Origin of the sequence: Pseudomonas sp. LFM046 (genome assembly GCF_000949385.2) — a bacterium.
Lineage (GTDB): Bacteria > Pseudomonadota > Gammaproteobacteria > Pseudomonadales > Pseudomonadaceae > Metapseudomonas.
The window spans coordinates 1-45,232 of sequence record NZ_JYKO02000002.1 but is presented as its reverse complement, the minus strand read 5'-3'; the positions used below and the strand labels follow the sequence as shown (position 1 = coordinate 45,232).

The 45,232-nt window shown below is 64.5% G+C and carries 51 protein-coding genes; 20 read left to right on the top strand and 31 right to left on the bottom strand.

The window, feature by feature from the left end; all coding sequences use genetic code 11:
* The first annotated feature begins 240 nt into the window (after nucleotides 1-240).
* Nucleotides 241-1,002 (top strand): hypothetical protein, encoded by a 762-nt coding sequence (locus TQ98_RS27470; RefSeq protein WP_044871969.1) that lies wholly within the window; start codon nucleotides 241-243, stop codon nucleotides 1,000-1,002.
* Nucleotides 1,003-1,040: 38 nt separating this feature from the next.
* On the opposite strand, the gene TQ98_RS27465 is transcribed toward TQ98_RS27470, so the two are convergent.
* The 31 genes from TQ98_RS27465 to TQ98_RS27315 form a co-directional block, all read right to left on the bottom strand.
* A complete protein-coding gene (locus TQ98_RS27465) occupies nucleotides 1,041-1,586 on the bottom strand; it encodes a DUF2514 family protein (RefSeq protein WP_044871970.1) in 546 nt (181 codons plus the stop codon).
* On the bottom strand, nucleotides 1,574-1,930 hold the full coding sequence (locus tag TQ98_RS27460) for a DUF6527 family protein (protein WP_044871971.1): 357 nt from the start codon (nucleotides 1,928-1,930) through the stop codon (nucleotides 1,574-1,576). The genes TQ98_RS27465 and TQ98_RS27460 overlap by 13 nt, the downstream gene beginning before the upstream one ends.
* Nucleotides 1,927-2,496, bottom strand: a complete 570-nt coding sequence (locus TQ98_RS27455; protein ID WP_044871972.1) for a glycoside hydrolase family 19 protein — start codon at nucleotides 2,494-2,496, stop codon at nucleotides 1,927-1,929. Before TQ98_RS27455 ends, TQ98_RS27460 begins: the two co-directional genes overlap by 4 nt.
* A 57-nt stretch (nucleotides 2,497-2,553) precedes the next feature.
* Nucleotides 2,554-3,048, bottom strand: coding sequence for an XkdW family protein (locus tag TQ98_RS27450; RefSeq protein WP_146036047.1), 495 nt, complete (start codon nucleotides 3,046-3,048; stop codon nucleotides 2,554-2,556).
* The gene (locus tag TQ98_RS27445) at nucleotides 3,045-5,783 is read right to left on the bottom strand and encodes a hypothetical protein (RefSeq protein ID WP_052659177.1); all 2,739 of its coding nucleotides are present in this window, start codon (nucleotides 5,781-5,783) and stop codon (nucleotides 3,045-3,047) included. Before TQ98_RS27445 ends, TQ98_RS27450 begins: the two co-directional genes overlap by 4 nt.
* A gap of 30 nt (nucleotides 5,784-5,813) precedes the next feature.
* A complete protein-coding gene (locus TQ98_RS27440; RefSeq protein WP_044871973.1) occupies nucleotides 5,814-8,000 on the bottom strand; it encodes a tail fiber protein in 2,187 nt (728 codons plus the stop codon).
* A 49-nt stretch (nucleotides 8,001-8,049) separates the two neighbouring features.
* Complete coding sequence (locus TQ98_RS27435; RefSeq protein ID WP_146036046.1) at nucleotides 8,050-9,729, bottom strand: hypothetical protein; 1,680 nt, start codon at nucleotides 9,727-9,729, stop codon at nucleotides 8,050-8,052.
* Nucleotides 9,726-10,103 (bottom strand): hypothetical protein, encoded by a 378-nt coding sequence (locus TQ98_RS27430; RefSeq protein ID WP_044871975.1) that lies wholly within the window; start codon nucleotides 10,101-10,103, stop codon nucleotides 9,726-9,728. The genes TQ98_RS27435 and TQ98_RS27430 overlap by 4 nt, the downstream gene beginning before the upstream one ends.
* Before the next feature lies 1 nt (nucleotide 10,104).
* A complete protein-coding gene (locus TQ98_RS27425) occupies nucleotides 10,105-11,883 on the bottom strand; it encodes a hypothetical protein (RefSeq protein ID WP_052659178.1) in 1,779 nt (592 codons plus the stop codon).
* Nucleotides 11,883-12,386 carry a hypothetical protein gene (locus TQ98_RS27420; protein ID WP_044871976.1) on the bottom strand — a complete coding sequence of 168 codons (504 nt, stop codon included), beginning with the start codon at nucleotides 12,384-12,386 and terminating at the stop codon, nucleotides 11,883-11,885. Before TQ98_RS27420 ends, TQ98_RS27425 begins: the two co-directional genes overlap by 1 nt.
* A complete protein-coding gene (locus tag TQ98_RS27415) occupies nucleotides 12,387-15,197 on the bottom strand; it encodes a tape measure protein (protein WP_044871977.1) in 2,811 nt (936 codons plus the stop codon).
* Nucleotides 15,198-15,299: 102 nt separating this feature from the next.
* A complete protein-coding gene (locus TQ98_RS27410) occupies nucleotides 15,300-15,641 on the bottom strand; it encodes a hypothetical protein (protein ID WP_242443253.1) in 342 nt (113 codons plus the stop codon).
* Nucleotides 15,642-15,655: 14 nt separating this feature from the next.
* A complete protein-coding gene (locus TQ98_RS27405; RefSeq protein WP_044871979.1) occupies nucleotides 15,656-15,970 on the bottom strand; it encodes a hypothetical protein in 315 nt (104 codons plus the stop codon).
* A gap of 58 nt (nucleotides 15,971-16,028) precedes the next feature.
* Nucleotides 16,029-16,808 (bottom strand): hypothetical protein, encoded by a 780-nt coding sequence (locus tag TQ98_RS27400; protein ID WP_044871980.1) that lies wholly within the window; start codon nucleotides 16,806-16,808, stop codon nucleotides 16,029-16,031.
* A gap of 59 nt (nucleotides 16,809-16,867) precedes the next feature.
* Nucleotides 16,868-17,326, bottom strand: coding sequence for a hypothetical protein (locus TQ98_RS27395; protein ID WP_044871981.1), 459 nt, complete (start codon nucleotides 17,324-17,326; stop codon nucleotides 16,868-16,870).
* Nucleotides 17,323-17,643, bottom strand: coding sequence for a hypothetical protein (locus TQ98_RS27390; protein ID WP_052659179.1), 321 nt, complete (start codon nucleotides 17,641-17,643; stop codon nucleotides 17,323-17,325). The genes TQ98_RS27395 and TQ98_RS27390 overlap by 4 nt, the downstream gene beginning before the upstream one ends.
* Before the next feature lie 2 nt (nucleotides 17,644-17,645).
* Nucleotides 17,646-17,972: a hypothetical protein gene (locus tag TQ98_RS27385; RefSeq protein ID WP_044871982.1), complete on the bottom strand. Its 327-nt coding sequence runs from the start codon at nucleotides 17,970-17,972 to the stop codon at nucleotides 17,646-17,648.
* Between the two features lies 1 nt (nucleotide 17,973).
* Nucleotides 17,974-19,005: a major capsid protein gene (locus tag TQ98_RS27380; RefSeq protein ID WP_044871983.1), complete on the bottom strand. Its 1,032-nt coding sequence runs from the start codon at nucleotides 19,003-19,005 to the stop codon at nucleotides 17,974-17,976.
* 15 nt (nucleotides 19,006-19,020) lie between these two features.
* Nucleotides 19,021-19,371, bottom strand: a complete 351-nt coding sequence (locus TQ98_RS27375) for a head decoration protein (protein WP_044871984.1) — start codon at nucleotides 19,369-19,371, stop codon at nucleotides 19,021-19,023.
* An 11-nt stretch (nucleotides 19,372-19,382) separates the two neighbouring features.
* Nucleotides 19,383-20,612 (bottom strand): S49 family peptidase, encoded by a 1,230-nt coding sequence (locus TQ98_RS27370; RefSeq protein WP_044871985.1) that lies wholly within the window; start codon nucleotides 20,610-20,612, stop codon nucleotides 19,383-19,385.
* 2 nt (nucleotides 20,613-20,614) lie between these two features.
* Entirely contained in the window at nucleotides 20,615-22,225 is a 1,611-nt protein-coding gene (locus TQ98_RS27365; protein WP_044871986.1) for a phage portal protein, read from the bottom strand.
* A 2-nt stretch (nucleotides 22,226-22,227) separates the two neighbouring features.
* Nucleotides 22,228-22,443 (bottom strand): hypothetical protein, encoded by a 216-nt coding sequence (locus TQ98_RS27360; protein WP_044871987.1) that lies wholly within the window; start codon nucleotides 22,441-22,443, stop codon nucleotides 22,228-22,230.
* A gap of 9 nt (nucleotides 22,444-22,452) precedes the next feature.
* Entirely contained in the window at nucleotides 22,453-24,339 is a 1,887-nt protein-coding gene (locus TQ98_RS27355) for a terminase gpA endonuclease subunit (RefSeq protein ID WP_044871988.1), read from the bottom strand.
* Nucleotides 24,340-24,382: 43 nt separating this feature from the next.
* A complete protein-coding gene (locus tag TQ98_RS27350; protein ID WP_044871989.1) occupies nucleotides 24,383-24,910 on the bottom strand; it encodes a terminase small subunit in 528 nt (175 codons plus the stop codon).
* A gap of 116 nt (nucleotides 24,911-25,026) precedes the next feature.
* Complete coding sequence (locus TQ98_RS27345; protein WP_044871990.1) at nucleotides 25,027-25,764, bottom strand: hypothetical protein; 738 nt, start codon at nucleotides 25,762-25,764, stop codon at nucleotides 25,027-25,029.
* Nucleotides 25,765-25,772: 8 nt separating this feature from the next.
* Nucleotides 25,773-26,147 (bottom strand): phage holin, lambda family, encoded by a 375-nt coding sequence (locus TQ98_RS27340; RefSeq protein ID WP_044871991.1) that lies wholly within the window; start codon nucleotides 26,145-26,147, stop codon nucleotides 25,773-25,775.
* A 301-nt stretch (nucleotides 26,148-26,448) separates the two neighbouring features.
* Nucleotides 26,449-26,919 (bottom strand): hypothetical protein, encoded by a 471-nt coding sequence (locus TQ98_RS27335; protein ID WP_052659180.1) that lies wholly within the window; start codon nucleotides 26,917-26,919, stop codon nucleotides 26,449-26,451.
* Between the two features lie 335 nt (nucleotides 26,920-27,254).
* Nucleotides 27,255-29,996, bottom strand: coding sequence for a PriCT-2 domain-containing protein (locus TQ98_RS27330; protein WP_052659181.1), 2,742 nt, complete (start codon nucleotides 29,994-29,996; stop codon nucleotides 27,255-27,257).
* Nucleotides 29,989-30,201 carry a TraR/DksA C4-type zinc finger protein gene (locus tag TQ98_RS27325; RefSeq protein WP_044871992.1) on the bottom strand — a complete coding sequence of 71 codons (213 nt, stop codon included), beginning with the start codon at nucleotides 30,199-30,201 and terminating at the stop codon, nucleotides 29,989-29,991. The genes TQ98_RS27330 and TQ98_RS27325 overlap by 8 nt, the downstream gene beginning before the upstream one ends.
* Nucleotides 30,194-30,679 carry a hypothetical protein gene (locus TQ98_RS27320; RefSeq protein ID WP_044871993.1) on the bottom strand — a complete coding sequence of 162 codons (486 nt, stop codon included), beginning with the start codon at nucleotides 30,677-30,679 and terminating at the stop codon, nucleotides 30,194-30,196. The genes TQ98_RS27325 and TQ98_RS27320 overlap by 8 nt, the downstream gene beginning before the upstream one ends.
* Nucleotides 30,680-30,816: 137 nt before the next feature.
* Nucleotides 30,817-31,023 (bottom strand): Cro/CI family transcriptional regulator, encoded by a 207-nt coding sequence (locus tag TQ98_RS27315; protein WP_044872550.1) that lies wholly within the window; start codon nucleotides 31,021-31,023, stop codon nucleotides 30,817-30,819.
* A 118-nt stretch (nucleotides 31,024-31,141) separates the two neighbouring features.
* Here TQ98_RS27315 and TQ98_RS27310 point away from each other — a divergent pair, with 118 nt between their 5' ends.
* The 19 genes from TQ98_RS27310 to TQ98_RS27220 all read left to right on the top strand — a co-directional run.
* On the top strand, nucleotides 31,142-31,903 hold the full coding sequence (locus tag TQ98_RS27310) for a S24 family peptidase (RefSeq protein ID WP_052659182.1): 762 nt from the start codon (nucleotides 31,142-31,144) through the stop codon (nucleotides 31,901-31,903).
* Nucleotides 31,904-32,028: 125 nt separating this feature from the next.
* Nucleotides 32,029-32,235 carry a hypothetical protein gene (locus tag TQ98_RS27305; RefSeq protein WP_044871994.1) on the top strand — a complete coding sequence of 69 codons (207 nt, stop codon included), beginning with the start codon at nucleotides 32,029-32,031 and terminating at the stop codon, nucleotides 32,233-32,235.
* Nucleotides 32,232-33,128: a DUF3310 domain-containing protein gene (locus TQ98_RS28230; protein WP_044871995.1), complete on the top strand. Its 897-nt coding sequence runs from the start codon at nucleotides 32,232-32,234 to the stop codon at nucleotides 33,126-33,128. Before TQ98_RS27305 ends, TQ98_RS28230 begins: the two co-directional genes overlap by 4 nt.
* A gap of 4 nt (nucleotides 33,129-33,132) precedes the next feature.
* A complete protein-coding gene (locus TQ98_RS27295; RefSeq protein WP_044871996.1) occupies nucleotides 33,133-33,414 on the top strand; it encodes a hypothetical protein in 282 nt (93 codons plus the stop codon).
* Complete coding sequence (locus tag TQ98_RS27290) at nucleotides 33,411-33,776, top strand: hypothetical protein (RefSeq protein WP_044871997.1); 366 nt, start codon at nucleotides 33,411-33,413, stop codon at nucleotides 33,774-33,776. Before TQ98_RS27295 ends, TQ98_RS27290 begins: the two co-directional genes overlap by 4 nt.
* Complete coding sequence (locus tag TQ98_RS27285; RefSeq protein WP_044871998.1) at nucleotides 33,773-34,012, top strand: pyocin activator PrtN family protein; 240 nt, start codon at nucleotides 33,773-33,775, stop codon at nucleotides 34,010-34,012. The genes TQ98_RS27290 and TQ98_RS27285 overlap by 4 nt, the downstream gene beginning before the upstream one ends.
* Before the next feature lie 47 nt (nucleotides 34,013-34,059).
* Entirely contained in the window at nucleotides 34,060-34,404 is a 345-nt protein-coding gene (locus tag TQ98_RS27280; RefSeq protein WP_044871999.1) for a hypothetical protein, read from the top strand.
* Between the two features lie 50 nt (nucleotides 34,405-34,454).
* Nucleotides 34,455-35,267 (top strand): DUF2303 family protein, encoded by an 813-nt coding sequence (locus TQ98_RS27275; protein ID WP_044872000.1) that lies wholly within the window; start codon nucleotides 34,455-34,457, stop codon nucleotides 35,265-35,267.
* 66 nt (nucleotides 35,268-35,333) lie between these two features.
* Complete coding sequence (locus TQ98_RS28225) at nucleotides 35,334-36,092, top strand: hypothetical protein (RefSeq protein WP_242443252.1); 759 nt, start codon at nucleotides 35,334-35,336, stop codon at nucleotides 36,090-36,092.
* The gene (locus tag TQ98_RS27265; protein WP_146036045.1) at nucleotides 36,089-37,264 is read left to right on the top strand and encodes a DHHA1 domain-containing protein; all 1,176 of its coding nucleotides are present in this window, start codon (nucleotides 36,089-36,091) and stop codon (nucleotides 37,262-37,264) included. Before TQ98_RS28225 ends, TQ98_RS27265 begins: the two co-directional genes overlap by 4 nt.
* Entirely contained in the window at nucleotides 37,261-37,806 is a 546-nt protein-coding gene (locus TQ98_RS27260) for a phosphohydrolase (RefSeq protein ID WP_044872001.1), read from the top strand. Before TQ98_RS27265 ends, TQ98_RS27260 begins: the two co-directional genes overlap by 4 nt.
* Nucleotides 37,807-37,833: 27 nt before the next feature.
* Nucleotides 37,834-38,337 (top strand): DUF1566 domain-containing protein, encoded by a 504-nt coding sequence (locus TQ98_RS27255; RefSeq protein WP_044872002.1) that lies wholly within the window; start codon nucleotides 37,834-37,836, stop codon nucleotides 38,335-38,337.
* 60 nt (nucleotides 38,338-38,397) lie between these two features.
* On the top strand, nucleotides 38,398-39,012 hold the full coding sequence (locus TQ98_RS27250; RefSeq protein ID WP_044872003.1) for a DUF1566 domain-containing protein: 615 nt from the start codon (nucleotides 38,398-38,400) through the stop codon (nucleotides 39,010-39,012).
* Nucleotides 39,013-39,072: 60 nt separating this feature from the next.
* Nucleotides 39,073-39,690, top strand: coding sequence for a DUF1566 domain-containing protein (locus TQ98_RS27245; protein ID WP_044872004.1), 618 nt, complete (start codon nucleotides 39,073-39,075; stop codon nucleotides 39,688-39,690).
* A gap of 57 nt (nucleotides 39,691-39,747) precedes the next feature.
* Nucleotides 39,748-40,110: a four helix bundle protein gene (locus tag TQ98_RS27240; RefSeq protein ID WP_044872005.1), complete on the top strand. Its 363-nt coding sequence runs from the start codon at nucleotides 39,748-39,750 to the stop codon at nucleotides 40,108-40,110.
* A 322-nt stretch (nucleotides 40,111-40,432) separates the two neighbouring features.
* A complete protein-coding gene (locus TQ98_RS27235) occupies nucleotides 40,433-41,503 on the top strand; it encodes an RNA-directed DNA polymerase (protein ID WP_044872006.1) in 1,071 nt (356 codons plus the stop codon).
* Complete coding sequence (locus TQ98_RS27230; protein ID WP_044872007.1) at nucleotides 41,500-43,317, top strand: DNA cytosine methyltransferase; 1,818 nt, start codon at nucleotides 41,500-41,502, stop codon at nucleotides 43,315-43,317. The genes TQ98_RS27235 and TQ98_RS27230 overlap by 4 nt, the downstream gene beginning before the upstream one ends.
* Complete coding sequence (locus TQ98_RS27225) at nucleotides 43,314-43,784, top strand: hypothetical protein (RefSeq protein WP_044872008.1); 471 nt, start codon at nucleotides 43,314-43,316, stop codon at nucleotides 43,782-43,784. Before TQ98_RS27230 ends, TQ98_RS27225 begins: the two co-directional genes overlap by 4 nt.
* A 203-nt stretch (nucleotides 43,785-43,987) precedes the next feature.
* Nucleotides 43,988-45,232, top strand: a 1,245-nt coding sequence (locus TQ98_RS27220; protein ID WP_103103183.1) for a site-specific integrase, incomplete at its 3' end; no start/stop codon positions are given.

Sequence of the window (45,232 nt, the reverse complement as noted above, 5' to 3'; positions counted from 1 at the left end):
ATCCTGCGATTAGGGGCGCGTGTCACGGCGACTAGAACCCGCGAACCACGTAGACCAAAAGCGCCCCGCTCCGTTCAATTCCGCCCATTTACGCCGGCAGTGGTACGGAAATTGGTACGAACCAGTCGGCCACTTTCGGCGCCCAGACCCTGAAGCCATGAAAAATTAATGGCGTACTGCCATTGACTGACCAATTACGGTCAGGATAATTGCGCGACCTCAAGAACAAGGCTGCCATGGATGACTACGAACGCTATCGATAGGGTAAAGCTGCAAGTAACGAGTGACTCGCGCTGGTCGATACCACTGCCGAACGCGAACAATCCAACCCACGTAGCTTTCATTGACGATACGGGCTTCGAGAAGATTTCAGTTTCGCGCTATGGTGCAATTGTGTTTGCGGGCGACGGGCTGCTTATTAGCCTATGGAAGACCTGGTTCAAGCAGCCGCTTCCGATGGTTACCCCGCCGCCGCCAACCGAACGTGAGGTAGCCCCCGGAGTCTGGACAGATGTGAACATCTGCCTAATTACTACCGCTGGTCGTGTTCTTTATGACTGGGGCCACTGTGTGACTCACGGCGATAGCGCCAGATTCTCGGGGAGTGGTAAGTTTTTCGCTCGCGACTGCTTCGCCAAGAACGGCTGCAGTATGCGGGCAATCGATACAGCCGGAGTAAGCGACCCTTTTACTGGGGGCACGACGCGCTATGTGGAACTACACTCCGGCATTAGCAATCTGACTAAAGACGAAGCTACGCTGCAAGACGCCGAGCGAATGCTCAACGAGGGGGGAAGCCTTATGGAACTTGCGACTGGGATTGTTACTCCGCTAAAAGATGCTCGCGACAGCATGGCTGACGCGCTGCATGCACTTCAGAATGGCCCCACCCTGTCCGCCCCCACCGGCCACCCCAGCCGCAAATGGAGTGATGACGAAAAGATGGCGCTTCAAGCAGCCCTTCAGGAGATGTTTGCGGCACCGCCTGCTGAGCAGAAGTAGTGCCAAGCATCTAAAAAGCCCCGCATTTGCGGGGCTTTTCATTCCCCGCCTCCCCCTTCCCTCACACGCTCATAGGCCACCTCACAAGCCCTCCCCGCTACTCCCCGCTCGTCGGCTTCAGAAGCATAGAGTCGAGCAGCCTCTCCAAGCCGGCCGAGCACGTCGGCTCGCATTCGGGCCTCACCTTCGGCTGCCTGGCTGAGCTGGGCAGTAAGGGAATTGCCGCAGGCGCGGCTCCTTCGCTCGGCTTCGTCGAATCGCTGCTGCAGCCGCTGTAGAGCATCGCCAGCCCGAGTAGCATCGGTCCGAGCCGCTTCCAGCTTCCCTTCCGCTTCATTCCCCACCTCATCTATCGCCTTCTGGCGGCGTTGCTCTTCAGTTCGGGCCCGCGCTGCGACCCGGCGGTCGCGCTCGGCAACCTCCAGGCGGTAGTCGCTGAGCCCCTTTTCCGCCTCAACCTTGCCGGCAGTCGCGCTAGCGACATCGATCTGCAGGTCAGCGAACCGCAGTTGCTGCAACCCGGCCACCAGTGCCAGGGCAACCAACCACCAGCACCAGGACGGCAACACTTTCACCCATCCCATCGGGCGCCCTCCTCCGGCAACACCGGCAGATCCACCGTCTTCCCGGCCAGGGCGTGAGTGCAGTCATCCAGGAACTGGATCTGCCCACCACGGACGAAGGAATGACACACCTCCGGCGGATCTCCAGGCTCTGGAACGAATGACGGATCGACCGCGCGGCCAGTCCGCACCAGGACGGATGGAGAGAAGGTCGGGCGGTGGACGTTGCCGTCCCAATCCCAACGCGGACCAGCGCCCACGCCAATACGCACCCCGTGCAAGCCATCGCATCCAGGGCAGTGGAAAAACAGGGTGCCGGCCTGGCCCTGCTTGAGCACTGCTGACAATCGGACGAAGCCCGTCATGCCGCCACCCCCACACCCAGCACCTGGCGCGCCCGCGCCCAGATCTCGCGGCGCTCAGCCAGGCCGTTGGTGCCACCGTTGATCACGCGGGTGATGCGCAGGAACTCGCCGGTATCGGCCAAGGGGTTCAGGCCCTTGCTATTCCAGAACCACCCAGCCGAATGCACCGCCCAATCAGGCTCCTCCAGCAGCTGGGGCTGAGCCAGCAAGCGGGTGTCACTGAACAGCGCCAAGCTGCAGGCCAGGTAGTTGGCCCGTCCGGTGATCTGGATCAGCCCGCGCCCACGGTAGAACTGGCCATCGCCGTCGGCCTCTGGGGTGTTTCCCAGCCGCTCGGCTAATTTGCCGGTGTCGTACTTGGCCAGGTAGGCGGTGCCGCCCAGCTCGCGCACGTACTGCAGGTGCCCCGACTCGTGGCCGACCTGGGCCAGGAAAGCCGCCATGCGCTTGGGCGTATCGATCGCCCAGCGCCGCACCGCCCCGTTGATCGCGGTCGCGAACAGCGCCGCCCGCTTGCTGCCGGCGTTCGGCAGGATCTGGAGCAGCTGCTCCTTGGTGATCTCCATGCGTCCTCCAGAAATGAAAAACCCCGCCAGGGCGGGGTTGGGATGGAACAGCGACGGCTACCAGACGACGGACTGGACCTGCTCCAGCGTCTCGGCCAGCACCAGCTGACGCTCCAGCTTGTGGCGCTTCCCAGTCAGGGCGGCACTGAGGCCCGCGTAGGCCTCGTTCTTCGCCCTCACCTTATCCGCCAACTCGACCTTGTTTTCGCCAAAGGCGCGCGCCATCAGCAGGGCGTCCAGGAAGGGCGTGGCCGCCTGCGGGTTCGTCAGTAGCAGCTCAGCCTCGCGCAACTGAATCGGCCAAGATTCGCGCTCGGCATCCGGGTATTGCCGTTTGATTGCGGCGAACTCGCCTTCATACAGCCGGTTGATCTCGTCTAGCTTGCGCTGCCGGGTGACCACGAACAGGGCGGCCAGCTGCTCGCTGTCAGAGGGAAATGGAACGCCTTCCGGCCAGCGCACCAGTTCCGGCCCATTGCCGCTATCGCGGATCTCGTAATCCTCCAGAACCATAAGCTCCGGGTGCAGGTAGGCAATAGCTTCGTAAATCACCACGTGGGCACCTCGACGATGGAGAGGATGTTGCTGGCGACCGACTCGGTGCCGTTGTTCTGGAACGCGCTGAGCTGGATATAGTCACCGGCCGTATGCGTCACCGGCAGTGAGCCGCGCGCCGTGCGCCCGCCGGAGTCGGGGCCGCAGCTGTTGATATTCGCGCCGTTGCGGTCGAGGCGCGCCTGCCGCGTCGAAGCGGTGCCGCCGCTAGGAAAGACGCACTGGAAGGTGGTCAGGTAGCTGCCGGTGCGTTTGATGTTGATCCGGTCGCCGGACAGGTCGACCAGCCCCGCCGGGTCGTTACTGGCGGTGTCGAGGTCGATAAGCTTGGTCACGCCGATGCCGGTCGTATCGCCCGTTGAGCGCGTGGCCTCGGCCACCATCGGCACGGTCTTACCACCCAATTTGATCCAGGCGGTGCCATCGCAATACAGGATGGCCACCTCGTGTTTCCACATCACCCGGGTCAGCGCCCCGTCAATCAATTCGCTGGCGTTGCCGTCGACCGTGATGAACTTGGTGAGCGCCGAGCTCATGCGTAGGCCGATGAGCTTCCCGCCGTTCCCTGAAACCGCCGGCAAGCCAACGGCGTAATCGGCCGTGGTGCCTGTCACGGTGTGCATCTTGCCAAACGCCCCGGAGGTCAAGGTCGTAGCGGCAGAGATGGCGACCTCGGCATTGACCAGGGTCGCCAGCAGGTCGCCGCCACTCCCACCGCCAGCAGCGGCGATAGTGAGTGTGCCCGCCGCGTCGTCGTAGGTCAGGGTGATGTTGCTGCCCTGGACGAGCAGCGCCGCCACACGGTCATCCACCGCTTCACTGAAGTCGCTGATGGTGCTGGCCGATTGAGTGCCGGTGTGGTTGGTCCGGTTCTTCAGGTTCGCGTCGGTATCGTTGGCCGTCGCGTTCGCCGCGATACCGTTGAGCTTGGTCTTGTCCGATGCGCTCATGAAGCCCGAGGCGCTGGTGGTGGCATCAGCATGGGCCGACCCGCCGGAACCGAAGTGCGCGGTGATCTGCGCCTGCAGCTTGCCCAGGGCGCCCAGCACTGTGTCCGTCGCCGCGATTGCGGCGCTAGTTGCCAGGCTCAAGCCAGTCAGCACCACGGCTCGAACCCGGGCGGCAGTGAAGTACTGGTTGGTCGCGCCTTCCGCCAGTTCGTCGGTATTGCTGTTTTTGGTCGCTTCGGTGGCGATACCGGCCAGCTTGGCCTCTTCCGCATCAGTAAAGGGGTTGGTGTCGGGGTTGGACTCGTACAGCGTCTTGATCTGCGCAGCCGTCAGCGGCGAGCCGCTGCCCGACGGCACCCACGCGCTGTCGCTGACGTCCCAGATATAGCGCACGGTGTCGCTGCCCACGCCCGCATCGACGTCGGCGTAGTCGCCCGCCACGGCAGTAGGGAGTGCAGCCTGCAAGGCGGCCAGGCTGGCGAACGCGCCCTTGAAGTGAGTGGACTCCAGGCTGGCCAGCTTGGCCTTTTCAGCGCTGGTGAAGTTCTCCTGCGACAGGCCCTTGCCCGCTTCCTTGTCCACCTTGCCGGCCAGGCCAGCAGTCAGGGTAGCCGGCTGCACGGCGGTGTCCGCCTTGGCCCCCTGCGCGGCGGTGGCGGCGCCGACGTCGCCCGGCGTACTCGGGATGAACGGCTTGCCGCTGAGGTCGGCATAGCTGCCGCTGGTGGCCACCGGCGCCAGGTCTGCAGGCTGTACCGCACTGTCAGCCTTGGCACCCTGGGCAGCTGTCGCTTTGCCGGAAAGAGCCAGGGCCAAGTCATCCTGGTCCAGCAGGGTGCCGCCGATGGTGCCCCATACGGTCGGCGCCGTCGGCATAGCGCCGGCATCGCTGGTGGTGCCGTCGCTATAGGTGATGATCAGGTGGCCGGCACCATTGATCGCCACGCTGATGATGCTGCGGCCGTCATCCCCAGGCACGCCCTCCGGGCCCTGGAAGGGCACGCCCGCCGACCAGCCGCCGGCCGCGCCCTCGCGCAGGTAGAGGTCGCCCGTGTCGGTGGCCAGGAAAGAGAAGCCCTCGCCTTCGGCGTCGTACAGCCCGCGATCGGCCAGCGGGCCCGATGCGTCGACCTTGAAGGCCGGGCCAATCGGGCCAGGAACGCCCGGAACGCCCTGGGCACCGGCGGTGAGTACCCAGGCGCTGTCGCAGTTGCCTGACGGCACCGTGCCGGCCGGATAGACCGTGGCCTTGCCGGTGGCTGCGCGGTAACTCTCCCCATTGGGGAATGCCAGATCGAGGAACCAGGCGCCCTCCTTCCAGGCCAGGGCGGCGGTCTCCTCGTCGGTGAGCAGGATCTCCACCCAGCCGCCGGCATGGACGGTCGGCACCAGGCTGAGCAGTTCGGCGCCGGCAGCGTCCAGCACCTTCAGGGTCGCGGTGGCGCCGGCCAGGTCCACCGGCAGGTAGTAGCTCAGCTCACCGCCCTTGGGCAGCAGGCCGGTGGCGGCCAACAGGTTGATGTCCAGGTGCTGGGCATCCACCACCCGGGCCAGGTGCGGGCGCTGCCGCGTCACTTCACGGTTGAGGTCGGGCATGCCCTGCACGCCGCGCACCCACACCGGCCAGTCGGTCGGCAGGTCGTGGTCGACGGACAGGCGCACAGGCGAGGTGCTGGCGATGGCGGTAATCGGACGGTACGCCAGCTCCGGCTGCATGATGCGCAGGATCTGGCGGAAGGTCGCACCCTGAATAACGGGCAGGTCTAGGCGGGCCGGCTGCATGGCTGGCTGCTCCTTGAGGTCAGAGAGGCGTTACAGGGCTTTGATGAAGTCGCGACGCCCGCCGAGCGGCAGGACGAAGTGCGTGCTCATGTTGAAGTCCGGGGTGTAGGTGGCCAGGTAGCCACCAGTGCCCGCGATCAGGGCTCGGCCCCCGGCGGCCAACACCCGCTTGGGAGCCGGCGCGTCCTCGCTGGGGAAGGACCACAAGAGACCTTCCCAGCGCTCGCCATCCTCGGACGTGTAGACCTTGGGGTGCGCGCAGACGAGGACAAAGACGCCATCCCCAAAGGCCAAATGCAATGCCTCCGGCGGCGCCGGACCCACCACTTCCCAGGACAACCCCTCGCGAGAGATGTGCACTCGCGCGGAGTCGACCGCGACAAACCAGCCATTGCCGAAGGCCAGCGCCGTGGGGCGACCCATCACGTCGAAGTGCGTGGTCCAGGTGATCGCATCCGGGCTGGTCATGACGATGGAGCTGTTCGTGGTCAGCACCCAGCGCCCAGCACCATAGGCCAGCAGGGCGGTCCCACCACCGGTTACCGTTGCCAGGGTCCAGGTCGCCCCATCCGCACTGCTGGCACAGGTGTTGCCGAAAATGATGGCGAAGCGCCCGCCCCCGAATGCGGTCACGCCGGCCGAGCCGGTCACACCGCTGAGGGTGGTTACGGTCCAGGTCTCGGCGTCGGCACTGGTCATGATGCGGCCGGAGGTACACCCCACCACGAACAGGCCATTACCGTAGACGGCGGAGACCGCCGCCACGGTGGCCGTCGTTTCGACTCGCGTCCAGGTCACGGCGTCGGTGCTGACGACCAGGTCACCGCTCGTGGAGATCGCCACGTACTTGCCCGCGCCATGGGCGATGGCGCTGATATCCGACGTGCCGGCCAGGTTGAACCGCCGCGCCCAGGCGCCGCCCGCAGGACGAAAGAAGTACGTGGCATTGCCGCCGCCCACTATCTCCAGAACGCCGTCATCAAAGAAGGCCAGGACATCGATGCCGCCGGGGAGCGGGTTGCTGAACGGCGTCCAGGTCACGCCATCGGTCGTTTCCAGCACGGTGGAGCCGGAAAGCAGCACGCGCCCGCCGCTGGCGACGAAGGCGTCGTGGGCCCCGATTCCCGGAGTGTTGCTGGTCCAGGTATTACCGTCGCTGCTGGTGTACGCCAGCGACGAGTCATAGGTGACAAAGCCGCCGGCCACCGCCCCAACCGCGTTGAGCGTGCTACTGCTGCCGGAGGTGCCCAGGGTCCAAGTCTCGCCATCGGCGCTGTAGGCGACCTTGCCCGCGGCGCCAACAATGACGAATCGGCCGACGCTGTACGCAACACCCAGGACCGCACTGGTACCGAACTGGCTGGTGCGCAGGGTCCAGTTGGCACCGTCAGGGCTGGTGGCCAGCTTGCCGGAGTCCGCGACCGCGACGAACAACCCAGCCGCAAAGGTCACGCCACGCACCACCGTGGAGGAGAACGGCGAGGTAGCCAGGGTCCAGGTCCGGCCATCGGCGCTGTAGCCGATCCGCCCGGAGCTGCCCACCGCCACGAATACCCCGGCGCCGTAGGTCAGGCCGTTGACCAGAACGCTGGTACCGGAGCCGTCGACCAGCGCGACCGCCGACCAGGTCGTGCCACCGTCGGCACTGCGCATCAGCTGGTTCGTGCCAGGGAAGCTCAGCAGATAGACGCCGCCGCCTTTGCTGATAGGCCCCGGCGTGCCGGTTGCCTGCGACCGCAGCACGGCGGAACGGCGCAAGCGGGCCAGGCGGTCTCCCAGCACGGCATGCAGGGCCGGATACGTGCTCTTCGCCTTCGCGCTACCGTCGGCCGCCAGCCAGCCGGCCCCTGGGGTGGCAGATGACGTCAGCCAATCGCCGACCTGGTCGCTGCCGCCGGTGGACTGCCCCAGTCCGACTAGCCCGCCGGCCGTCAGGCGGATGCTCACGGGGGTATCCGTGGGCCAGGGGCGCGCCCCGCTGCTTTCCTGGTTGCGCTCGATGGTCAGCGTTCCACCGACGTTGGCCGTGACCTTGACGATCTCCCAGTCGATCTCCTGGCCAGTGGAATCCGCCTCGCTGAGGGTCAGCAGGTAATGGTCGCCAGACCCCAGCCCCGTCAGCTTGGCCGCTTCGCCGGCATCGACCGACATCGACAGCGCCTCCGCCGTGAGGGGCGCGAGCAAGGTCGCCGACCAGTTGTTCAAAAATTTCAGCATGAAAGCTCCCTACCCGGCGGCAGGCCGCCAGGCTGATGAAGGTCTGTGGTCAGGTCCAGCTGATGGGGTCGACCGAGGCAATGACTGCCTCGTCCGTCAGAGGGTTGAACGAGCCAAACGGCCGGTAGGTCCACCAAGGCAGGGTGCTGTCGACCCCAGCGCTGGTTTCCGACACCCCGGGCACCAGGTCCGCCGCGGGCGAAATCGCCTCACTGAAATTCATAGTGCCGACGGCCACTCCAACGCCGGCTGGGCGCCGCGTCATGAGCCCGACCAGGTTGTTCGCCCAGCGCTTGAAGGCGACGTTGTAGCCCCCCGTCCCCACGGGCACGTAGTTCAGGGTGAAGTCCGCATCGGCGGCGCTGTAGGTGGTGATGTCCACCGCCCCGGTACCCTCGCCTCCCGAGAGGCTGGTGTGTTGTTCGGTAAACCAGCCGAACGTGGTGCCGCTGGCATCAGTTGTTTTATCGCTCACCTCTATCCGGCTGCCCGGAAGACCGGTCGCGGAATAACTCGCTTCAATGGAGGTCGACTGCGACCCGGAGACTTCAACCTGGCGCGTACCGACGCGAAGCCGGAACAGCGCCGAAATCGTCTGCGAAGAGGAGCGCGAGCGGGTCACCGCGTGCTGCTCGATCATGGCGGAGGCGCCCAAGACGCACACACCGTCCCCATTGAGGTTGGCCTGCCGGAACACATCCCGGCCGCTGTACTCGATCGTCGGTTCCGGGGCGCTGGCGGTGCAGCTCTTCTCGATGTCCAGCAGCGCCTCTTCGATCACCCCGGTCGCGTTGAACCACATCGCCATGATGCGACCGGTCAGGGTCAGCGCATTGGTACCGCTGATAACCGTGTACCCGGTGCCTTCTGGCGCCGGAACCAAATCGGTGGAGAAGGTGGTGATGGTATCCAGGTGGCCGGTACAGCTCGGCGGCGAGCCAGCCCGGGTATCCTCGGTCGATTCACTGGTCGACACCTCCAGCTCGACATAGCTGACGCTGGCCGCGTTGTTGACCACCAAGGTGCCGTTGGTTTGCGCCGCCGAGCGCAAGGCCGTCAGGCTGGCCGAAAAATCTACGCCGGGCGTGCCGCTCAGAGTAAGCAGCAGAAAGCCCTTGGTGCCCTCCTGTGCGGCATCCAGGTAGAGCCGGACAATGGCCTGGGAGCCATCCGGTTTGATCGCCTCGACCTTGCCCCGCCGTTCTTCGCTCGACGCCCAGCTGGGCTGGCCCATGGCGGCCGTGCTGATCGTGCGGTGGTGGCTATGGCTGGCCGCCGGGACGCCGAATACCCCAAAGCGCCGCATGACCAGGGGGATCGTCAGCCCGTCTGCGCTGGTCCATGGATACTCACCCAGCGCACAGGCCATCCAGCGGCTACCGTCGGGCGCAGCGTAGATCCAGCCATCAACCGGCTTGCTGTGCAGGTAGGTTTTGGCCGTGGCGGTGTCACTGGCTCCGGCCAGCAGGGCCTTGTTCAGCCACGTCCGACCGGCAGCGGCATCGCCCGCCAACTCCTCCGCCGAGCGCTCCACAGCCGGCACACCCGGCATCTGCACCAGGTGCGTGGCCCCAGCATTGTTCGTCAACCACATGGCGCGGTTGGTCGGATACAAATCGCGGCGGGTGCCGTCGGGCTGCGGCCAGGTCCGGTCATCGCCGTTCGGCAGGGTCAGTTGGCCGGCCTCCACCCGGCCGTGCCAGGGGCACCCCCAGACTGGCGCCGTCATGGCGCCACCGGGTTGGCCAGGTTGAGCGCCCCCTCGGTGCCGTCGGCGTCTACCAGATGGATCGTCTTTGGCGCAGGGATCATGAGAATGCCGTCACTGCTCCACAGGCCCGTTGGCCAGTACTCACGCGCGGCGAATGACGGCTCGGTTAGCGGCCAGGCGACACCGCCACCACCGCCCCCAATCTTCGGAGTGTTGGGGTCCCAAGTTCCGCGCCCCTTCGTTGCCGGGCGCAGGCCGCGGCGCTCGAGGGTGACTAGCTCCCGAATCTGGCGACGCTTGGTCTCCAAGGAGTTCAGGTCACGCCGGGTGGTGCTCGACCGGGCAGCCGAAATCCCCGCCTTAATCCCGGCGCGCTCTTGTGCCAAGGTCATGTCAAAGCTCCAGCAGGTCGTTCGGGATGGCCAGTTGGTAGGTCCGAGCCTGGCTGACCGTGTACTCGTCGCGGTGATCCTCGGGAATCTCCGGCGCGGTCAGGTCGAAGCGGCGCGGGAACTCCTCGAGGGACGGGTTGATGTCCAGGTCGTTGACCGTGTAGTTGCCGGCGAACCCGTCGAGAACGTCGTCATAGAGCGGACTGCTGTTTCTCGACCCCAGCTGGGTCTCCAGGATGATCAGTGACGGCGGCGAACCGGGCGGCGTGCTCGGTGGAATGGCCGGCAGGGTGAGCGGGTCGGTGACGGTGCCACCGCCCTGGCTCACGGCCAGCTGGATGCTGGTCAAGGCCGAACCGCTGTCGAAGTCCCACTCATGGATGATGCTGAATACCTTGGCCCGGCACTGCACCGAACGGCCGAGAATCTCATCCTGCACATGCAGGGTATGCTCCAGGCGGATGCCGAAGGTGTCCGAGGTCGGCAGCTGGAAGGCAAAGCGGTTGCCGCGGTGCGCCCCCAGGATGGAAGTGGTGGCCATGGCCAGGCCGCAGGACAACGCGGCAGCGCGCCGGTCATTCTCCCGCAGGTCTACCACCCAGTCGCCCAGGGCGTCTTCGACAGCGTCGGACTCCGGCTCGGTGAACTCCGCCCCCTCGAACTCCGCTTCCCGGTCGCTCTCGGTCTCCAGCGCGATGCGCTCGCGGCTGATCACCTCCCCGGCCTGGGCCACGCTAGCTGGCGCCTCCACCCGCAGGGTGTACTGCTCGGTTACCCGCTGGCTCCAGCGCATGGCACTGGTCCAGCTGGCACTCAACAGCAGGTCCGGGTACGGGTTGGTCCAGCCGAACGGCGGAGCGCACAGTGCACCGCTGCCAGTCTCGGGCACCCTCCCCCAGTTCGCGGAGCTCAGGATGGCCTGGTAACCGGCATCACTGCTGCCGCGCTCCACCATGCCAATATCCGGCACCTCAGTGTTGTCCTCGCGGCCCCAGGTCAGGCAGAAACCGTCGATGATGGTGACGCCAGCGACGGCCGGGTGCTCCCAGAAGAAGTCCTGGTGGCGCTCGCGCAGGCGGATGAAGCGGTAGTCGGCGGCTACCTCGACCACGTTGATGCGGTCATTGAGTTCCACCGGCACCCACTCCAGGCTGCCATCAAGCACCGCTCCAGCAGGAATCACAAAGGCTGGCGCGCTAGCTGCCCAGGGCGTCACCTGCAAGGCGCCATCCACGCTGCATTGCAGACTCGCCGGGCGGGTGCTCATCCGCTCCATGGCGTAGTCCCAGCGGGAGCGGCCTTCGACCGGTTCGAACACATCAGCCGACCACAGCCCGGCCACCTGAGCATCGATGGCTGCGACATCCATGGCTTCCACAACTTCCTGCTGCCGGTCGCTGCACTCGCAGGCCAGGACGCTCGTCTGCAGGGTGAAGTCCGGCTTGATCACCCAGCCCTTGAAACACAGCTCCTCCCGCCAGGCCCCGCCCACCCAATCGCGGTAGTAAAGCTCCACGCTTTGCCCGGTGTACTCGGCAGGGTTCACCGGCCCGGCATCAAGCAGCAGGTTGAAGTCCGCCAGGCAACGGGCACCCTCCTCCCGTTCGATCCTGACACCACCCGTCAGCAGGTCCGTGACATCCACCCCATTCAGCAGCAGCCGGGCGGTCCAGATCACCGATACCACCGGCACGATGGTGACCGGATCGACGGGCACACTCCCGCCGGCCGAAGCGCCGTTCAACTCGGCACCGTTCAGCCCTGCGCCATTCAGCAGCATCAGATTTCCTCGGCAGTGATGGTCCAGTCGTGGGTGTTCGTGGACGGGTCCAGAGACTCAGGTGGCGGCTCACAGAACACCATGAACTTCGGCATCCAGCAGACCTGGTACTGCAGGGCGCCCGCCACGGCAGTGATGGTGAAGTCGCTACCAGCCATGGCCACAGGTGTTTCCACCCAGTCGCCGCCCACATAGGCTAGGGCCCACGGGGCGACATCTGGGCGGGGCGTGCCCGGCAAGGTGCCGGTGAGCGATGTGGCGGTCAGCGACTGCTGCTTGGTGCAGCGCAGCTCCAGAGGCTGGCTGAAGTCCAATCCGGAGAAGCCCGGCCCCATCCAGCCTGTTCCCCGGATGGTGATCGCCGTCTTGCGCCAGTGCTGCATCTTCACCGCAGCACCACCCGAACGGCGGGCCACGGTGACGCCGCCGATGGGCGAATACTCCTGGACCACTGGACCGCTGTGCAGGCGGATGGGGATGCCCCCAAGCATCACCTCAGCCATTTACCTTCTCCCATGCTTACGAGACTCGTTGTGCACAATGGCCGAGTAGTTGTCGTTGTCTGCCTGCAAGGTGTAGGTGTTTCCGCCAAGCTTCAGGACAACGGTGTTCCCCCCGCCGGACTGCTGGGCAGGCGCCAGCAGAGATGGCGACGGCGCCGGGATAGACGGCAGCGATCTCCCACCAAACAGGCCTCCTTCGGCGAAACGAGGCAGCCGCATGGCGTTCAACTGATCAAGCAAGGCGGGGCCGTAATGGCGAACTGCCGCGGCGCGCACCATGTACTCACCGGCGGATCCGCGCATGAGGATGCTGTCGCTCGTACCAGTTCCAGGACCACGCAGCAGCCCACCCTCAGCGAAGGCGGGGAACTCAACCCCTGCTGCCGTAGGCACACCAGGAGCCCCCATTTCCGGCGGAGGAACGACCTTGACCTGGATGGTCATCTGCTCCGACAACCCCTTGGCCAAGTCGGACATCTGCTGCTTGACCGTCTCCACGCTGCTCGCGTCCAAGCCGAAACGAATCGTGATGTTCTCCAGAAAACGTGCCTGATTGGAGAGGTTTTCCAGCTCCATCTTGGCCAGACCTTCCTTCACCTTCGCCGTCTCGGCATCAACCTTGGCCGCCTGGTTGGCAATCGCCTCGAGCTCTTTCGCCACTCCTGCGAAGCCGAATTCGCTCTCACCGGCAGCGCGAAGCTGGCGCAGCAGTTCCATTGCGCGCCTGGCCTCACTGATGGCGCCCTGGGCGTCACCCTGCCGAAGCTTCTCGCGTGCCGAAACCGTGGCTGCCGTGACATCGCCAAAACTGGCATCGTCATTCGGACCGGCACCGCCAGCGAATTCCGCGGATGCCGCCTTGAACTCAGCGGCAATACTCTCCTGCTGCTTCCTCGCCGCCAATAATTCAGCATTGGCCTTGGCCAGCAAGGTCCGCTGCTGAGCCATAGTCTCCTTCAGGTCGCTAAGCGCTTCCTTTCGGCCTTGCTCTACGTTCGCCTTCTCCTGCTTCAGGATTTCCTGCCTGGCCGCCGACTCTTCCCTCTGCGACTTGGTCAGGTCCGAATCGGCTTTCTTGAGCAGGTTGTGAGCACCGTTGACGCTCTTGGCAATGTTGTTCAGGACATTCGCAACGGCATCTGTTGCGCCCGATTCCTTGGCGTAGCGCCCCCAGTAACGTTTGGTCTCCTTGAAGATACGACTGAACCCGGCACCGATTTCTGGAGCGAAGGAGTCCATCTCCTGTCGCAGCTTCGGCAATTCCTTCCGGAGCGCATTGGTGACCTGCTCGGCGGTCAACTGACCTTCCGACGCCATCTCTCGTAACTGGCCGATGGTCACCCCAAGCGAGTCAGCCAGCGCGCCAGCGATCCGGTCAGAGCCTTCCAGGACGGCGTTGAATTCCTCGCCACGAAGCACGCCACTACTGATGGCTTGGGAAAACTGCTGGATGACCGAAGCCGACTCTTCTGCCGAAGCACCGCCAATCTTGAGCCCGAGCGATACGGCCTCAATGGTCTCAAGGGTCGCCTTTTGGTCCAGACCAGCGTCCCGCATGGGGCGCTGCAGTCTGGAATACAGGCCGACAAGGTCAGCCACATCGCCCTGAGTAACGTCCGCGATCCGGTCCAGCTCCAGCTGGGCAGCATTGAATTCATGTTGGGAGCGAGTCGCCAGCCGAAGGCGTGAATCAAGGCGGCCGACCTCATCGGAACCCTGGGCGACCTGCATGGCGCCAGCCCCAATGGCAGCCACGCCAGCGGCAGCTACAGCGGCACGCCCTCCACCGGAAAACCGAGAGATACCTGGAATCTCACTGGCAGCGCCCGAGATAGCGGAATCGCCGCCGCCAGCGGACAAGCCCTTGAGTTCCGCCTTGGTATCGGCAATCCGTTGCTTCAGCTGACGTTGCGCAATCGCCAGTTCTCTGGAAGTCAGCGTGCCCGACCGGCGAAGCAGCTCGTACTGCTGGCGGAGATTTGCAATCTCCTGTTCGGCAGCACGCGCCTGATTCACCCCGAGGCTATCCCGAGCTCTTTCGGCCGCAGTGCGTCGGGCCTCAATAGCGGCCTGCCGCTGCGCGGCTGCAACCTGGGCAATGCCCTGCTTGGCCTGGGCAACCCGTCTAACCTGGGCAGCTGCCTCCCGGTCCTCTTCGCTGGCTTGCTTTACTGTCTGAGCCCGAAGGTCACGCAGTCGCGCCAGAGTGTCGGAGACGTTCCGGTGATAAGTTGCCTCAGCCTCGGAACGCTCTCGCGCAGAAAGGCTTCCGTCCCGGGTAACCAGTTGGTACTGCTGCCGCAGCTCAACCAGCTTGCGCTGGGCCGATTCGATCTCGCCAACACCCAGCGCCTCCCGAGCGGCCTGAAGTGCGGCGTCTGACCGGCCAGCTTCAAAGCGGCGATTGAACTCAGCGCTCAGGCGCCGCTGCTCAGCGACAAGGTTGCCAACATCAACGCCAGCACCTTGGAGCTCCGATCGGACGCTGCGCAGCTGTCCAATCTGGGAGGACTCCTGACGTTCCAGGCGCCTCAGTTCATTCGTGGCATTTCGATAGTCCGCCTGAAGTTCTTTGGTCGGCTGCCCAGAGCGAGCGAGCTCGTCACGCAGTTCACGAAGGCGATCCTTGGCTTTGCCGATCTGGCGCTGAGTCCCCTCGAGGCTCTGGCTGACTTCTCGGAAGGTGTTGGCCTGGCGAAGGGGTTTCTCTACCTCCTGAACCAGGCGGCCATATTCCTTCCGGAAACCCGCAACCTCACGCGCTGCATCCTCGAGGTCTGCCGTCAGCCTCAGTTGAACTTCTGGATTCATGGATTCAACCTTTCAGAGCGCGCAAAAAAAGGGGCCAGGGGTAACTCATCACATCGCGATGCCCGGCTTTCACTAAGGTGCAAATGGCTGAATCCAGCTGCTTCAGCCCTTGGCCCACGACCTGAGACGGGCCTGCAGATCGAAAAAATCCGGGTTCTGCTCCTTGCAGGCGGCGATAACCTCACGCACCTCGCTAGGTCTCAGGTCGTCGACATCCTCTCGGCTCAGGCTGGTCATGCGCACCAGGTCATCAATGCGGCAATCAACGAACAACAGGTCATCGAAAACATCACCATCGCTTACAGAAGCGAACATGGCACGAGCATCCGCGACACAGAGTTCGCGAACTATCACCTCTCGCTCGCCCACCTTCTTGACGATGCTGGCTGCAGGGACGCTCATAAATTCTCCAGACAATAAAAAACCCGCCGAAGCGGGTTTCATGGGTGCTAACAGCCTTAGATCTTTGTGAGGGCGCCGAAAAATGCGCCAAAAAAGAAGGTCAAGGCTGCCCCGATTAAGAACAAAATAATGAAAGCTGGGATGGACGCTAGCGCGGCCTTAACCATGAGCCAGACCATGGAGTTGAAGCTCATCTGGAAGTCCACAACGACAACTTCCTGGGGCTTCACATACGCCTTTGGCTGCGCTTTCTCGGCCACAATTTCGGCCGCGCGCCGCTCCAGCCGTTGGGCCTCTGCACACTTCGGGCACTCGGCGCCGGACTGGATCTCGTTCAGGGTAAATTCATATTGGCAAACATTGCACTGCATCAGGGTTTCCCTCCCACGAAAGAATGGGAGGGAATGTAGCCCATCAGTCGCCCACCGGTCACGGAGTCGGAATCGGGGTTTCCTTCTGGATCTTCATGTACTGCGATAGACCGGCGCCGATGCGGGTGTCATCGGCAAGCACTTCGCAGGTGGACTGCATGCCCATAAAGTCTTCGACGCTGATCCAGTCCAGGCTTTCGGCAACGCCGAACTTGCAGCGGAAGTAGCGGTTGTTGACGCGCGACTTGGTGCCCACGGCGTTGGCACCTTCGAAGAGGATTTCCCACTCTTCACCGCTGTTGGTGAGAGCCTGAATTTCGTCGTAGGCTGCACAGGTGTAGGTCACCTTGACCTTGTAGTCGTCATCGGAGCCGATGGCCGTGGCCAGGGCGCTGCCTTCCAGGACCTCGATGCCAGCACCGGTCATCTTGAAATCGTTGTCTTCGTCGAACTCGACCAGGCCGGTGGCGTCGTCCTTCACGCTGGTGATGGTGAGCGGCATCTTGGCCAGGGCGCTGGTCTTGCCGACCTGAACAATAACCACCTCGTCAGCAACGGCAGCCGACGGCACCGAGGTGACATCCGCCCACAGCAGGTTGGCCAGGTTCACCGAATTGAACTCGCGGAAGAAGATAGCCAGGTTCATGGAGGTCACCTTGTCGAGCTTGTCGAAGGTGCCACCCAGCGGGGTGCGAGTGTTCTCCAGACGAAGCTGGTTGGTCTCGTGCGTCTGCTGGTACGTGCTGACAAGGCCAACGTCGGTGAACGGCAAGCCGGTGCGAGCCTTGCGCATCTTGACGACGCCGCCGACTACAAAGGTTTCTACGGTACGAGCCATTGTTGGCCTCCTGAAATGCGAAAGCCCGGCACTGGGCCGGGCTCGTAGGGTTGGAATATTTACTGCTGGATCACGACGGTAAGGTAAACCGGCAGGAGAAAAGTCGCGCAGCTAAGCCCATCACCGGGAGGGAACGAATCGGGCGTACCAAACTGAATTCCCAACACGCCGACCGGCAGCCACTCGAGAAATTTCGTGTGCCCAGGCATGAGGCAGCGCATCACATCCAGCTGGAGGTCTTCGAGCGCCGACTCATAGCTGATCCCGGCCTCCACTGCGCCGACGACGCGAAATCCGGACTGCAGCTTGATCGCTCCTGGGGCAGCAGCCGGAGGCTGCCCACGGCTCGGCTGCACCACCAGCAGCGGATACGACACTGCCTTGGCCTTGATCACCTCACTCAACCAGCCCGAATGCACATTTGCACCGACATTGGTGAGGTAACCACCCGCCACATTGATCGTGGCAAGCCGGGACAGCAGAGCCTCCCGGCCCTCAGTCAGAGGGTTCTGAGTCATAGTTGCACCTGGCAGACTGCTGTGACCATGTGGCCGTCGTCGGCAATGATGTCTTCGACGATGAAGCGGATACCTTCAACCACAAACAGGCCACCCTGCTCGGCACACTCCAGATCAGCATGCCGCCAGGTCAAACCAGCCGCCTGCGTCATGAAGATCCCGTCGGGGCCCGAGTGCTCCAAATTGCGATCAATGATCAAGGGGATTCCCTTGATCAGTAGCTGGCCATTTGCGTCTTGGTAATCGCCGCAACCATCGCGGAAGGTGTCGAGGAGGATGGAGTCCACCTCCTCGATCTGGTCGGCGAAGGAGACCATAGTCAGTCACCGGTCACGCCGTCGCCACCCGCATCTTCACTGCCACCATCAGCGCCATCACCACCCTCGTCACCAGTACCGCCCGCGTTATCGTCACTTGCTGGAGGCGTGAGCAGATCCGGGGCGGAAGGGGTCTGGGGCTTGCGGCCTTCCGCGGCGCGGATGGCCGCCTGCGCCACCGGATCCTTCACGGGAGCGATCACACCGGCCTCCAGCAGTTCGTCGCGGAGCTTGGTGGTCGGAGGGGTGTAGACCGAGCCAGGGAGGAAGGTCTCGCGACCTTCCTGGATGCAGCCGTCGATGACGATGAATTCGCCTTTCTTGGCCATGTCACACCACCTTCGCGTAGACGAATGCGTCGGGCTCGAGGAAGCCGGCCAGGGCAGCGGCCTGCAGTTTTAGCCAGCGCGCGCTCGGCTCCTTGGTGACCCAGGACTTCGGGAAGCGGCGCGCCTCCACCAGACCGCTCTCGATAGCTTCCAGGTCCTGGATCGCAGCATAGAGCATGGCGTTCTGGGTGTTGGTGGAACCGAGGATCAGGCCACCCGCCGGGATCATCGGTTGCTCGGCGCCGGCATCGTCCAGGTACCACTCGTCGTAGCTGTACAGGTCGACGCCCGGGTCGTTGAGGTAGCCGAGGTAGGTGACACCGTCCGGCAGTTCTTCCGGCTTGATGATGCCCAGGTCAACGCGGCGGGTGTTGAGCTGCTTCATCACCAGATCGTTTTTCTGGAAGGCGTCCACCGCCTCACCGCTCAGCACCGCTACGTTGGCCGTGCGGCCAGAATCCTTGGCGATCCGGCCGCGCTTCCACTGGCGCAGGTTGCCGATGGGGTCGGAGCCTGCGGCATCCCACTTGTCGGTGGTCAGGGTGATCTTGTGGCTGGCGTCCATCAGGAAGTCGATGGTGTCATCCACCCCCTCGCCAAGCACCCGCACGAGACCGGTGGTCAGCGCCTGGGCGCACATCCACTCTTCGCGACGGGTGATCTCATCGTCGAGGTCGGCCAGATCCTTGCCCAGGATCGCACCTGCGCGCTGCTGCGGAGTTTTGGTGGCGAAGGGGTTCTCTCCAGCCGAGCGCTTCAGCACCAACTCGGCGGTGGTCTCGCGCTTGGGCTGGATATACGGCGGTTTGTAGGTGTCCGCGCGAAAACCTTCACGCAGGGACACGCTGCCCGGCAGGCGCGGGTGGACGAAGGGGGCCATCTTGCGCTTGCCCTTCACGATGTCGATGTCGACGGTGGTGGTGGCAAAGGTGCGCGGGTTGGCGCCGTTGAAGAAGGTGTTGAGCAGGAAGCGGCGCGCCGGCTTCATCTGCTCAACGGCGTCGAGCATGGTGCGGGTATCGAACAGATCCATAGAGAGTCGCTCCTATCAGCGCACGAAGATGGACAGGGGGCGCAGCGCCTTGCGGACAGCTGCCAGGGTGTGGCCGGCGCCGAGGGTCAGGACCGAGCCCAGTACCTCACCGGTCAGCAGCAGCGGGGCCGGAGCCGCACCACCCGTGGTGTCGATGTCCTCGTCGAGCACCACGGACGGGGTTTGCGAGCCGTCGCTGGCGGCGCTAGCCGAGAGTTTGAATTCGCCGGAAGCGGTGACTTCGCCCAGGACGGCACCCCGGGAAAGCTGCTGACCGGCGGCGATCACGCCGGAGCGCTTCACGGCGGGGAAGTCACCGGCCATCAGTTGGTCCGGCGTGTAGGTGTTGCGTTCGGGGTTCGGCATCACGGTTCTCCTCAGCGGGCGTTGGCGCCGGCCACGATGTAGTTGACGGCGGCTTTGTGTTCTTGCTCGGCCTTGTCACCGGCCGGCGGGGTGGTGGTGGTGGCGCTGGTGCTGTCCAGCTTGATTCCGGCCAGGGTGATGCCGCGCTCGCCGGCCGCCCTGAACAGCTGCAGGGCGGTCGCTTCGACGGTGGCGCCGCTGTCGATGGCGGCCTCGATTTCCTTCTCGAAGCCCTTGGAGGCCAGGGCGTTGATGCCCTTCAGGCGCTCGCGCTCGCTCTTCGCGCCCTCGGTGCGGGCCTCAGTGCGGATCTCGTCCAGATTCGGCTGAGCCGCGATCTCGATGACGTTGGGATCGGTGCCGGCAGCGATGGCGGCACGCAACTCCGCCGTGGTGGTGACGGTGGTCATGCTGGGTTTCCTCAGGGTGGTTGCGGCCGGTTTGGCCAGTTCGGTGATCAGGGAATCGAGCGAGCCGAGCCGGTGCGCCAGGCCGTGCTCAACGGCAGCAGCGCCGACCCGCAGGCCGCCCTTGTCGCCCATCTCGGGGAGCTTGGTGACTTGCACGCCGAGGTTGCGGGCCACCTTGGCCTCGAACACATCGGACAGGGCGTCCACCGTTTCGGCCACCTTGGCGCGGCCTTCTTCGGTGCTGAGGTCGGGGCGTTTGTTCGGGGCGTTGCGGCTGACGATCTGGTAGCGCCTGCGCCCGCCAGCATCCTCGCCCTCCACTACCGCATCGATGACCGTGCCGATGCTGCCGGCGACCGCCGTGGCATCGAGCACGATTTCGCTGGCGGCCGAGGCGATCCAGTAGGCCGCACTGGCCACCGTGCCGCCGCCGTAGGCCACGATGCGCTTGCGCGCCCGGCCTTCGTAGATCATCTCGGCCAGCTCGTTGATGCCGGAGGCGATGCCGCCCGGACTGTCGACGTTGAGGATGATGGCCTTGATGTTCGGGTCATCCAGGGCGGCGCGGATATCGGTGGCCAGCACCTGGGTGCTGGTGGCGCCGCTGATCTCGGTGAACAGGTTGGCGTAACGGAAGATCGGCCCGACCACCGGGACGATGGCCACACCATCGCGGACGGTCACGGTACGGGCTGTCTCCAGTCGCTGCCCCTGCTTGGTCACCAGTGCGGCCGGATCTCCCATGCGATCAGCGATGGCCAGCAGGTTATCCAGGGCGTGGGGCAGCATCAGCCAGGGCTGCGAGGCAGCCAGCTCGAATGCGCGGGGCATGGTTATTCCTCGTCGGGTTGTTTCGGCTCAGGGGGCGCCGACTCGGCGCCCTTGGGCGGGGTGTACAGACCGGCCTGGCGCCGTTGTTCGACCTCGCGGGCGCGCTGGCGGAACACGACCTGCCAGGGCTCGCCTGTCATTGCCGCCGTCTCCAGGTGCTCGTTGCTGACGCCGATCTCGATGCGCTTGCCCGCCGCGTTGGCTTCCTTCAGTTCGTCGATGGCGCCACGGGCAGGACCGATCCAGAGCGCCTGAAGGTACGCCCGACGCTTGGCCGGATCACCGTACCCCGGCAGCTCGATCATTCCCCGGGCCACCGCCTCGTCGATCACCAGCTCGCGGCCGGGCTGGCAGAAGTCGCAGGTCAGCCACCAGCGGCGCAGACTGTAGAAGCGCCAGGCCTGCAGCATGGCGGCACGAGCGGCGCTGTAGCTGGTGTTGTAGAGCAGCAACAGTTCGTCGCGCGGCAACTCCAGCGCCGCACCGATCTGGGTGACGATGGAGAGGAAGAACGGGTCGAACTGCGCGTTGGGTCGCGCCGGGTTGGCGATGATCGGCTCTTCACCTTGCCCCAGGTCAACGATGGCGCCCTCGCCCAGTTCGATCTCACCGGAGCCCACGTCATCAGTGCTGGCCCCGGCGCCCTCGTTGACCAGGGCCGACAAAGGCAGGTTGCCGGCCTGGAAATCTCCGGTTTTCTTGATGAACACCGTGAACATCGCCGACACCACCGCCGCCATCAGCTCGGCGCTGCTGTAGCGCTCCAGCTTCTGCAGCGGCTCCAGGATCGGCGCCAAGTAGGGTGCGCCGCGCTTCTGCCCGGGCCGAGATTTGTCGGCCATCACATGCAGGACGCGGCGCCGGCCAGTAGCCGCGCCGAACACCGGGAGCCGGTCCCAGGCCATCGAGCTACCCGCCGTCAGGTCGCCGGGGTAGCCACGGCAGACATGGAAGGCGACCGGAGCACCGAGCCGGTCGAACTCCACCCCATCCACCAGCCCTTCGCGATCCGGGGCGAAATTCGGGTTGGCCACGCGGTCGCCCTCGATCAGCTGCAGACGGGTGCTGAACACGCACCCTGGACGTTCCTCGTCCGGGGTGGCCACCAGCAGATCGCCACTGACCATGGAAGAGACCAACGCCAGAGCCTGGAGCTGGTAGTGGTTGAGCTGACCCTCGGCATCACACTCCATCGGGTTGTCGGCGTAGAGGTTCCACACCCAATCCAGCAAGGCGTTGAGCCGTTCGGCTTCGGCCTCGCTGATCCCGAGCGCCACCTGGTCGACCTGCGCCCGACAGACCAGGCCGGTGCCCACGACGTTGGTGCGCAGCCGGGAGATTACGCCACGGGCCAGCAGGTGGTTGCGCATGGCATCGTGCGAGCGCGCGATCAGCATGCGGCGCTCGTTGCTGGGCAGGTCACGACGGGGACTGCCGAGACCGGGAATCCAGCTGGCCATGCTGCGCAGCACCCGGGAGGCACCCCGCCAGCGGGTCTCGACACCACCACCGCCGCCCTGCGCGACGACCTGGCCCGGCGCTGCGGTGGCCTTCGCCAGACGCAGCGCTTCCCGCATGAGCAGCTCAGCGGGGTTCTTCTTGAACAGGCCCATGGTCAGATCCTGGCGTAGTTGATGCGGTTGCGGCCCTTGCCGGCCTGTGCCGCCTTCTCGCGGTCGACTTCTTCCTGAGCCTGGGTCAGCAGCATGCGCAGACTCGCCAGTTCGGCGCGGTCCAGCTGGCGGTCACCCTTGCGGAACCGCTGGCCCTTGGTCAGCACGTCGTCGATGGAGGCCTGGATGCGCGCCACGCGCTGCTCTGCTTCTGTCATGGTGTACCTCTATCGGCCTGCGCGGCTGCGGGTGCCACGGCGACCGACCGCGCGGGCCGGCACCGGAGCGGTGGGTTGATCGCCCGCGAACAGCGTGGGCTGGAGCAGTTGCCGCTCCAGCTGGTCCCATTCGTTGTCACGTAGCAGGTGAGTTTTCAGGCTGCGGGCGGCGTGCAAGGCATACACCTCGCAGTCGAGCGCCTCGTTGCGCCGGCCAGCTTTCTTCTGCCAGACCATCTTGCTGGGGGTACGCGGATGCGGTGCCAGCACCTCATTGGTGATCTGCTCGTAGTAGTCCGCGCGGATCTCGCTGTACCAGTGCATCCGCCCAGGTCCCGAGCCCTTCAAGCGCAGGCGCCCATCGATCAGGGTCTTGGCCTTGTGCGTGCCCACGATGTAAACCCGCAGGCCGTACTTCGACGCCTTGGTGTTGTCCTGCGTGGTGTCAGCCGTGGCGGGCGGCTTGGTGAAGATTTCCTTGTCGCGGTTGTCCACCGAGGCGCCCTTGATCGCCATGATGTTGAACTGCTTGCGATCACGGACGTAGGTGTACACCGCGTGGTTGGTGTTGCCGTCCGAGCTGTCGATGCTCATGCCGGAGATGGCCAGGGTGTAGCCGGCCTCGCTGGGGATCGGCTGTGCCAGCAGCTTATCCAGTGCAGTCCACACCGCATCGCCGGGGTCGATGGGGTTGCCGGGCAACTCGCCCCAGTACAACCGCCAGGACTCCTCACCCCGCCCCCAACCAACAATTGTCACAGCCAAGCGGTCGCCCTGAACGTCGACACCCGCCGTCACCAGCAGCACGCCCCGGGGCGCGGTCAGCTCGGCGTAGGCCTCGGCGCGGTTCTCCAGCTCGTCGGTCTTAGGCGCGTCGCTCTTGTACGCATAGCTCACGCCCATGGAGCTGTTCACGTAGGCGATCATCGGGCCGATGTTGCCGCGCGCGGCGGCGTACTCGGCCTGGAGCTTCTTCTCCAGCAGCACGGCGAAGCGCGAGCCGTGGAACGTGGCATACAGCTCGTTGAGGATGTAGCCGGCGATCCCGCGAAACTCAGCGGTGGCCAGCCAGCGTCCATGCTGCAGGTTCGCGTTCTTCTGGTTGTCATCCCAGCTGCAGCCGCAATGCGGACAAGCGTAGTAGGCCGACTCTGGGCGCTTGTGGCCATACACCTCGTGGGTGTAGTCCGGGTCATCCGGGCACATCAGGTGGTCGAAGCTGAGTGCGTGCTCTTCGCCGCATTCGTGGCAAGGCACCAGGCCAATGCGCTTGTCCGACAGCTCCAGCTCGGCGTCGATGGCCGACAGACCCTCGATAGTCGGCGTGCCGCCGATGATGATCTTGGAGCGACGGAAGGTCTTCAGACGCTCCTTCGCCAGCTTGATGCTGTCACCCTGCCCCCGCAGGTTCAGGTTGCAATCGTCTGGCTCCTCCACCGCCACCCGAGGCACCGGGGTCGATTTCACGCTGGACGGGCTGTTGGAGCCCACCAGCTTGAGGAAGCCACCAGGAAACTTCTTGAAGTCCTGGCGCTGCTGCAGCTTGCGGCTGCGCAGGTCGACCTTCTTCTTCAGCCGAGGCGTGGCCTCGATCATCGGCTCCAGTTTCTCCGCCACGTACTGCTTGGCGGCCTCGGCCTTCGGGAACAGGACCAGGATCGGGGACGGGTCGATGTCGATCCACTTGCCGAGGGCGTTGCCCAGGACGCCGGAGGTCCAGGCTACCTGGGCGGACTTGCGGCAGACGATCTCGCTGACTTTCGGATCTTCCAGGGCCTCCAACGGACCACCGGGCCACACCAGGTGCGGCGTGACGTGGAAACGGTACTTGCCGGGGCGACCCGCTTCCTCCGAAGACAGGTACCGGTACTTTGCCGCCCACTCGATAATCGACATCCGGGGTGGCGGTGCCCATTTTTTGGCGGAGCGACGAACGCCCTTATTCGCCGTCTTCCTCAGCTGTCTCCGGATCGTCCGGCTCGTCAAAGTCCCCGTCAGACGGGTCATCGTCATCAGGGTCATAGTTGGAAAGCTCCGTGAGGATTCCCGCGATGGGTTCGCGGATCAGTTCGACATCCACGTCGATGCCGTAGCGGGCCGACAGGTCGGCGGCCAGGTTCTCGGGGAAGGTGTTCAGCAGCTCCAGCTTGGCGGCGGTGATCATGGCCTCGAAGCGCTCGATCATTTCCTCCGCCACCACAACCTCGTCGAGGTCCTTGGCCAAGGCCACCTCTTCACGGTCCGCCCGGATTCGGTCGAGCCGGTCGCGGGCGCTCTCCTTCTTGCCGTTGAGCGCCGCGATCTGGATCAGCCAGCCGATCACCTGTTCGGTGTCGTACTGGTTCTCGTTGCCGCGACCCATGCCGTACTCGGCGACGGGCATGCCGTCGTTTTGCCAGCGACTCAAGGTGCGCTCGTCGCGGCCGACGATTTCGCTCAGCTCTGCCTTGGTGACTTGCTTACCCATGTCCAACCTCAGGAAAGACGGACATCCCTGTCCGAATTTCAGCTAGAGAGAAAACGTGGCTCGAATTACCCGTATAGGGGCGCCCCTCCGGGGAGGACCCGCCCGATAGGTCCAGCCTATCGGCGACCGTACCGCAGCTCCTTCGCGAGGGCTTCCGCGAATCGCTGCGGCAGCCGCTGAGCCACGAACTCATCGGACACCTCGAAGAAGTGCAGCGCCTTCTGGTATGAAGGTTTGCTGACAAAGGCCAGAATCATCTGCACCTTGTCCCGCCCCCGGCCGGTCCGCTCGGCAATGCCGATGAACTCGAAACCCCGACGCATTACGAAGTATTTGCGGCCGTAGCCTTTGCGCTGACTGCGCACACTGTAAGTGGCGTTCGCGTTGTAGCCCTGCTCGGTAAAGCCACGAACCCCCGACACCGCCTTCGTCACCTGCCCACGGCTGATGTTGCCGAAACGGTCGAGCTTGGCGCCTGCACCCGGCACGATGAACTTGCCTTCCGGCAGGATGCCCCGCTCGCGCAGCTGCCGCTCGATGCGCGTGTTGCGCCGATCGCCGCCGAAGATCTCCGGGGACAACCATCGCGTCGCGGGTTCAGCCTTGACCGACTCATCCTTCATCCACACACGCGCTTCGAGCCGTTGCCGGGTCGCGGGGAATACCTTGAGGCTGTTCAATGTGTAACGGGTCGGACGGTCGAAGACCGATTCCATTTCCTGCTGCAGACGCTCCCTCAGGTCGTAGGCCGTCTGGTTCAACGCCAACACGGTGGCCACCGGGATGTGCCGCTCTTCCAGGTCAATCAGCATGGCTAGCTGATTGGAGAGACCCACCGACGAAACCTTGAACATCGCGCCACCTACTGCTGCTCGCTATCGCCCGGGGCAACCTGCCGGAGCTGTGAACCCAACAGGCGGATAGCTGCTCGTCGTACCGCTTCGACACCGAAGAAACCCACCGTGCCGCCGACACCGATGGCGATCTGCGCCACAGGAGCCTGGAAGGTTGGCCACCAGAAGCTCAGCGCCAGGGCGGTGATGGATGTTCCAGCAACCGTCAGCAGGCCACACAGCAGCCCTTCCAGGGCAATGCGTTGCCAGGCCTTCTCTTTGCGGTCGTAGATCAGCCGCAACACAGCGATAAGCAGAGCCATAAGAAACCCCTGCAGCGCCGGCGATGGTTCGAGCAGCCAGGCAAGGACAATCCCCCACAGGCTCGGGTCCTTCTCGGTCATCGTTCGGCTCTCAATAAAAAGCCCGCAGCCCGCGGGCGAAGCGCTTCGGGCGTTCGCTGGCCCTAGGCGGAAAAGAAAAGCCCCGCCGAGGGCGGGGCTTGGGGATGAGGCGGGAGCCGGTGGAGCGGCTTGCCTCGTGGTGCACAGCACGTGCTCTGTGGGCGCTAGGCGCATTTATGAAATCATGGGGACTTTCTACAGCCGGAACGCAATGGCGACAACGGGTGAAAAACGCCGACGCCGCTCGGCACCTCATCGGCGCCACTCGACACCACTTGGACACTTTTGCGCCGACGAGCGGTCATGCTGCGCGAGCCTCGGCACGCGCCTTCAGCCCATCGCGGATGCGCTCATGCAGCTGGTGCACGCGCAGGTCATAGGTGCGCCGTCCATCGATCTTCACCCTCCGCATCTGCTGCTCCACCAGCGGCATGGGGTCGGTGAGGTAACGCACCTTGGCCAGCAGAACCAGTTGCGTGTCCAGGCAGAACGGCGGCCTCCCGCTTCGCCCGGCGGCGGCCCACGCCTGTGCCAGGCGCTGATCCTGGCGCTCTCCCTGGCGACCCAGCTCAGCCAGGACCGCGTCCACCTCGCTGGCAGCCAGGTCTACCCCGCCACCGCCCAGCAACGTCTTTGACCCATAGCCGGTACGGGGCGGCGTACCCTGCCACTGCATCACTGCGCCGAGCGTGCTGCCCAGCCCGCCGCCAACACCCGCCCGACGGCATTTCTCTCCCCAGTGCTGAAGCACCTCTTCAATCTTCTTGATCATCCTGCTCGCCCCCCCTGAAATTCGACCTGACACACTTTTCGCCAAACCTGACTCACACCTGACACACTCAAAATCCTTACAAATCAATTGATTAACTAATGGTGTGTTAGGTGTGTCAGGTGTGTTGGGTTGTTTCTCGCGTAAAGGAAAAATTTCTTCTCGTCAGGGGTATTCATCATCCGATAGAAAAATGCGCACGCACGCACGCGCCCGCGTTAAACCTGACACACCCGACACACCCGCCCCGCAGGTCAAAGACGGCGCGGGTTTACGCTGTGTCAGGTCCCGGAAATCGACCTGAAACACACCTGACACACCTGACACACTTACGGGCGTCATGCGGCCTCCTTCTTCATGTGGTCCCAGTTGTCGACGTGCCAGCCAGCCAGGCGCGCCGAAGCGCGCCACGCCTCGACCGACTGGCCAAGCGCCTTGCTCTCCAGGGATGGGGGCGGGGAAGGATCGACCGTGTTGCAGGGGAAGAAGAACGTCCCGAAGGCCCGCCGCTTGCCGTCGTACCAGGGCACGCCCTTCTCCTTGGGCACCTGGGTGCCGATGAAGCCGCTGAACTTCGTGTGGCTCAGCGTGTGCTCCTTGTTCCGTGAACACCACTCGAGGAACAGGCAGTACAGGTCGCTGCTCACGCAGGGCTTGAACAGGTCGCCCAGGTAGCCGGCGCGCCATTCGGCCAGGAACGTCTGCCAGCTGGCCAGCGAGAGGTCGACCAGGCGCTGCCGCGCTGCCGTCTTCGGCGGCCGGGTATGGGCGTGGAAGTCGCCCACGTCGTGTTGCAACAGGTAGCCGTACAGCGCCTGTATTCCGCCGTCCTTGATTTCGGCAATCACGCGCTCGAGCAATTCGCCCTGCAGGGTGAGCTCGGGCCAGATCACGAGCAGCCGCCGATCGTCAGGGGCGATGGGCCAAGGGATGATTTCGTTGGAGAGGAACACGGCGTTCATGTAGTTGGTCTCTTCCCAACCACTGATGAACTTCGACTCGATGCGCATGGTCTTGCCGGTGACCATGTGCTTGATCTTGCCGACCTGGTTGTAGCGCTGGTCGCGACTGACCACTTCCTCGAACACGCCAAACAGCTTGTTCGACTGCCAGGCCGACCACTGCGACTCCAGCTGGGTCTGCCCCACGGTCGCCCCATAGGCGCCGTAGATCTCCCGCATGATGTCCGACAGCAACAGGCTCTTGCCGGAGCCTTCCATGGTCGAGTGCATCAGCACCGCCGTCGCCATCTTGGAGCCGACCTTCTGTAGCGGCAGGGCCAGCCAGCAGAGCAACCAGCGCACAGCAGCCTCATCGTCGTTACAGAGGAAGTTCACCATTTGCAGGATCGCCGTGCACTTGCTGAAATCAGTACCGGGCACCATCGGCAGGCCGTCAAAGGTATTGATGTAGATGCTCGGGTCCTTCTCCATGCGCGGGTCGAACACCAGGTGCTCCTGATCCACCACCCGCCGCTCGTCACTGTTCAGCCACAGCGAGAAGGCATCGCCCAGGGCCACGCGCAGGGCCGCTACCGGGATGCGCCGACGCTTGGCATCGTCCCAGATGTCCTGGGTGCCATCGATGTAAACGTAACGCTCGGTCGGCGCCACGGCCTTCGCCCCGGCCTTTTCTCGACCCCGCTTGCCCTTGGCATCCATCACAGCCTGCTCGGCCATGCGCCTTGCCAAATCCGGCGAGATGCACTTCTTATCTTCGAAGTCATACCAGCGCTTGGCCAGGGGCCGCGTGACCAGCAATTCGAAGGCGGACTTCTTCATCACCACGCGCCCATGCAGGTCGAACACCTTGGTGTCGCCCTCCACCAGGGCATAGCGCCCAATCAGCCGCTCCAGCGGGTCAACCGCACTCCCCCCGCCCCCCTCTGTTGGAGCGGCCGCCTCGGCGGCATCACCAGATGGGGTCGGGGGAAGATCGTCGCCTACGCTGTCCAACGCCGACCGCACGACGGGCTGCAAGGCCAACGCCGCCAGCAGCTGCTCGCGCACCACATCGCGCCCCGCAGCCTGGTGCAGGTCATTCCAATCCTTGCCGTCGGCGCCGGTCGGAAACACCGCCACGCCGCTCACCTCCAGCGCAGCCGCTTCGGCCTTGCTGCGCCCCGGGTTGCCGGGCTTCGCTGGGTCATCATCGCCACACAAAACCAGGCGCGCGACGGGGAACTGCTCGCGCAGCGCCCTGGCCACCGCCGGCAGGTTTCCGGAGTCGACCGCCATTACCACCGGCCAGCCGGACGCCTCAACGCAGCTGGCGGCCGTGGCATAGCCCTCGGCCAGACCGATCACCTCAGCGCCATCCAGCTCCGTCAGCACATGGAAGCAACCGCTCTTGCGGCCGTACTTGGGAAACAGCTTGGTGCCGTTGCCACCGATATGCTGGAGGGCATGCAGGGCGCCACTGGCATCGCGCAATGGAATTACTAGGTCGCCGCGACGCATCACCAGCATCGATAGGTGTGCCGGGCGGGGCTTTGGTAGGTTTCTGAGGTAGGTCTGGGCGTCGGTGCCGGCCCATATCTGGCAACGCTCGGACTGGTCGTCGATCTCCAGCACCACGGTACGACGCAGGAAGCCGACGCCATGGGCGCCTACGCCCTTGCGAGCCAGGTAGGCGCTAGCTCCATCGGCTTGTACATGCTGCTGCCAGATGATCGAACAGGCGTCGGCCACTGCAGCGCGCATCGTTGCCGCCTTAGCCTCGTCGGCCTCGACTTCAGCCTGGCGCGCCTTGCGCCGGGATTCATGCTGCTCGGCCAGACGCTGGCGGTCCTCGCGGGTCATCTCCGTGCGCTCGGGCTTCCAGCCGTTGCCCTGAGCCAGCTTGATCACCGTGCCCAGGCCCACGCCACCCTTCTTGAAGCTGCGCCACACCGTTTTCGCATCCCGCAGGTTATAGCCGGTACCGGTCTGGCTCCAGGTGTCCCATGCGTCGAAACCGTTCTGGCCAAACTCAGCCTTGATGCCCATGCCGACCTGTAACCACGTCTCGCGATCGGTGGCCGGGATATAGCTCAGCAGCAGGTGTAGGTCAGAAAGCGCCAGTGGAATGTGGTCATGCACGACGCACCTCCCGCAGCCCCTGGCACTCGACGCAGGTCTGCACCCCGGGCAGCGCCAGACGACGTGGCTCGGGGATGGCGTCATCGCAGTCTTCGCAGAACTCGGCGCTCACTGCCGACACGTTGCCTTCCCGGCGCTGACGCTCCAGCGCTTCATTCAGGCGCAGCTCAGCCACTTCATTGGCCATATCCACGAGATCAACCATTCGCCTTGCCCTCCGTCGCCTGACGGGCCCCGGCCATGATGCCCAGCACCGCCTCGATAACCCGGTTGCCGTGGAATTCCAAGTCAGCCACTTCGTGAGGCTCCCATCGCGAATCGTCGGCCCCCTCATGCAGGCTGAGCACGAAGGCGCTCTCGCGAGACAGCAACTCGGCCAGGGCGACTAGCGCCTCCTTCGTGGCGGCCACCGCTGTCGGCCGGTAGCACACCACGCTGAACACCTGCTCAAACCACAGGCGTGACGCATCACCCTGGGTCAACTCCACCACGCGGGCAAAGTCGTCCACGTGAAGGCGGTGCTCGGGATAGGAAACAGAGAGGCGCTTCTGGAAGCCGTCGTACGGCTCATCAAGGATGGCGCAGACCGCCTTTAACCCGCCACGGAAGTCGCGGCAGTCACGGTCAATGGCTTGTTCAAGGGTGCGCGTGGGACCAGTGTCCCTGGTCGGATCGATTCGCATGGCGTTAAAACTCCTGCCACGCCATAGCCAACGCCGGGACACTGTCCTAGTATTGGGCTCAAGACGTGGTGCACGTGCTGTGGTATTGCGTCGAGCCGGCGGTGTAAACCGTGGAGGGTGAGCCCGCCGGCGCCTTCTTAACCTGCCTTCTTCCGGCGACTGCCTATGGGCCGGATCTCAAACGCCTCGTAACGTCCCTTCGTTGTTTCACGTACACGGATGTCACGGTTGGAATGGACCATCTGCGATACCGCACTCTGCGTCACTCCCAGCGCTGCAGCCATCTCCGGCTGTGTCCTGCCCTTGGCGAACTCCTTTAAGGGCACGCCAATGTCATCAGTCATCTCTTTGTCCTCGCGAAATGCTCGCAACACGATAGTAGTGACACTTATACGGACTGGCAAGCACATTTAACAGTATTGCTCGTTGATGAATAATAAGCCTTGCTTATACGCTGAGCGCATGAACAGAGAAAAACCCGCCTACGTCGCAGAAGAAGCCGCGCGCCTATCTGCGATATACACAGCACGCAAGGCAGACGATAAGTCTCTGAGCCAGTTACGCGTGGCTCACGAGTGCGGCTGGTCCACCCAGAGCGCCGTGAGCCAATACCTCCGCGGAACCATACCGCTGAACCTGGAAGCTCTGATAAAACTCAGTAAGGCACTCCAGTTTTCGCCTGCCGAGGTAAGCCCGCGCCTAGCGGAAAACCTGGCCATTGCACAACAGCAGATGACCAGTGAAGGGGAGGACAACCCCACGGGCACCAAGGATGACCGCAGCGCCCCACATCAGGATGATTACGCCTTGATCCCGCAGTACACGGCTAAAGGTTCTTCCGGTAGCGGCTACCTCAATGAGCACGTTGAGGTAAACGGTACCCTTGCTTTCAAACGCGCCTGGCTGGCCCGCATGAGCCTGAAGCCAGAAACCCTCAAGGTGATTTACAACCATGGGCAGAGCAACTGGCCAACACTAGATGACGGCGAGGTGCTGTTGATCGATGAAAGCCAGACTGAGCCGCGAAACGGCAAGATGTTCGCGATCCTTGACCAGGACAGCGAAACCATCGTCAAACGCCTGATTCGCGAACTCACTGGCACCTGGCTCATTCGCTCGGACAACCCGGATAAGGCCCGCTACCCAGACCTCCCAATCACCGAAGAAGGCCTCCGCTCCATCCAGATCATTGGGCGAGTCGTCTGGCGCGGCGGAGCGATCTGATCACCCGAGCAGTCAGACTGATCACCAACAGTGTTACCGATGATATGTATAAGTTTCACTGTTGACTTATTCAAGCAGTGACTCTAATGTTTGCCTCATACCCCTCCACGGTATGAGGCGACATCATGCACAGCACAGCACCCCACCGCCGTACCCGGCTCTGCCTGATCTATCTGCACCCTGCAGTTGCGACCAGCCCTGAAAACGTCCGTCGCGTCGAGGACGCCACCAATAAGGTGGTATCCATCATCGACGGCAAAGCCCTCTTGCAGCAGCGCCACGTGCTGCCCGCCTTCGAAGACTTCAGCGGCTTCGACGGAGGTGCGGCATGAACGGCTACACCCTGACCGCAGGCTCCCTGCAAGTCCTCAGCTCCCTGGTAGTGTCCGGCGGCGCCGGACTCTTGCAGCTTGAGCGCCCGGCCAATGAGCTGAAGTCAAGTATCGTCATCGAGCCCGCCGGCGAGCGCCTGGAGGTCGCCATCAGCCTGGGCGGCACCTCCAACAGCATTGCCCTGCAGGCTGGCGATAGCGCGAACGCCCAGCATCTGGCGGAGTACATCGAGTCCATCGCCAACGGCACAGCGGAAACCGCCTCGGACGCGCCACGCGGTTTCGGCCCAGCGCTGTGCCCCTGCCACGTCTGTGCCGGGGAGGCCATCTCCTACACCTATATGGCCCCCGACAGCACCACGGTCTGGCTGTTCGGCGTGCAGTGCCGCCACAACCACTGCCAACGCCTGCAGGATTTTCCCAACGAAGCCGCCGCCTGCGCTGCCTGGAACCGCCAACAAACCGAAGCCAGTCAGCCGTCTGACCTTGGCGAGAAAGCCCTCGACCTCGTCAACCATCCGCCGCACTACACGGGACATCCTTCGGGCATTGAATGCATCCAGGTCGCGGAGCACCTGCCGTTCTGCCTGGGCAATGCCTTCAAGTACCTGTTCCGCCGGAACGCCAAGAACGCCGCCAGCGAAAACATCGAGAAGGCGATCTGGTATGTGAATCGCCACGCAGAGCGCTGGATCGACTGGCCCGGCAAGCTCCCCGATGACGTTCGCTGGGACCTTGGCCTGATCGCCACCCACGAACCGCATCCCGTCGGCGCCGCAATGCTGATCATCGCCGGGGAACCGCAGTGCGGGGGTTACGAGGCATGCGTCGAGCTGCTGCAGCGTGAGCTGGAACGCGTCCGCCGCGTAGAAGCCAGCGCCGCCCGAGGCTGACGCCATGAACCGAACCCTGGACCAGGCCGCCGCGGTGCTGGGGCAGAAGCCCCGCGCCTTCCGCCAACGCCTTCGCGCCATCGGAATCCTCACCCAACTGGGCGAGCTGGCGTGTAAGTACCGCGACAAAGGGCACCTCTACATCGATACCCGCCAGCGCTGGAACGCCTCCATCAAGGGCTACAGCTACTACGGCGTAGTGATGGTGACGGAACAGGGTATCGGCTGGCTGGCCAACCAACTCGGCATCACCGTGACCCAATCGAACAAGGACGCAGCGGCATGAAACCGAACCCCATCACCGACGCCATTGGCGTGCTCAAGCTGGCCGACATGCACTTCCACAATCCCACCGCAGTCGGCGCGGAAACCGTTCACGAGGCATCGCTGGAGTGCATCGAGCGCCTCGAAGCCATCGATCCGCGCGCCCTGGAACTGGTGGACCTGTTCCACCGCCTGTTCAAGCTGACGCCCGCAGGCTGGCTGCCTCACGTGACCCTCACCGAGGACCCCGTGCGGCCCTACGGCGCGGTGATCACCGACGAGGCGGGCAACATCGCCGCCCGCGATACCGGCAAGACCATCGAAGGCCTCGTCCACCTCATTCGCGCACGCCTCCCGGTGGGGCGCGGGGAGGCAGCGGCGTGAACCAGACCCTGGAGCAACTCCGCCAGGAATGGCCGTCACCCTGCCCCACCTTGACAGCCATCCGCGAGCGCTACTTCAGCCACATCCGCACGGACAAGCACCTGCTGCGGCTGATCAACAGCGGGAAGGTCGCCCTCAAGGTGAACCGCCTGCACAACTCAGCCCGGGCCAAGCGCGTGGTGTACCTCCATGACCTGGCGGACTACCTCGACGCGCAGGCACTGGCCGAAACCTAGCCCGCCGCCCACGCGGCATAACACCACCCTCACGGGAGTACAGCACGATGAAACCTACCGATATCGCCGATTTCTTCGGCTCATTGAATGCCGGCGTATTCGCCCAGCAAGTCGGCGCCGCCCTGTCCGAAGTCGGCGGCGGCGTGGTCGACCACGGCAAGAAGGGCAAGGTGGTCATCACCCTGGAGCTCAGCCAGATCGGCGAATCCAACCAGGTGAAGATCAACCACAAGCTCGACTACCAGGTGCCCACCAAGCGCGGCAGCCGCCGCGAGGACACCGCCCTCGATACCCCGATGTACGTCACGCCCAAGGGCCTGGAGCTGTTCCAGACCGACCCGACGGCACAGATGTTCAGCCGCGACGACACGCCGGTAACGGCACGCACCTGATCCCCCTCCACGATCTGAAAACCCACAGCACCTGAAGAAGGACGCACCACATGCTCAACAAAGACGCACTGCAATTGATCCTCGACCAAGCCCTGGCCGCCTCCGGCAAGGAACTGGGCACCGATACTCCGGTGGCCCTGGTTCCCCAGAGCACCCAGGTCGTAAACCTCGAGGAATACATGCCCGGCCGCTCGCGCTTCCGTGGCGCGCTGAGCACCGCTTCCCTGGAGGACTTCTGCGGCTACGTCCTGCAGCGCGAAGTTGCCGGCACCCAGGGCTACGTCGACCAGGACGCCATGTCCTGCAAGGTGTTCTTCAACCTGGGCGACCTCGACCACCCCGGCCACGCCGATGACACCGCCAACCTGAAGCTCAAGCCTACCGCCGCCTACAAGACACTGCTGGCCATCGCTGGCTCCACCCTCACCCAGAAAGACCTGGCCGAATGGATGGAGGATTGGGCGCAGTTCCTGACCGCCACCGACGGCGAAGCCTCCATGGGGCTGGTCCAGGCCATTGCAGCGGTCCGCAACATCACCATCAAGGCCGCCTCCGAGCGCACTCACCAGGAGGGCAACTTCAACGCCTCCCGCAGCGCCATGGACCGCATCGAGGCAGAAAGTCAGGACAAGCTGCCGGACGCCCTGCACTTCGCCCTGGTGCCCTACGAGGGCCTTGGCCAGCGCACCTTCACCCTGCGTCTGTCCATCCTCACCGGCGGCGACAAGCCGGCGCTGAAGGCTCGCTGGGCAGGCGAGGAGATCCAGCGCGAAGAGATCGCCCAGGAATTCAAGCGCGTGCTGTCCGACAAGCTCGGTGAGTCCGCGACCCTGTACCTGGGCAGCTTCAACCCCGGCAATTGATGCCACTGCCGCCTGCCTGCCCTCCACATCAGCGGGCAGGCGGCATAACGAAAGGAGACACAGCACATGCAACAGACCACCACCCTCCAGCTGCTCGTCGCACTGCTCGTGATCGTGAACATCGGCTGGACCGTACTCGCCTTCCGCACGGCCCGCAGCGCACGCGCTGCCGGCTACGACGAAGGCCACGAGATCGCCCGCAGTGCAGCCCAGGAACGCATCGGCCTGCTCAACGCGGACCTCTGCAAACTGGCCAACAAGCGCGCGAACGACCAGGCGCGACACCAGCAGGATCGCGAAGAGCTCCTGCAGGACGCCGATCGGCGCATCGCCGCTTACGCCCGCCGCGCCAATCCCTTCACTGAGCAGGACCTGGCCGCGCTGGCCACCACCGTGAAGACCCTGGAGTTGGCCCGCAATACCTTCGCCGGCCTACAGGCCCTGGACAAGCAGGCCGAGGCAGCCAACCAGTTGACCAGCACCCGCGATTTGCACGCCCGCCTGCAGGAAGTGCTGTCGAACCAGAACGCCGAACTGCCCGCTACCCGACACCGGTCGATCAAGGGCACCCCGGCAGCCGTGAGAAGCCACCTGGTCTATGGCCCACAAGGCTGCGGCAAGACCCGCAACGCCCGCGCCATCGCGGACGCCCTCGGCCTGTCTGAGATCCTCGACGACTGGTACCCGGGCACGCCCTTCCCGCCTCTCAATACCCTAGTGCTGACTTACAGCGACGGCCCATTCACCAAATTCGGCAGCCTCGCCCTGAGCTTCGAGAAAGCCATGCAACTGGTCGAAGCCAAGCGCGCAGAGGTGGCAGCATGAAAGCTCTCTGCATCTATCACGGCAATTGCGCTGACGGATTCGGGGCTGCATGGGCTGTGCGTCAGGGTATCGGCGCGGAAAACGTCGAGTTCCTAGCCGGCCGCTACGGCATGCCCGCACCGGACGTGGCCAACCGTGTCGTGGTCATCGTCGACTTCTCGTTCCCCCTGGAAGCGCTCCAGTCGATGGCCCAGCAGGCCCGCTCCGTGCTGGTGATCGACCACCACAAGACAGCCGCCGAGGCCCTGGCCGCGCTGGAGCCAGCGCCCACGGATTACTACGCCTGGGCAGATACCCTGCCCAAGCTCAGCGCCCTGTTCGACATGAACCGCAGCGGCGCTGGGCTCACCTGGGACTTCTTCTTTCCCCACAGCCCACGTCCGCCCCTGATCAACCACATCGAGGACCGTGACCTCTGGCGCTTCGCGCTGGAAGGCACCCGCGAGATTCAGGCCAACCTGTTCAGCTACCCCTACGACTTCGAGGTGTGGGATTCGCTGATGCAGCAGCCAATCGGCGACGCCATCGCCGCCGGGTCCGCCATCGAGCGCAAGCATCACAAAGACGTGGCCGAGTTGGTGGCCGGCAGCAAACGCCGCATGCTCATCGGCGGCCACGACGTCCCCGTAGCGAACCTTCCCTACATCCACTCCAGCGACGCAGGCCACCTGATGGCCCAGGGCGAGCCTTTTGCTGCCTGCTACCAGGACACCACCGACCACCGCTACTTCTCCCTGCGCAGCAGCGGCGATGGCCTGGATGTGGGCGAGATCGCCAAGCAGTACGGCGGCGGTGGCCACCGCAATGCGGCCGGCTTCAAGGTGCCGTTCGACCATGAGCTGGCTGGTTTCCCCACCGCCCGGGTCCTGACCTGCGTCTACTGCAGCCACGAGTACCCGCAGCACATGCCATCGGCTGGCCACCAGGTTCTGACGGACCATATCCGCACTTGCACCAAGCACCCGATGCGCGCTGCCGAGCTGGCGCTTGCGCGGCTGCACTCTGCCCTTGCCGGCCTGGTGGGCGAGTCCACTCCGCAGGGGCTTGCCCAGCTGGAAGCAGGGCTGCAGTTGGTACCGATGCCGGCCGCCGAGAAAGCCCTGATGATCACAGCCATCAGTGCCCTGCGCGACACATCTGGGCTCATTGCCAGCGGCGAGGTGCAGCCATGAGCTGGATCCTCACCAACAGCGGCAAGGTCTTCGACCTGCTGATGCCCACCGGCGAAATGATCGAGCCGGCCGATCTGGCCCACGCACTGGCGCACACCTGCCGCTTCAACGGCCACGTGAAGCACCACTACAGCGTGGCGCAGCACAGCCTGCTGGTTTGCGACCTGGTGGAAACGCCCGAGCTAAAGCTGCAGGCCCTGCTCCACGACGCCACCGAAGCCTACATCGGCGACATGGTGCGCCCACTGAAGGAGCTGATGCCGGAGTACCAGTACGTCGAGCGGCGCATCTGGCTGGCCGTGGCCGAGCGCTTCGACCTCCCCGAGGTACTGGCGCCCGAGGTCAAGCACGCCGACCTGGTGGCCCTGGCCACCGAGAAGCGCGACCTGATGCCAGCCCATCCGGTGGACTGGCCCTGCCTGCACGGCATCACACCGCACGCCGCCCGCATTGCTCAGTGGAGCCCCACGGAGGCCCGCCAGCACTACTTCCACCGCTTGATGGAACTGCTGGCCACCACCCACCGCGCCCGCGCCGCCTGACCCCGGACCGAATTCGAGGATTTGACCATGAATGCACTGAACAAGATCGCCATCCCGACCATCCCTGGCACGCCTTTCGAGGGCGGCTTCTACGTGGCCCGCTACTTCGTCGAGCGCGAAGAGTTCGTCCTGATCGATGCCGGGGCCGCCGGCGAGTTGCGCGGCAGCTGGGGCGAGTACGGCCAGGACGTGGCGACCACCACCAGCGATGGCCTGGCCAACACCCGCGCCATGGCCGAAGCCGGCAGCGAGTTGGCCCGGAAGGCACTGGCCATGGAGCTCAACGGCTTCGGCGACTGGTACCTGCCCAGCCGCCAGGAGCAGGCCCTGCAGTACTTCAGCCTGCTGGACGCCGACGGCTATCAGGCCGAACAGACCAACACCTTCGCCCCGCGCTGGTACTGGAGCAGCACGCAGTACAGCCCGCACTACGCGTGGGTCCAGCACTTCGCTGGTGGCTACCAGAACAGCGGCCACAAGGGCAGCGGCTACCGGGCTCGTGCCGTCCGCAGATTCAAGGTCACCCCTTAACCCCTTCAACCCTTTCCGCCGCGCGCAGCGCGGTCAACACGAATTTTTGAGGACTTGACCATGAACGCACTGACTCACAACGCCCTGCCCACCACCGCCGGCACCCCGTTCGAAGGCGGATTCTATGTCGGCCGCCTCCAGCTCGACGGCGCCGAATACGCCCTGATCGTCTCGCCCAAGGCCCAGGGCGAACTGGACGAAGCCAGCTTGGGCAAGTACGGCGAAAACCTGACCGACGCCCGCAGCTGCAACGACGGCCTGGCCAACACCCAAGCCATGGCCGGGGCCGGCAGCGACCTCGCCCGCTGGATGCTCGCCCTCGACATCAACGGTTTCACCGACTGGTACCTGCCCAGCCGCGACGAACTGGAACTCTGCTACCGCCACCTGAAGCCCACCACCCAGGACAACTGGGCCAGCTTCCGCGACGGCGACAACCCCAGCAGCCTGCCGGTCGGCTACCCCTACACCGCCGAGAGCCCCGCGCAGACCAGCGCCGAAGCCTTCCGCGCCGACGGCGAGCAGGCCTTCGAGCCTACCTGGCATTGGGCGAGTACGCAGTACAGCCCGAGCCACGCGTGGATCCAGGACTTCGATGATGGCACCCAGACCAGCGACCACAAGGGCGACGGCTACCGGGCTCGTGCCGTCCGCAGATTCAAGGTCACCCCTTGATCACTTCATCCCTCTCCGCCGCGCGCAGCGCGGTCGCCGCGAATTTTTGAGGACTTGACCATGAATCTGATCACCATTGAAGTCGGCAGCACCCGTCTGGAAACCCCGAACGCCCTGCTGGCCCGTCAGGTGCTCGAGCAGGCCGCCGGCATCACGGCCGCCCAGAGCGTGATGGGCGAGCTGACCGTGCGCATTTCCCTGGAGCCGCCCGCCATCGGCCAGTACTGGTCCGGCCAGGGCGGCGTGTATGCCGGTCTGGTGCGCGGCGAAGACGGCCAGCCGGATTACCACCTGGTGGTGCCGACTGCCGAGGCCGCCACAGCGAAGGAAATCCCCTGGGGTGCCGCTGGGGAAAGTGAACACGGCGCCACCCATGCCCGCGATGGCCTGGCCAATACCCGTGCACTCTGCGACGCCGAACACGAGCACCCCGCCGCGCAGTGGGCCGCCGGGCTGGAGATCGAGGGACACCGCGACCTCTACCTGCCGTCCCGCTTCGAACTGGCCCTCTGCTACGCCAACGTCCGCGAGCTGTTCGAGGAGCGCTGGCACTGGAGCAGCACGCAGTACAGCCCGGGCACCGCGTGGGTCCAGGGCTTCGGTGATGGCGGCCAGTACGGCGACCGCAAGGGCAGCGACTACCGGGCTCGTGCCGTCCGCAGAGTCGTTAACCCTTAACCCCTTCAACCCTTAACGGGGCGCGGGCGGAGCCCGCGCTTCGGCGAGTTTTTCAGCATGGCCCTACACCACCAACTGCCGATCTACAAACTGGCCAGCGACCTTGCCAGCCTGGCGGCCGACCTCGCCAAGAACATGCCGCGCGACTTCAAGCGGACCCTGGGCGAGAAGGTGCTGATGGAGTGCTTCGAGGTCGTGACCCTGATCTTCAGGGCCAACGTGGCCAGTGGCGCCGACCGCGCCACCCACATCAGCAAGCTGCTGGAGCACCTCCAGGTGATCGAGCTGATGCTGCGCCTGGCCGTCGACAAGCGCCTGATCAGCACCCGGCAATACGCCCGGGCGATCGAGATTACTGACCCGCTGGGTCGGCAAGCCACAGGGTGGAAGAAACATGCCGCAACGTCGCCCGCTGCTTGAGCGTCAAGGCGCTCTTGCCTGCGCGATTTTGAATCTGGTCGTGCCGCTGGCCTACCCGGCCACCGCCATGCGCATCCAGGGGACCACCGGCCCCGTGTCGGACAGGCCCTGCGCAGTTACCCCGCTGATCGGCTCCGGCCTTCGGCGCGGCGACGTAGATCGCACGACTTGGCGCAGTACAGCCCGAACAACGCGTGGATCCAGAACTTCGATGATGGCAACCAGAACAACGACCACAAGGACAACGACTACCGGGCTCGTGCCGTCCGCAGATACACCCGCTGCCGCAGCGGGCCGTGCTGAATTTTCTTTCGAGGCCCTGGTGCAGGCCTACCTGGACTGCCGGCGCAACAAGCGCAGCAGCCGGAGCGCACTGGCCTTCGAGCTCAACCTGGAGCGCAACCTCATGCAACTGCATTCCGAGCTGGTCAACCGCACCTACCAGCCCGGCGCTTCCATCTGCTTCGTGGTCACCCACCCGAAGCCGAGGGAGGTCTGGGCGGCCGACTTCCGCGATCGCATCGTGCATCACCTGCTGTACAACCACATCGGCCCGCGCATCGAGCGCAGCTTCATCGCCGACAGCTGCGCCTGCATTCCTGGACGCGGCACCCTCTATGCTGCCCAGCGCCTGGAGGCCAAGGTCCGCAGCCAAACCCAGAACTGGAGCCGCCCGGCGCACTACCTCAAGTGCGACCTGGCCAACTTCTTCGTCAGCATCGACAAACGCATCCTCGCCGACCAGCTGGTCGCCCGTATCCCGGAACCGGACTGGCAAGCCCTGGCACTGCAGATCCTGCTGCACGACCCACGGGAGAATTACCAGCTGCATAGCCCGGCCCGCCTGCTCAACCGCGTGCCGCAACATAAGCGCCTGAACAGCCAGCCGAGCTATCGCGGCTTGCCGATCGGCAACCTCAGCAGCCAGTTCTTCGCCAACGTCTACCTCGACGCCCTGGACCAGTTCGTCAAGCACCGCCTGGGCGCGCGGCACTACATCCGCTACGTCGACGACTTCGTGCTGCTGCACCAGTCGCCCCAGCAGCTCAATGCCTGGCTGGCCGAGATCGAGGCCTTCCTGCCGGAACGGCTGGGCGTCCGCCTCAACCCGACCAAGACCATCTTGCAGTCCATCGACCGCGGCGTCGACTTCGTCGGTCAAGTGATCAAACCTTGGCGCCGTACCACCCGCCGCCGCACGGTCGAACACGCCCTCCGGCAGGTCGCCAGCGCGCCGACCACCAGCCTGCGGGAAACCGCCAACAGCTACTTCGGCCTACTCACCCAGGCCAGCCACAGCCACACCGACCGCCGGCGCCTGGCCAAGGCCGTGCTGCTGCGTGGCAAGGCGGTGAACGCCGGCATGACCAAGACCTACAAGGGGGCCGCATGACCTCCTTCAACCGTCATCTTCCCCCGGCAACTCAGCAGGCACTGCCGTTCGTCCATGAGTTGTACGTCGACCTCTTCGCGGGTGCCGGCGGCGCAAGTAGCGGCGGCGCCAGGGTCTACCGTGACCCGGACATCGCCATCAACCACAATCCCATCGCCATCGCGGTTCACCGGGCGAATCACAAGAACACCCGGCACTACATCACCGACGTGTTCGAAGTCGATCCGCTGGAAGCTACTGGCGGGCAACCCGTCGGCATCCTCTGGGCATCCCCGGACTGCCGCCACTTCAGCAAGGCCAAGGGCGCCGCACCCCGCAGCCGCCGCGTCCGCTCGTTGGCGTGGGTGGTCGTGCGCTGGGTGCATGCCACCAAGCCGCGCCTGTTCTTCCTGGAGAACGTCGAGGAGTTCCAGGACTGGGGCCCGCTGGATGACAACGGCAAGCCGATCAAGGCGCTGGCCGGCCGCACGTTCAAGGCCTTCATCGCCTGCCTGTCCACCGGCCTCGACCCTGCCCACCCCGACTTGCCCGAGATCCTTGACGCCATCGGTCAGTGGGTACCCAAGGCCGCCCTGGTGCGAGGCCTGGGTGCGAACGTGGAATGGCGCGAGCGCCGGGCGTCCAATGCCGGCGCCCCGACCATCCGCAAGCGCCTCTTCATGGTCGGCCGCACCGACGGGCGGCCGATCATCTGGACCCAACCGAAGCGCCACGAGAAGCCAAAAAAGGGCCAGTTGCCATGGCGCTCGGCCGCCGAATGCATCGACTTCAGCGACCTGGGCAAGTCGATCATCGACGAGCGTCTGGTGGCCAACACCAACCGCCGTGTGGCCAAGGGCTTCTGGCGCCACACCGTCATGAGCGACAACCCGTTCCTTGTCCCGCTCAGCGATGAGGCGCTGGCCGCCGTGAACCTGACGGAGTTCGCCAACGCCAGCACCCAACGCACCTTCAGCGCCCATGACCCGCTCCGCACCCAGGTCGCCCAGGTGAAGGGCGGGCACTTTGCCCTGTCGGCGGCCCACCTCACCCACCTGACGCACCACGGGGACCGCAGCGGCTATCCAGTGACCGAGTCGACCCGGACCATCACGGGCGCGAACCGTGGCGAGCAGGCCTTGGTGACAGCCGCCATGGTCACCCTGCGCAAGGGTTCCGTCGGCAATGCCCTGCCCCAGCCGCTGAACGCCATCACCACCAACTCGGGGCATCACGCGCTGGCCGCCTGCCACTTCGAGCAGGCCAATGGGGGCTTCTACACCGGAGACGGCCGCTCGGCCAACGACCCGACCAGCACCATTTGTGGCAAGAGCAACCAGCGCCTGGCCAGCGCCTACCTGGTGAAGTACTTCAGCACCGGCGACAACACCCGGTCGCTGACCGAACCCAGCAGCACCGCCACGACCAAGGATCGGATGGCCCTGGTGACAGTGGTCCAGGTGCCGGCGCTGAACCTGCCGCCGGAGCTGCTGGAGAAGGCCAGGAAGTGCGCCGCCTTCACGCACAAGTACCTGCCGGAGCACTTCCCTCAGCTGGTCGATCTGGTGCTGCTGGGCGACTACGTGCTGGTGGACTTCACCCTGCGCATGCTCAAGCCGCAGGAGCTGAAGCTCGCCCAGGGCTTCGACCCGGACTACATCATCGACCGCGGACTATTCGAGGACCCGGAGACCGGCGCCCTGGAGTGGAGGGTGATCAAGGTCACCGACCAGATCAAGCTGATCGGCAACAGCGTCTGCCCAGACGAAGCCGAAGACCTCATTGCCGCCAACGCGGCCGACATCATCGACCTGTATCAGAGGATGGCCGCATGAAGCGTCGTAAGCCGTACAACCACCGCGCCAGACTCCAGGCCTACCTCAGAGCCATGCTGCGCACCAACCACGTGGCGGTGGTCGATGCCGAGGTCAGCGAGGTCCAGACGTTGATCAACTGGCAGAGCGCGGCCCTGATCACCTCCAACAGCCGCACTGCCATTGTCGATGCGGTGTGCGATATCCCGCATCAGTGGTGCATCTACCTGGCCGCACTCTGCCGGGACCACACCGGCAAGCGCTACATGAAGGCCGTCGAGGTGGCGCCCCAGGGCGTCTATCTCGCCAAGGACCTAGAACGGGTCATCGAGACCTACAGTGTCGAGTTGCGGGACGGTTGCAACCCCAGGCACCTGCAGGGCATGGCCTGGATCGCGATCCCGGACAGCGTTTCGCTGGAGGAGTCGCAGGCGGATCGCATCTTCGACGCTGTCGGCGCGTGGCCGACCGCCTCGAAATCGGCATAAGGAAGGAGGGAAGAGACGATGAGTGCGGCAGAAGACCTCACACTCGAGCCCGACCGCGACAAGCTCAGCGAGGTGGACATGGCGGCCCGACTGGGCATCACCTTCCGGGCATTGCAGACCCGGCGCCTGAAGGGAAAGATTCCCCATGGCGTCTGGAACAAGATCAACGGCGACGTGATTTACAGCGTTAAAAGGTACGACGCATGGCTCGAAAGCACCTGGATTTGCCCACCGGAGTTGAGTTTGCTGGGCGCGCCATCCGCATCCGCTTCACCTGGCCAGGGGCCAACCCGCCGCGCCGCTGCGAAACCCTCGCCCATCCGCAAACGGCCAAGGGGGTCCAAGCTGCCACCGAGCTACGTGCTGACGTAGTTCGGCTGATCAAGCTCGGCGTGATGACCGATGAGCGGTACGCCGAGCTGTTTCCCAACTCGAGCTACGCCGCGACCAAGCGAGTCCCGACCTTCGGCGAGTACTGCCAGGTCTGGCTGGATAGCCGGGAGGTGGTCAAGGGCACCCGGGACAACTACAAGAGCACCCTGAACCGGCACTGGATGCCCTACCTGGCGCCGGTCCCGGTCACCCAGGTCAGCGCCTTCGACATCCGCCGGATCGCCAACGAGACGTCCTGGGCGTCCCCGACGGCCAAGCGCACGGCGCTGGTTCGCCTTCGGGTGGTGCTGCGCAGCGCCGTGAATGACGGTTACCTGGCCAGGAACCCCGCCCTGCCCGTCGACCTGCCACGCAAGCACAGGCGCACCATCGACCCCTTCACCCAGGAAGAGGCCGACCGGATCATCGCGCATCTATATGGCCAGCTCGGCGGTCGCCGCGTGGAGATCTACGCCGCCTACTTCGAGTTTGCCTTCTACACCGGCATGCGCCCCGGCGAGCAGCGCGCGCTGCTCTGGGGCGAGATCGACGAGCAGCAACGCACCGCCCATGTCTGCCGCATCATCGCCGACGGCGGGGTGGTCGAGCGGGTGAAGAACAAGAAGCGCCGCAAGGTGCTCCTGAACGACCGCGCTTGGCATGCCCTGGAGCGGGCCAAGGCGATCCGCGAGCGTCTAAAGGTCGACACCGAACACGTCTTCCCGCCGGCCCAGGGCAAGGCCTGGATGGGCGAGGACGCGCCCAACGATTACCTGGTGCCGGCCATGAAGGCGCTGGGCATCCGCAAGCGGCGGCAGTACGATACGCGCCACACCTATGCGACGATGCTGCTGATGGCCGGTGCGAACCTCGCGTTCATCGCCAACCAGCTGGGGCACACCGTTGAAGTCCTGCTGAGCACTTACGCCGAATGGATCAATTCGCCATCGGACTGGTCTGAGCTGGCGAAGCTGCAAACGCACGCAAATGGTACGAAATTGGTACAGGACGAAACGGAAGTCGATTTAATCCGTTTTAAATCAAGCACATACGAAAAAGCGCCGGGAACATCCTGC

Coding starts and splice junctions, on each gene's coding strand:
- TQ98_RS27395 (WP_044871981.1), bottom strand. CDS start 17,326: ATGACTCAGAACCCTCTGACTGAGGGCCGGGAGGCTCTGCTGTCCCGG.
- TQ98_RS27295 (WP_044871996.1), top strand. CDS start 33,133: ATGAACCGAACCCTGGACCAGGCCGCCGCGGTGCTGGGGCAGAAGCCC.
- TQ98_RS27430 (WP_044871975.1), bottom strand. CDS start 10,103: ATGACCTTGGCACAAGAGCGCGCCGGGATTAAGGCGGGGATTTCGGCT.
- TQ98_RS27365 (WP_044871986.1), bottom strand. CDS start 22,225: ATGGGCCTGTTCAAGAAGAACCCCGCTGAGCTGCTCATGCGGGAAGCG.
- TQ98_RS27440 (WP_044871973.1), bottom strand. CDS start 8,000: ATGCTGAAATTTTTGAACAACTGGTCGGCGACCTTGCTCGCGCCCCTC.
- TQ98_RS27240 (WP_044872005.1), top strand. CDS start 39,748: ATGGCCCTACACCACCAACTGCCGATCTACAAACTGGCCAGCGACCTT.
- TQ98_RS27275 (WP_044872000.1), top strand. CDS start 34,455: ATGCTCAACAAAGACGCACTGCAATTGATCCTCGACCAAGCCCTGGCC.
- TQ98_RS27470 (WP_044871969.1), top strand. CDS start 241: ATGACTACGAACGCTATCGATAGGGTAAAGCTGCAAGTAACGAGTGAC.
- TQ98_RS27415 (WP_044871977.1), bottom strand. CDS start 15,197: ATGAATCCAGAAGTTCAACTGAGGCTGACGGCAGACCTCGAGGATGCA.
- TQ98_RS27350 (WP_044871989.1), bottom strand. CDS start 24,910: ATGGGTAAGCAAGTCACCAAGGCAGAGCTGAGCGAAATCGTCGGCCGC.
- TQ98_RS27320 (WP_044871993.1), bottom strand. CDS start 30,679: ATGCGAATCGATCCGACCAGGGACACTGGTCCCACGCGCACCCTTGAA.
- TQ98_RS27400 (WP_044871980.1), bottom strand. CDS start 16,808: ATGGCTCGTACCGTAGAAACCTTTGTAGTCGGCGGCGTCGTCAAGATG.
- TQ98_RS27310 (WP_052659182.1), top strand. CDS start 31,142: ATGAACAGAGAAAAACCCGCCTACGTCGCAGAAGAAGCCGCGCGCCTA.
- TQ98_RS27425 (WP_052659178.1), bottom strand. CDS start 11,883: ATGCTGCTGAATGGCGCAGGGCTGAACGGTGCCGAGTTGAACGGCGCT.
- TQ98_RS27345 (WP_044871990.1), bottom strand. CDS start 25,764: ATGTTCAAGGTTTCGTCGGTGGGTCTCTCCAATCAGCTAGCCATGCTG.
- TQ98_RS27385 (WP_044871982.1), bottom strand. CDS start 17,972: ATGGCCAAGAAAGGCGAATTCATCGTCATCGACGGCTGCATCCAGGAA.
- TQ98_RS27465 (WP_044871970.1), bottom strand. CDS start 1,586: ATGGGATGGGTGAAAGTGTTGCCGTCCTGGTGCTGGTGGTTGGTTGCC.
- TQ98_RS27405 (WP_044871979.1), bottom strand. CDS start 15,970: ATGCAGTGCAATGTTTGCCAATATGAATTTACCCTGAACGAGATCCAG.
- TQ98_RS27225 (WP_044872008.1), top strand. CDS start 43,314: ATGAAGCGTCGTAAGCCGTACAACCACCGCGCCAGACTCCAGGCCTAC.
- TQ98_RS27455 (WP_044871972.1), bottom strand. CDS start 2,496: ATGGAGATCACCAAGGAGCAGCTGCTCCAGATCCTGCCGAACGCCGGC.
- TQ98_RS27445 (WP_052659177.1), bottom strand. CDS start 5,783: ATGCAGCCGGCCCGCCTAGACCTGCCCGTTATTCAGGGTGCGACCTTC.
- TQ98_RS27435 (WP_146036046.1), bottom strand. CDS start 9,729: ATGACGGCGCCAGTCTGGGGGTGCCCCTGGCACGGCCGGGTGGAGGCC.
- TQ98_RS27260 (WP_044872001.1), top strand. CDS start 37,261: ATGAGCTGGATCCTCACCAACAGCGGCAAGGTCTTCGACCTGCTGATG.
- TQ98_RS27290 (WP_044871997.1), top strand. CDS start 33,411: ATGAAACCGAACCCCATCACCGACGCCATTGGCGTGCTCAAGCTGGCC.
- TQ98_RS27255 (WP_044872002.1), top strand. CDS start 37,834: ATGAATGCACTGAACAAGATCGCCATCCCGACCATCCCTGGCACGCCT.
- TQ98_RS27245 (WP_044872004.1), top strand. CDS start 39,073: ATGAATCTGATCACCATTGAAGTCGGCAGCACCCGTCTGGAAACCCCG.
- TQ98_RS27355 (WP_044871988.1), bottom strand. CDS start 24,339: ATGTCGATTATCGAGTGGGCGGCAAAGTACCGGTACCTGTCTTCGGAG.
- TQ98_RS27335 (WP_052659180.1), bottom strand. CDS start 26,919: ATGATCAAGAAGATTGAAGAGGTGCTTCAGCACTGGGGAGAGAAATGC.
- TQ98_RS27250 (WP_044872003.1), top strand. CDS start 38,398: ATGAACGCACTGACTCACAACGCCCTGCCCACCACCGCCGGCACCCCG.
- TQ98_RS27265 (WP_146036045.1), top strand. CDS start 36,089: ATGAAAGCTCTCTGCATCTATCACGGCAATTGCGCTGACGGATTCGGG.
- TQ98_RS28225 (WP_242443252.1), top strand. CDS start 35,334: ATGCAACAGACCACCACCCTCCAGCTGCTCGTCGCACTGCTCGTGATC.
- TQ98_RS27420 (WP_044871976.1), bottom strand. CDS start 12,386: ATGGCTGAGGTGATGCTTGGGGGCATCCCCATCCGCCTGCACAGCGGT.
- TQ98_RS27375 (WP_044871984.1), bottom strand. CDS start 19,371: ATGCCGAACCCCGAACGCAACACCTACACGCCGGACCAACTGATGGCC.
- TQ98_RS27230 (WP_044872007.1), top strand. CDS start 41,500: ATGACCTCCTTCAACCGTCATCTTCCCCCGGCAACTCAGCAGGCACTG.
- TQ98_RS27460 (WP_044871971.1), bottom strand. CDS start 1,930: ATGACGGGCTTCGTCCGATTGTCAGCAGTGCTCAAGCAGGGCCAGGCC.
- TQ98_RS27340 (WP_044871991.1), bottom strand. CDS start 26,147: ATGACCGAGAAGGACCCGAGCCTGTGGGGGATTGTCCTTGCCTGGCTG.
- TQ98_RS28230 (WP_044871995.1), top strand. CDS start 32,232: ATGAACGGCTACACCCTGACCGCAGGCTCCCTGCAAGTCCTCAGCTCC.
- TQ98_RS27305 (WP_044871994.1), top strand. CDS start 32,029: ATGCACAGCACAGCACCCCACCGCCGTACCCGGCTCTGCCTGATCTAT.
- TQ98_RS27370 (WP_044871985.1), bottom strand. CDS start 20,612: ATGCCCCGCGCATTCGAGCTGGCTGCCTCGCAGCCCTGGCTGATGCTG.
- TQ98_RS27380 (WP_044871983.1), bottom strand. CDS start 19,005: ATGGATCTGTTCGATACCCGCACCATGCTCGACGCCGTTGAGCAGATG.
- TQ98_RS27360 (WP_044871987.1), bottom strand. CDS start 22,443: ATGACAGAAGCAGAGCAGCGCGTGGCGCGCATCCAGGCCTCCATCGAC.
- TQ98_RS27315 (WP_044872550.1), bottom strand. CDS start 31,023: ATGACTGATGACATTGGCGTGCCCTTAAAGGAGTTCGCCAAGGGCAGG.
- TQ98_RS27280 (WP_044871999.1), top strand. CDS start 34,060: ATGAAACCTACCGATATCGCCGATTTCTTCGGCTCATTGAATGCCGGC.
- TQ98_RS27410 (WP_242443253.1), bottom strand. CDS start 15,641: ATGAAACCCGCTTCGGCGGGTTTTTTATTGTCTGGAGAATTTATGAGC.
- TQ98_RS27390 (WP_052659179.1), bottom strand. CDS start 17,643: ATGGTCTCCTTCGCCGACCAGATCGAGGAGGTGGACTCCATCCTCCTC.
- TQ98_RS27325 (WP_044871992.1), bottom strand. CDS start 30,201: ATGGTTGATCTCGTGGATATGGCCAATGAAGTGGCTGAGCTGCGCCTG.